We start from the raw sequence: 42,895 nt of genomic DNA, 5'->3' as shown, positions 1-42,895 counted from the left end.
GGTGTCGAGCGAAGCTCGAGGGAGTGGGGGTCGACTGCTCACCGCTGACGAGGTCCTTAGATTCGGGATCATGCCCTGCCCCGCCCATCGTTGCGCCAGACGCCGTCATCGGCCATCAGCTCGCTCAATATGCCCTCGCGCAGGCCGCGGTCGGCGACGCGCAGCCGCTCGGATGGCCACACCGCACGGATGGCTTCCAATATAGCACAGCCGGCCAGCACCAGATCGGCGCGATCGGCGCCGATGCACGGGTTGGCGCAGCGCTGCTGGAAATCCCAGCCGACCAGCTTCTCGACCATGCGGTCGACGCTGTCGCGGTCCATCCACAGCCCGTCGACACGGCGGCGGTCGTAGCGCTCGAGATCGAGGTGGACGCCGGCGAGCGTCGTCACCGTGCCGGATGTGCCGAGCAGATGGAAATTCGGGCTGGCCTTGAGATGGCTCAACCGGTCGCGGCCATCGAAAGCAGCCAGCCGGCCGGCGACGTCATCGACCATGGCGGTGAAAATCTCGCGCGTCACCGTGCGGCCGCCGAAACGTTCGGCCAGTGAGACGACGCCGACCGGCAGCGACGTCCAGGACACGATGTGGTTGGCGAGCCGCGGCGAACGGCGGCCGGTGAGGTCGATCAATGCGATTTCGGAAGAACCGCCGCCGATATCGAACAGGACGACGCCCTGCGTGTCGCGTTCGACCAGCGAACCGCAGCCGGAAACCGCCAGCCGCGCTTCGGTCTGGCGGTCGATGATCTCGAGCTTAAGCCCGGCCTCGCGCTCGACGCGTTCGAGGAATTCGACGCCGTTCTCGGCCGAGCGGCAGGCCTCGGTGGCGATCAGCCTGGCCTTCCTGATCTTGCGGCCGCGCAATTTGTCGCCGCAGACCTTCAGCGCCTCGACCGCGCGGTCCATCGCCGGCTGGCCGAGCCGGCCATTGGCGGTCAGCCCCTCGCCCAGCCTGACGATGCGCGAAAAGGCATCGATGACGCGGAACTGGCCGTGACGCGTCGGCACCGCGACCAGCAGCCGGCAATTGTTGGTGCCGAGGTCGAGGGCCGCGAAGACGGGAAGCTCGTGCACCGGAGGCCGACGGGTGCCCTGTTCGGGGCGTGGTGCTGGAACGACCGATGCGATCGCCGCAGCCGCCGACACAATAGGCGCCACTGCCAGGACCGCGGCCGTTCCCGGCACCGGTGACCGATTGTCCTGCGGACGCGCTTCATCGCGCGCGAAAACCTTGCGCCCGCGCCTTCGCTTGCGCCGCTTCTTGGGCTTGCCCTTCTGGTTATGGGTCGCGTCGCCCGCCTGCCCGTCGGCGGAGCGAGGCTCCGTCGGGCGGCGTTGCTGCCAACCGGCCGTCCCCGAGCCCGATGGCCCTGGGGAAGCGCTGGACGCGCCCACCTCCGGCGCGCCTGCGCCGGTGTCGCGGTCTTCCACTGTCGTTCCTTCCGGCGCCGCGCGAACCGGTGACGGACGCAGCAGGCGCTTTGGCATGTTTCAAGTTGCCGCCAGACTAACAGTGCCGCGCCCGATCACCAAGAGCCGGTTGCTGAATTTTGCCGGCTGGCTGCGCGGCCGCCTGCGCGACAAGTGTTCGCGGTTGAATAGCCGGCTTCGATGAGGCATTTCTGAAATGGACTGAGGTCACCGGGCAGCCGGCCTCCCACCATCAGGCGAAAAGGAAGCGGAAACGCAACGCATGGCAGTCAGGCAATGAACTGGAGACGCTATTTCTGGCCGGTCGTCGGCATCGCCGCGGTGATCTTCTCACTGCTGCTGCTCTGGCACGAACTGCGCGGCATTTCGCTCGACGATGTCTGGGAAGGTCTCGCGGCCATTCCAACCCGCGGCTGGGTCCTTGCGGCCGTGAGTTCGGTCATCGCCTATGCCTCGCTCGCCGGCTACGACCACATCGCCCTGCTGCATATCGGCAAGAAGGTGTCGTGGCTGTTCGTGACGCTCTGTTCCTTCACCACCTACGCGCTGTCGCACAATATCGGCGGCTCGGTGTTCTCCGGCGCCGTCATCCGCTACCGCGCCTACGGCACCAGGGGCCTGACCGGCCAGGATGTCGGCGTGCTGGTGGCGATCTGCTGGATCACCTTCGTGTTGTCGACCATCCTCGTCTCCGGCCTCGTGCTGGTCTTCGAGCCGCAGGTTCTCGACCGGTTCTCCGGCATTGCCCATCACGGCCTGTCGGAAGCGGCGGGCATTGCCATGCTGATCCTCGTCGCCGCCTACATATTCGGCAGCTGGCTGCACCTGCGCCCGCTGAAGATCGCCAGCTTTCAGCTGCATTATCCAGCACTGCCGATCGTCGCCAGGCAATTGCTGGTCGGCCCGATCGAACTCCTGGCGGCGACCGCGATCATCTTTTTCGCCCTGCCCGAGACCCACAATCCCGGCTACTTCGTCGTGCTCGGCGTCTTCCTCGTCTCGTTCTCGATTGCCCAGATCTCGCACGCGCCGGGCGGCCTCGGCGTGTTCGAGGTGGTGTTCCTGGCCGGGCTTTCGGACATGGACCCGGTCGGCGTGCTGGCGGCGCTGCTGGTGTTCCGGCTGTTTTACCTCATCATCCCGCTGATTCTGGGGCTTGGCGTGGTGCTGTTCTTCGAACGCTCGCAGTTCAGCCGGACGGAGAGCTGAGACGCGTTCGCCGGCCGTCTCCCCGTTCGCGGGGAGACGGCCGGCAGGCGGATGAGTGGCAGCGCAAACTTTGTGCGATTGGCCGATTTGAACCGCAGAGCAGGCTTGACTATTTTCCGCTGGCGGCTACAAGGCAGCGCTCAAGCGGCTCAGCCGTTCGGCCCGCGCGGTCCATGACCACGCCTGCTGGGGAATAGGTTAACGGTAGACCCACGGACTCTGACTCCGTTAGTCCTGGTTCGAATCCAGGTTCCCCAGCCAAACAAAATCAATCACTTAGCGACGAAACCATGTGCTAGCGCCTGAAATCAGTAGCAACATAAGCCCTTGATTTATAAGGCGTGGTAATGACCGGAGGCTGCGAATAGCAACATGCAGTGCGGCATAACGTCAGTTGGCGGCGAGCATCGCACTCCATCAATTGATGAGGTGGTCAGCATGGCGCCCAGGCTCAACGAGTGGGCATCGATGGCTGCGCATGCGTACGGTCTTTATTCGGGCATCAACGCCGCTATCGCAGCGGCTCCCGACAAGTCCGCATCGATAGTCCATCATGCTGACGAATTCCGGATGATGTCGGCATTGCTCTGCATAGTTCGGGTATTCGCGACGATCGATCGGGCAAGCATAGTCTCGCTCCAATCGGTCAACCGATTTCTAAAGTCTGATAGTGCCCTCTCATGCGTCGCCGCAGCGTACGCCGGAACCGACGATGCAGCGAAAATTGACGTTGCGAGCGGGACATGCGGACGTTCGATCCAGCGCTTTAAGACCGAGTACGCACGGATCGACTGGTCCGTTCTCGGTCGGCTGCAGAGTTTTCGCAATTCCGCGATTGCCCACATCCGTTGGAGCGAAGTCGATCGGTTTGTCACCTTTGGCGAGTTGGAGGCGTTGGTTGAAATTGTCGGACGGCTCGCAGGCGAAACAAGCCTAATGACAAGTGGTTTGAACAACTGGCCTCATGAGCACCAAGAAAGCGCGCATGAGAATGCGAAACACAAATGGAGCGCAATTTTCACTGCGGATCATCTGGACAGGATCGACTACTAATTTTGAAAAAAAAGAGGCCCGCCGGAAGCGAGCCTCCTTGGTCAGCACTAATGTCTTATTGCTAGCCCTGCTTATCACGCTAAACCGGAATGCGCTTTGTTTTGATGTCGACAAGCCGCCGTACCGTTAGGCGGGCACGCTCCGCTGCAAGCGGAATGAAAACCTCGGCCGTCATCTGGTCGCCGGCGGTTGCAGCGCTCGCACCGCATTCGGTAGGGAGCTTGCCGCACCTCAACGTCGCCGAGCACGCGTTGCAAGTCGGCCGGCATATAATAGCGCCAGCCAGGGCAATAATCGCACCGGACGCGTACTAGCTGCCCAACGTCATAGGCTTTGCTCAAGCACCATATGATTCTGCTGGTCGGCTGTTGTTCTCCGGCACAGAGAACGAAATAGGAACAAATGCCTCCGGCGGTCAAGTGGACTGGGCGTGAATCCTATGAGACGATCCTTGCCGAATCGAGAACGCAAATGCCCGCACGCCATCTCTTCAATTATAAGAGCCATCAGCCCGCCCTCTACCAAGAAGGGCAGTACCTGTACTCGATGGGTGGTCAGCCGAAACACTGGCTGGATCGGGAGTACGGCTATTCCTGCGAAACTCAAAAGCCGTCTCTTTGGGTCGATGGGAAATACGTTTACGGCCTAAAGGCGGATGGGACGCCATTAGGCACTGAGCCTGCCTTCTACTATGGCGATTGATACCGCGTTTCCCTCATGAAAAAGGCAGATGCGGAGAAAGCGATACGATCACTGTCCACGCAATGGGCGAACACGCTTTCCGACAAAGAGCGGGAACATCCTTCCTTCTCGACGTTCAAGACGTGGCTGTCAGCGAATAGGTATGGTGGATATCTCGACTTCCGCTCCGTCATGGGGCCGGACTACGATGCCGAGGCTTGGTTTGATGAGGAATTGGGGCAGATGTGGAGGCGATGACGCTCTCGCATCCTTTACAGCGCAATTTGACGATGTATTTCGCTAGTATTCAACGCTATTTACAAATGTAACTTTTTGTGATACAAGCCTCTTCGCTTCGGCTTTGATGTGTTCTAGGTGCGATTTAGCTCGGCGAGCCGAAGCGAAGAGGCTGAGCCGGCCTAAGCTTAGTGCCCTGCGCGAGCATCTAACTGCAAGTAAAACTGCCTTTTTTATCTTCAGCGCAATTGCGTCGGGTGCCATTTGGGATATCCTAAAACCGATTTTGGTTTGGATATACTACAGTTTTTACTGAAAAATTTCAAATTAATTCATTTCTGCTGCCCCTTCGGACACAGATTTCTTTGCGCTGCCTCCCCGCGAGAGGGCTTCACAGACCGAGTGTCTGACGGGCGCCCAGATGCACGAAAACTGCCGAAGGTGCCATCGTCTCATGCACGGCAGATTGACGGGTGGCCTCGACCAAGACGGCCGCTGCCTGTTCAACCCGGTCGGCCGCATGGTCGACTTGGTCGAGCTTCTTCGCCAGCCGACCGTGCAGCTTCGAAAGCCGTGTTGCATGATGGGCGGCGCTTCGCTTTCGGCCGTCCAGATTGAGCGGTTCAAAAAACATGGGGACCTCACTGTGCGCAACGAATCCTTACGCCGGCTTCTCACGGTTTGCGATTCCTTCAAAAGGACGAGGCCCTATCCCTTTGATCCGACCCGGCTCCCTCCTCAGAGGCAAATAACGCGTTGGTCATGGCAGTCGCTGCCGGGCTAAGCTCCGCAAAGGTTTTTTGCATTGGGCTCCATAATGGCCACTGACAGCCAGTACATTCTCGAAAGCATCAGCCAAGGCTGCGCGGTGCTGGCCGATGGCGAATTCGTCATCGACAGGCTGGTGAAGTATGTCGGCAACGGAAGGATCCGTTGGCACGTCGAGTTTCGCGGGCATCGCGTCGAGTTCACGACCGGCCAGCTCAAGAAGCAGCCTACCTTCCGCAGGAAGGTACTCGAACAGGCTGGCGTGCTGCCGCCCCAGCGTGCCGGGACCAATTACAGGCGATGGGCACTCGACCTGAGGAAGAATGCCATCGAGCTTCCCTGGCGCGATAGGCCTGTCGATGCCGGTTTTGCCATCGACAGGCTCGCCAGCCATGGGGATGGCCGCTGGACGGTTGAATACCAAGGCAAGGTCATCAAGTTCACGACGACCAAACTCCGCCGGCAAACCAGTTTCCGCAAGAGGATGCTGCTCAAGGCCAAGGTGCTGCCGCCTCAGCTGGATCCAGTTGCCTATCGGAAATGGATGGACTGGCTCATTCAAAACGCCACCGAGGCTGCCCCGCATGCCGACGATGCCTTGACGAGCGAGAAAAGTTGGCTTGACGACCTGCCAGAGCTGGCCGGATGGCAAAATGAAGCGGTGCCCGAAGGGACCGACTAGTCAAACTTGAATGGAAGACATGGACCGCTTTAACCTCGGCACCTACCGCCGCCCTATCTCCACCCGCTCTACCGAGACCCAGCGATGGTTCGATATCGGGCTGAACTGGTGCTACGGCTTCAACCATGAGGAAGGCATGAAGTGTTTTGAGAAGGCGCTGGAGACCGATCCGGACTGTCCGATGGTGCATTGGGGCATCGCCTATGCCGCCGGGCCTTTCTACAACCTGACCTGGAAGGAACATGGCGAGGCTGAAGCGAACAGCGCGACCAGGCGATGCTTCGAGCATGTCCAGCTCGCGCGCGCCAATGCCGGTATTGCCAGCGATGTCGAACGGGCCTTGATCGAGGCGCTGGCTTGCCGTTTCCAGAAGCCGCACAAGGTGAGCCCACAGGAATTCGAACAGTGGGACGATGCCTATGCCGCCGCGATGCGGCTGGTCTACCAGGATTTTCCCGATGACCATGACGTGATGGCGTTGCTGGTCGAGGCGTTGATGATGCGCACGGTGCGGCGGCTGTGGAACCTCAAGACCGGTGCGCCGGCGCCGAACTCGGATGTCATCGAGGCGCTGGGGGTGTGCGAGCGGTCAATCCGTCTCGCCGATGAGGCCGGCGTCGCCCAGCATCCGGCGATCGTCCATCTGCACATCCATCTCTTGGAAATGTCCACCATGCCGGAACGCGGCATGCGCTCGGCGGATCTGCTCGGGCAAATTTGTCCCGATGCCGGGCACATGAACCACATGCCCGGCCATATCTATGTGCTGTGCGGCGAATACGAGAAGGCGAAGCTCGCTAGCGAAAAGGCGGTGCGCGCCAACGACCTCTATCTCGCCTATGCCGACGAGCCGACCTACTATCTGCTCGGCTGCTGCCACGATCTGCACCTGATGATGTTCACCTGCATGTTGTCAGGCCAATACCGGCCGGCGCTGTGGGCCGCCGACAAGGTGCGAAGCCTGGTCGTGCGCGACGTGGTCGCCATCCAGGATCGTCCCAAGCTCACCCAAACAGTGGAAGGCTATCACGCGATGAAGTCGCATGTGCTCGTGCGCTTCGGTCGCTGGCAGGAGATCACCGACGAACCGATGACGGCGGAGCCCGGCCTCTATGTGCTGACGGCAGCCATGCAGCACTACGCCAAGGGCGTCGCGCATGCGACGCTGAGGCAATTCGCCGAGGCCGAGCGCGAGCGTGAGCGGTTCCACCGGCATGTGGAAAGCATTGCGCCGGAGCGGCGTTTTCTCAGCAACCCGACGCGCGCCTCGCTGGCTGTCGGTGCTGCCTTGCTCGATGGCGAGCTTGCCTACCACCAGGGCCGGCATGAGGAGGCCTATGGCCATCTGCGGCAAGCGGTCGAGTTGGACGACAATCTCTCCTACACCGAGCCATGGGCGTGGATGCACCCGCCGCGCCATGCGCTGGCCGCCCTGCTGCTCGACCAGGGCCACGCCGAAGAGGCCGAGCAGGTCTATCGCGACGATCTCGGCCTCAGCGGCACGGTGCAGCGCTGCGCCCAGCACCCGAACAATGTCTGGGCACTGCATGGGCTGGTGGAATGCCTGACACGGCGTGGCGAGGGCGACGAACTGCCCGCGCTGCAGGAAAGGCTTGCCGTGGCGTTGACCAAGGCGGACGTGCCGATCACCTCGTCCTGCCTGTGCAGGACGAGCGTACAAGCGGATCATTGCTGCTGTCATTGACAGAGGGCTGTTACGGCAGTGGGCTGTCGCGCTCACGCGAACGGCACCTTCCGCTACGAGAAGATCTCCGCCAACTCGTCGACGCTGACGCCTTCCTTGACCTGGCGCAGTTCGACATAGCTTACCGCCGTGGCGACGGAGATCACCATCGATACGATGGTCTGCACCAGGGCGGCCAAGACCGCAGCGGCAATTCCGTGGAAGAGATAGATGACCACCGCGCTCATCGACTGGATGACAAGTGCTATGATCATCAGGATCAGGAAAAGCCCGAACAGGGCCCAGCGGCTTCCCTTCGTCAGCGCGCGGCTGCGCGACATCGAACCGAAGACGCCGAGCCGCTCCTGGATAAGCACCGGTATCGAAACCGACCAGCCGAGCCAGAGGATGATGCCGGGTACCACCAAAGCAATCGAGGCAACGCCAACGCCAAGCCCGACAAGCAAGCCGATCCCGAGCGTCGGCAGCAAATTGCGGATCGCCACGCGGATGCAGTCGCCAAAGCTCGGCCTCTTGCCGTTCAGATCTTCGATCGCCGCTCGAACAAGACTGGACTGCAGCAGAAGCGAAAGACCGACATAGAGTATTCCAAACACCGCGAAGCCGACGAAATAGCCGAATGTGTAATTCGCGGTCGCCACGGCAAGACTAGCCGGATCTCCAACTGCGCGGGCAGCCGGGCGCGCAAGCTGCGAAACAAGATTCGGCAGTCCTGAAAATACGGCGGCAAGGCCAATGCAGAGCGCGATGTTGCGGCCGATAACAGCAAATGTGTTGTTGAACACCCTGCCGATATCGAATTTCTCTCGCCGTGCCAATGTGGTTGAAGTCATGACGTCGTCCCCTCCTCACCGCGCCTGCCAGGCGGTGTTCCCGACTGGTAATCTGTCAGTATTGATAACCGACGTCCAATCACTTGCAATTGCCGTGCAGCATTGCCAGTGTTGGCGACGAACCGTGGGTTGCAGGGAGCGAGCGGGTGACAGTCGCACAGCCGGACACGGCGGACGCCGAAGGGCTGGCAAATCTGCACGAGCAGCTGCTGGCGGACCACTCCATCCAATTCGATCTGCCGAGCCTGGTGCCATCAGAACCGCCGGCATGGCTGAAGCCCGTGCTGGAGATGCTGGCGCGGATAGGCCCCTACATGATCTACATGTTCTGGGGCGCGGTGATCATCGGTGTGGCGGTCATCGTCCTTCTGGTCGCACTCGAAGCCAAGGGTGTGGCCTGGCGCCTGCCGTGGCGGCGCACCCGCAAGGAAGCGGAGGCGCAGGACGACTGGCGCCCGGATTCCAGCGCGGCGCAGATCCTGCTCTCCGAGGCTGACGCCCTCGCCGCGCGAGGCGCGTTTGACGAGGCGGTGCATCTCCTGCTTCGGCGCAGCGTCGCCGACATCGCCGGACGGCTGCCCGACTTCCTGCGCCCATCGCTGACGTCGCGCGACATCGCAACTGCACCATCGCTTCCGTCGCGGGCGCGCCAGGCGTTCAGCGAGATCGCGCGCATCGTCGAGGCGGCGCTCTTTGCCCGCCGGCCGGTCGGCGCCGAAGGCTGGCAGCGGGCGCGCGGCGCCTATGAGCGATTTGCCTTCAGGGATGCCTGGACATGAGCGCGCCGGCTGCCGAGACAGCGCAGGAACCGTTCAGCCGCAGAACCCTGTTTTGGGGCATTTTTGCCAGCCTGCTGGCCGCGGCCGCATTCTTTCTCCTGTCCACCTATGCCCCGGATTTCCGTCAGCCCGGCGGCGGCGCCACCCCGCTTTCCAAGGGCGGCTCGGGCTATGCCGGCATCGTCAAATGGCTGCAGTTGACGGGAACGCCGGCACCCATGGCCCGAAACCAGAAAGATATCAGCACAGGCATATTGTCCGGGTTCCTGCTGATCGTCACCATCTCGCCAGACAGCGACCCCGCCGCGCTCGACCGCATCGTCAGGCTTCGCGCGAACAAGCCGACGCTCTTCGTGCTGCCGAAATGGCTGATCCTGCCGCTAGAGGGGCGCCAGGACTTTGAAATGAAGATCGAACGGTTGCCGGATACGGTTGTCAACGACTGGCTCGGCCACATCGTCAAGGCAAAACTCGGTGTCGGCAACAGCACGGTCGGGCAGATCGACGTCCGCGGCCATATGGTCGCCGCGCCCGATCAACTGCTATGGATTGCCGACGACCAGCCGCTGATCGCGGCAGGCAACGGCAAGGCGGTGCTCTCGGAGATCAAGGACAAGCCTTTCTACGTCCTGACCGATCCGGACCTGATCAACAATGCCGCGCTGAAGGACTTCACCAAGGCCCAAGCGGCACTCGATCTCATCGCCTCACTCGAACCGGCCAAGGGCGCGGTTATGTTCGATCTGACGCTGCACGGTGCCGGCCAGAGATACGATCTTGCCAAATTGCTGGTCGAACCGCCGTTCCTGGCGCTGACGCTGTCGGTGCTGGCGGCGGCCGCCCTTGCCTTCCTGCATGGTCTCGGCCGGTTCGGTCCGCCACGGGCCGAGGGCCGGGCGATCGCCTTCGGCAAGCGGGCGCTGGTCGACACCACGGCGATGCTGCTCAGGCGCGCCGGGCGGTTGCAGGAGCTCGGCGACCGTTATGCGGTGCTGATGCGTGCGCGTGCCGCAGCATTGCTCGGCGCGCCGCAAGGCTTGCCAGGCGAAGCGCTCGACCGCTGGCTCGATTCCCGCGACCACGGCGAAACCCAAGGCTTCAGCCGTCGCTTCAAGGCCGCGAACGAAGCCAGGAATTTGGCTCAAATGCATGAAGCAGCCCAGGAGCTGCATGGCTGGACGACAAGGAGGCTCGGTGAACGTCGATGATGTGAAGGCCCTGGCGACCGCGATCAGGGAAGAAGTGGCAAAGGCGATCACCGGACAGCGCGACACGGTCGATCTGATGCTGACGGCATTGTTCGCCGGCGGGCATATATTGCTCGAAGGCCCGCCAGGCACGGCCAAGACCATGACCGCGCGCTGCTTCGCGCAGGCGCTCGGCGTCGTCTATGGGCGCATCCAGTTCACGCCTGACTTGATGCCCGGCGACATCGTCGGCTCGAACATCTACAATTTCCAGACCGGACAGTTCACGCTGACGCGCGGGCCGATCTTCTGCGACCTCCTGCTTGCCGACGAGATCAACCGCACGCCGCCGAAGACGCAGGCAGCGCTGCTGGAAGCGATGCAGGAACACGCCGTCACCTTCGACGGCACGACGCATCCGCTGAGCCCGAACTTCATGGTGGTGGCGACACAGAACCCGATCGAGCATCAGGGCGTCTATCCGCTTCCCGAAGCCCAGCTCGACCGCTTCCTGTTCAAGCACAAGGTGAGCTATCCCGACGCGCGGGAGGAACGCGCCATCATCGTCCATCATGGCGGCGGCTCCGCTTCCCACGACATCAAGCAGTACGGCATCACGGCGCAGGTCGACCGAAAGACGCTGGAGAAGGCGCTCGCCACCGTCGGCGACGTCACGCTGGTCGACGATGTCGTCGGCTACATCGCCGCCCTCGTGCGCGGCACGCGCGAGAGCCCCGACCTCGAGGTTGGCGCGAGCCCGCGCGCGGGCGCCATGCTGGCCCGCGCGGCACGCGCCAGGGCAGCGCTCGACGGCCGCGCCTATGTCATCCCCGACGACGTCAAGGCGCTGGCGGTGCCGGCGTTGCGCCACCGCGTCATCCTGTCGCCGGCGGCGCAGATCGATGGGCGGCTGGTGGAGCAGATCGTGTCAGATCTTGTCGACCAGACGGAAGCACCGCGTTGATCTATCCGAGCGGCCGCGCGGTCTGGGCAGCGGCGGCGGGCGCAATCCCCGCCTTCCTGATCGCGCTTGCGCTACCCGCTTTCTGGTATCTCGGCCTGTTGTGGATCTGCATCCTGCTTGCATTCCTGGCGGTCGACGCGGCTGCCGGGCGTGGACGTGCCTCGCTCACCGCCAGCCTTTCCGCGCCACCGCAAGTCGGCGTCGGCGGCCGTTTCACCCTCCATGTCGCGGCCAGCCTCGGCGGGCGGCCGCGCGCGCTGCAGGCGCGCGTCGGCTACGATCAGCGGCTGGCGCCAGTCGCCGGCACCGGCGGCGCGCTGCCGGCCAATGGCGGCACGCTCGACCTCGAATTCGATGCGCTCAGGCGGGGCATCGCCGGCTTCGACCGGCTGTGGCTGCGCTGGCGTGGCCCGTTCGGACTGATCTGGAACCAGGTCGTCCTGCCGATGGACCGGAAAGTCGCGGTGCTGCCCGATGTCAGCAGTGCCCGCGACGAGGCGATCACATTGCTGCAGCGCTCCGCGCTTGTCGACGGCCACGCGCAAAGGCGGGCCGGCCAGGGCCGCGAATTCGAAGCGCTGAAGGACTATCAGCCCGGCATGGGCCGGCGGATGATCGACTGGAAGCGCAGCGCGCGCCACGGCAAGCTTCTGGCGCGCGAATTTCGCGTCGAGGAGAACAACAACATCGTGCTGGCGATCGACTGCGGACGGCTGATGTGCGAGCCGGTCGACGGCGTGCCCAAAGTCGACCGGGCGGTCACGGCAGCGCTGTTGTCGGCCTTCATCGCGCTCAAGGGCGGCGACCTCGTCAGCCTGTTCTCCTTCGACGCCAGGCCGCGCGTATCGAGCGGGGCGGTACGCGGCTCGCCGAGTTTCATGATGATCCAGAAGCGCGCCGCCGAGATCGACTATTCCAGCGAAGAGACCAATTTCACCTTGGCGCTGACGACATTGGCGGCCAAGCTCGACAGGCGCTCGCTGGTCATCATCTTCACCGATTTCGTCGACCCGATCAGCGCCGAGCTGATGCTGCGCACCGTCGGCCGGCTGACCGAGCGGCATCTGGTGCTGTTCATGCTGATGAAGGATGCCGAGCTGGAGGCGCTGGCCGACATGGCACCCGCCACCCCGGAGGATGTGGCTCGCGCGGTCACCGCCGGCGGCCTGCTTCGGCAACGGCAGGTGGTGATCGGCCGGCTGCGGCTGCTCGGTGCGCATGTGATCGAGGCCGATCACCAGCGGCTCGGCCCGGCGCTGGTCGAGCGCTATATTCAGCTCAAGGAGGAGAACCTCTTATGACGCTGCGCGCCGGCACCGATGCGGTACGCCAGTCGCTGGCGAGCTTCCGCCAGGAGCGCGAGGCCGACTGGAAGGCATTCGAGGCGCTGCTTGCGCGTGTCGAGAAACGCGCCCCGCGCACGCTTTCGGAAGACGAACTGCTGTCGTTGCCGCTGCTCTACCGTTCGGCGCTTTCTTCACTGTCGGTCGCCCGTGCGACATCGCTGGACAGCGCGCTGATCGCCTATCTCGAAGCGCTGTGCCTGCGCGGCTATTTCTATCTCTATGGCGCGAAACGGGGCTTGCGGCACCGCGTCGGCGATTTCTTCCTGCGCGACTGGCCGGCGGCAATCCGCGATCTGTGGCGCGAGACCTCGGTCTCGGTCGGATTGACCCTTGTCGGCGCCATTGCCGGCTACTGGCTGGTCGCCTCCGACAAGCGCTGGTACGACGCCATCATCGCGCCCAGCCTTGCCGGCGGCCGCAATCCGGATTCGTCGGTCGAGGCGCTGCGCAGCGTGCTCTATGATGGCGGCAGCAGCCACTTCCTGTCGGGATTTGCCGCCTATCTCTTCACCCACAACACGCAAGTGGCGATCCTGGCGTTTGCGCTCGGCTTCGCCTTCGCGGTGCCGAGCGTCCTAATCATCCTGATGAACGGGTGCATGCTCGGCGCGCTGTTCCAGGTCTACGCCGCCAAGGGGCTGGGCTTTGAGCTTGGCGGCTGGCTGTCGATCCACGGCACGACCGAACTGTTTGCCATCGCGCTGGCCGGTGCCGCGGGCATGCGGATCGGCACGCGCATCGCCTTTCCCGGCGAATTGACCCGTATGGCCGCCGCCGCTCAAGCCGGACAAGTGGCGGCGATCGTGATGGTCGGCGTGATGGTGATGCTTTTGTTTGCCGGCCTGCTCGAAGGCATCGGCCGGCAGACGATCACCAGCGATGCGACCCGCTACGCCATTGGCGGCGGCATGCTGACGCTATGGATTGCCTATTTCTACCTGTTCCGGATGGTGCGGCATGGCAACAGCTAGGAACCCTGCTGCACTGATCAGGCCGTTGATCACGCCGGAGGGCGTCGACCTCAGGGTCAAGCTGGCGAACGCCGGCACCCGGGCTTCGGCCTTCCTGCTCGATGTGGTCATCATCGTCGCCGCCGCGGTGGCCGTCAGCCTGGTCGCGATCTTCGGCCTCGGCGGCCTTGGCCTGCGCGAGGCGGAGCCACTTTTCGTGGTCTGGATCATCTTCATCTTCCTGCTGCGCAACGTCTATTTCATCGCCTTCGAGGCGGGCCGGCGCGCGGCGACGCCGGGCAAGCGGATCGTCGGCGTCCGGGTCGCGTCGCGCGGCGGCGCGGGCCTCACGATCGACCAGGTCATCGCCCGCAATCTGATGCGCGAGCTCGAGGTGTTCTTGCCATTGTCGATCATTGCCGTGCGCGGTGGCACCGGCGTCGCCGATACGCTATCGACGATCTTCGGCCTGGTGTGGGCGCTGCTATTTTCGCTGTTTCCGCTGTTCAACCGTGATCGCCTGCGCATCGGCGACCTACTCGCCGGCACATGGGTGGTCGAGGCCCCAAAGCTGGCGTTGGTCGAAGACCTGTCGCTAAGGCAGGATCCGGCCGCCGGCCGCTTCCACTTCAGCCCGGCGCAGCTCGACGCCTACGGCATCGCCGAACTGCACAGACTGGAGGAAGTGCTGCGGCGCGATGACTATTTCGCGATGAAGGCGGTTGCCGAAACCATCGGCCGCAAGATCGGTTCGACGATCGAACCGAACGATTCCAAAGCCTTCTTGACCGCCTATTACGGTGAGCTCAGGGCGCATCTGGAACGCAAGCTTCTGCTCGGCAACCGCAAGGCCGACAAGTATGCGCGATAGTCCGGATATCTACGCTAGCCGGGCTCCCTACCTCAGCCACTTCTCATAGTCGGACACCAAGAGGTGCACCGGCGCGACATCCTCGTCGATGTTGGAGAAGCGGCCGATCGGCTCGCGGAAGACGTTGTCGGTGAGGTCGTCGTTGACGGTCGACACCTCGCCGATCAGCACGTCCTTGCCCTCGGCCCAGAAGGCGTGCCAGACGCCCGGCAGCAGCGTGACGCTCTGGCCCGGGTCGAGCTTCAGCAGTCCGCCTGCCGGCATCCTGTGGATGGTTCCATCGACCGGCACCGATACTTCGGCCTTGGGATCGATGCCGCCGTCGCGATCGTGCATGAACAATTCAAGCACCAGCTTGCCGCCGCCGCGGTTGATGATGTCCTCGGCCTTGATGTTGTGGCGGTGCATCGGCGACAGTTGGTCCTTGCGCGAGATCATGATCTTCTCGGCGTAGAGCATGCCCATGCCCTTCTTCATGTCCTCGTAGCGGCCGTTGCGAACGGTGAAAAGGAACAGGCCAAGCTCGTTGAATTTCTCCTGGCCGTAATCAGTGATGTCCCAGCCGAGCCGCGAGGTGAAGATGGCGGAGGAATCGACCTGGCGCGCCTTCATCTCCTCGGGTGACCAATAAGCGAAGGGCGGCATGATATAGCCCAACGAGCGGATGAAAGCGTCGGCTTCGCGGATGATGTCGTTGATGGCGGAGCGTTTCATGATCATGGTCCTTCGTGTCGATACGCTTTGTTTGGCAGCATGCATGCCGTTGTTCCAAAACCATTGGCCACTTTTGGGCGACATGCACGGCAATTCGCATAGCCGAACACTGGTGCGGTGTCGATCCATCCAGCCGCCTGCCCCGCCCTGGCCGTGAACCGATGGCCCACCGATCCCGTCCGCTGGCTGCGTGACATCACGCGCTTTCGAGGCCATAACCCCTGCGGAATTCAGGAGTGACAGCTGATGCCGACCATCCATGACCTCGATACGCCATCGATCCTGATCGACGCAGCGCGCGCCGAAGCCAATATTTCCCGCGCGCAGGCCCATGCCGACAAGAACGGGCTGAAGCTGAGGCCGCATATCAAGACGCACAAGCTGCCCTACTGGGCGAAGAAGCAGGTGGCGGCGGGCGCGGTCGGCATCACCTGCCAGAAGATCGGCGAAGCCGAGGTGATGGCCGATGCCGGCCTGACCGATATCTTTCTCCCTTACAACATCCTAGGCCGCGCCAAACTGGAGCGGCTTCTGGCGCTGCACAGGCGCGTAATCTTGTCGGTGACGGCAGACAGCACGGAGACCATCGACGGGCTGGCCGCCACCTTCACCGATGCCGGCCATCGTCTGACGGTGCTGGTCGAGTGCGACACCGGCATGGGGCGCTGCGGCGTACAGACAGCGGGTGAAGCGGTTGGGCTGGCAAGACAGATCGACACGGCCAAAGGCCTCGCCTTCGGAGGGCTGATGACCTATCCGGCCGCGGGCCGTGCGGCGGAGGCCGAAGCCTGGCTCGCCAACGCCAGCCAGGCGCTTGCCGTCTGCGGTCTCGCCTGCGAGCGCATCTCCAGCGGCGGCACACCGGACATGTGGCGTTCCAGCAAGGACAGCGTCGTCACCGAGTATCGCCCCGGCACCTACATCTATCTCGACCGCTATCAGGTCGCCAAAGGCGTCGGCGCGCTCGACGATTGCGCGCTGACGGTGCTGTCGACGGTGGTCAGCCACCCGACACCGACCCGCGCCATCCTCGACAGCGGCAGCAAGGCGCTGTCCAGCGACACGCTGGGGCTGCCCGATTTCGGCGAGCTGCTCGGCGTCTCCGGCGCGCGGGTGACAGGCCTGAGCGAAGAGCATGGCACCGTCACGCTTTCCGGCGATGGCAAGCTTAAAATCGGCGAGCGCGTGCGCGTGGTGCCCGACCATTGCTGCGTCGTCACCAATTTGTTCGACGAGGTCAACCTGATCGACGGCGAGACGGTGCTGGAAACGCTGCCGGTGGCCGCGCGCGGGCGGATGCGATGAATTAGGCCGGCTGCCGCTCGGCCTGCCGTGCCGCCACGCGACGCATGGCGATGACCCGGCGGCGGCGGATTTCGGTGCGCATTGCCATCAGATGCAATGCGAAGAACAGCACCGTGAAGCCGATAGCCATGACCAGCAGCGGCCAGAGCATCGAGGCGTCGATGGTCGATCCCCCCATGCGGAACACCGAGGCCGGCTGGTGCAGCGTGTTCCACCAGTCGACCGAAAATTTGATGATTGGGATGTTGATGAAGCCGACCAGCGTGATGATGGCGGCGGCCCAGGCGGCGCGGCTGGCGTCATCGAGCGCACGGGTCAGCGCGATGATGCCGAGATACATCAGGAACAGCACGAAGACCGAGGTCAGCCGCGCATCCCAGACCCACCATGTACCCCACATCGGCTTGCCCCAGATCGAGCCGGTAATCAGCGCCAGTGCGGTGAAGGCGGCACCAATGGGGGCGGCCGATTTCAGCGCGACATCGGCCAGCGGATGGCGCCAGACCAGAGTGCCGAGCGCCGAGAGCGCCATCAGCGTGTAGCACATCATGGCGAGCCAGGCGAAAGGCACATGGATGTACATGATGCGAACGGTGATGCCTTGCTGGAAATCCTCAGGCGCGGTGAAGCTCATATAGAGCCCGACGGCGAGGACAAGCGCCGCAATCGTTGCCAGCCACGGCACGACCTTGTCGGCCAGCCCGACGAAGCGCGTCGGATTGGCAAGATCGGTCCAGCCGGTCAGGCGTGAAGTGATGTCGCTCATGCGGCTTTACATAGACCGCCGGGGCGTCCGGGGCAATCGATCGGCGATGTCGCAGTCGTATAAGCCTCTTCCTTCTCCCCTTGCGGGAGAAGGTGGCCTCGCGAAGCGAGGTCGGATGAGGGGTGTTCCAGTGAGGCGTTGGCGTTCCCTGGAACACCCCTCAACCGTCTCGGCGCTGCGCGCCGATCCACCTTCTCCCACAAGGGGAGAAGGAAGAACCGTCACCTGCTTACGCGGCCTCGCCCTGTACGGAACGGCTGAGGCGGCGGACTTCCTCGTCGTTGAGCAGACCGCCGGCGCGCAGCAGGCTGGCGAAGCGGCCGTTGCGCAGCGACAATTCGGCGAAGCCACCCATCTCGATCACCTTGCCCTTGTCCATGAACACGACCAGGTCGGCGTCGCGAACGGTGGTCAGGCGGTGGGCGATGATGAAGGTGGTGCGGTCGCGCCGCAACTCGTCGATCGCTTCCTTGACGCGGTCCTCGGTTTCGACGTCGAGCGCGCTGGTCGCCTCGTCGAGCACCAGGATCGGAGCATCCTTCAGCACGGCGCGGGCAATGGCGATGCGCTGGCGCTCGCCACCCGACAACTGGCCGCCACGCTCGCCGACCACGGTGTCGTAGCCACCGCTCTTGGCCAGGATGAAGTCCTGCGCGGCAGCCGCGTTGGCGGCGGCATGGATCTCGTCATTGGTCGCATCGGCGCGGCCGACGCGGATGTTGTCCTCGATCGAACGATTGAGCAGGCCGGCATCCTGGAACACGGTGGCGATCGAATGACGCAGCGACTTGCGGGTCACGGTGCGGGTATCGATGCCGTCGATCAGGATACGGCCGTGCGACGGCGAGAAGACGCGCTGCAGCAGGTTGATGAGCGTCGTCTTGCCGGCGCCCGTCGGCCCGACGATGGCAACGGTCTGGCCGGCCTGGACCTCGAAGGAAACATCGCTGACGCCCTGGCCCGAATTGGGGAATTCGAAGCCGACTTCCTCGAAGCGGACATGGCCGGTGACGTTGGTGAGATCGCGCAAGCCATCCGGTTCGGCGACATCGGCGGCCGAGTCCTCGAGCTTGTAGAAGTCCTCGAGCTTGGCGCGGGCCTCCGAAATCTGGTTGGCGAAAGCCGACATCTGGTCGAGCCGCGAGATCAACAGCGTGGCAAAGCCGGTAAAGGCGATCACATCGCCAACCCGCAACTGGCCGTGGGTGACCAGATAGGCGCCGATCAGAAGCACCACCATCATCGAGATGGTCGACGACAGGCGATTGAGCGCATTGGCGATGGCCCACCAGTCGAGCACCGGATTCTGCGCGTCGAGCAGGTTCTTGACATAGCGGCGCAGGGTCTCGGCCTCATGGCCAAGGCGGTTGTAGCTCTGGAGAACAGCGACGTTGCTGACGGAGTCCGTCACATGCGCGAACACCTTGTGATAGTGGCGCTCGACGGCGGCCTGGCCGGCCTTGGTGCGCTTCATCACCAGCCGGCCAATGCCGACATAGAGGACGCCGAGGCCAAGCAGCACCATCGACATACGTACATCCATGCTAAGTGCGGTCGGCACCAGCAGGACAAGTGCAACCGCCGTGGACAGATGCTGGCGCATGAATTCGAGCCACAGGCTGAACAGCGTCTCCACCGCGCGCAGCAGCGTGTGCAAGGCGTTCGACGTGCCGCGCTGATGGTGCCAGGCAAGCGGCATGGTGATGACGCGCTCGAAGGACTGGCACAGCACTTCGCTGCGCCGGGCATGAGCAAAGCGATCGGCGCCGCGCGCCACGAGAACGAAAGCTAGGACGTTGAAGGCGCCCAAACCGGCCCACACGGCAAGCGTGGAGAATACCGAGCCATGCGCGGAAATCGCATCGATCACCCGGCCAAACATGATTGGCTCCAGGATGGCGATGGCGGCAAGGGCGATGTTGGCGCCGCAAATCAGCGCGACGCGCTTCTTGTCGGCGGCCAAATACCCCAGCGCTCTCCAATAGATCTGCAGAAGTGACACTTCAGCTACTCCGCCAACTCTCTATTGTGCTCAATTCCAGTATTGTGCACTGCACCATTTAATGACACGTAACGGTTGACGCGTCGCAAAACAATGCCCGTCTATCGCTTCCGTTCCCATTTAGCGAACAAAAGATGACGACGATGCGAAATCTGACGTGATCACCTAACGGTTTGAGATAAAAGGTGAAATGTCAGCCTTGCGGCAAAATCATGGCAACGGCAGAGCAGTGCCACATTTTTAATCACAGCAGGCTTGAACGGCCTATTCAGGGGCCACCCGGCGGTTGCCGCCACGGATCTCGCGCAAGTAAACCGGGCGCGGCTTCGCGCGCCCCGCAGGACGCGCGATAGGTCGGATTAACCTTTTGATTTCACCCCGGTATCTTGACCACAACCTCGGTCTGGCTGCCGGCCTTGGGTTCGAAGGACGCGGACTTTGTCTTCGAACCATTGACTTCAAGCGAGATCGTCTTGGTTTTTTTGTCGCGAACGACATGAACCTTGATCTCGGCGCCAAGCATTTTGAGCGAGGCCTGGTAACCGTCCCAGTGGCTGGGCAGTTTCGGCCGTAATGTGATCTGCTTGCCGCGCCGTTCGATGCCGAGAATGCCTTCGACCGCCGCCCGGTAGAGCCAGCCGGCCGAGCCGGTGTACCAGGTCCAGCCGCCACGGCCTCCCTTGTCGTCTCCGGCATAGATATCGGCCGCGACCACATAGGGTTCGACACGGTAATGCTCGGCCGAGGCCTCGTCGAAGGCGTGGTTGACCGGGTTCAGCATCGAGAAGCAGCGATAGGCTTCGTCGGTCAGCCCCATCTCGGCCAGCGCAATGACGAACCAGGTGGCGGCGTGGGTGTACTGGCCGCCATTCTCGCGCACGCCTGGCGGATAGCTCTTGATGTAGCCGGGATCCTTATGAGTCTTCGAGAAGGGCGGCGTGAACAGTTTCACGATCTTGAGCTTGTCGTCGACGAGCAGCTTGGTCGCCTGCTGCATCGCCGTCGTCGACCGCGCCGGGTCGCCCTCGCCCGAAAGCACGCTCCAGGATTGTGCGATGGAGTCGATCTTGCACTCCTGCGACGTGCGGGAGCCCAGAGGCGTGCCGTCGTCGAAGCTGCCGCGCCGGTACCATTCGCCGTCCCACGCCGTGCTTTCAAGCGCCCGCTTCAGCGCCTCGGCATGCTTTGCCCAGGCCTGCGCGCGCTTGGTGTCGCCCTCGGCCTTGGCGACGGGGGCGAAATCGCCCAGCGTCTTCAGCAGGAACCAGCCCAGCCACACGCTCTCGCCCTTGCCGTGCTCGCCGACGCGGTTCATGCCGTCGTTCCAGTCGCCGCCGAGGATCAGCGGCAGGCCGCCAGGACTGCTGCGCTTGATGGCAAGGTCGAGCGCACGCGCGCAATGGTCGTAGAGCGACACGGTCTTCTTCGAGATTTCCGGGGTGAAGAAGGCATCGTGTTCGCCCTCGCCCAGCGCCTGCCCGTCGATGAAGGGCAGTTGCTCCTTCAGGATGCCGGCGTCGCCGGTCACCGTCAGATAGCGCGCCGTGGCATGGGCCAGCCAGACCACGTCGTCGGAGATCATGGTGCGCACGCCGGCTCCGGTGCGCGGCAGCCACCAGTGCTGCACATCACCCTCGGGGAACTGTCGCCGCGCGGCGTTGAGGATCTGGTCGCGCGCCAGCGTCGGATCGTGCGCCAGCAGAGCCAGCGTGTCCTGCAACTGGTCGCGGAAGCCAAAGGCGCCGCTCGCCTGGTAGAAGGCCGAGCGGGCGCGGATACGGCAGGCAAGGCTCTGGTAGGGCAGCCAGTGATTGACCATGGCGTCGAGGGCCTTGTCCGGCGTCTCGACCTGGATGGTATCGAGGAAACCGCGCCACTCGCGCTCGTTGTCGGCCAGGCGCTGGTCAAAATCCTTGCCGCGGTGCCTTTCGACCAGCGCGCTCGCCTGCGCGGAGGACTCGGCGTCGCCAAGCAGCCAGAGCAGCGTGACGTCGCCACCGGCCGGAATCTCGATGTCGCGGGCGATCGCCGCGCAAGGATCGTCTCCGGCCTCGACGCGGCCCGACAAGGCCGCACCGCTCAGCACCGCCTGCGGCAGCTCGCTGGAGCCATGCCGGCCGAGGAATTCGGCGCGGTCCGCCGTCACCGAGTGGACGCCGGCATCGGCGGCGAGGAAAGCCACCCGCTCGCTGAAATCGAGGCCGTATGGGTTTTGCGCCAGCAACGCCCCGGTCGCGCCGTCGCGCGACGGGACGATGGTTGCCGCGGTGCGGGACCGATGCCCGCCAAGCACCCATTCGGCATAGGCATAGACGCGCAGGCGCGACGGCACCGAGCCGGAGTTCTGGATGCGCAGGCGCGTGATCTTCACCGGATCGATGGGATCGACGACATGGGTCAGGTCCATCGACAGAGGCCCGCGCTTCGAGCGGAAGGTCGAGAAACCCTGGCCATGCCAGGCCTCGTAGGTCATCGAGGGATCGCGCACCATGGCTGCGAGCGGCGAGAATGCCCGGCCGCTGGCCTGGTCGTAGATATAGATGCCCTCGCCCGGCCGGTTCGAGACCGGGTCGTTCGACCACGGCGTCAACTGGTAGTCGCGGCTGTTGCGGCTCCAGGTGAAGGCCGCGCCTTCGGCCGAGGTGTGGAAGCCGAAAGAAGCATTTGAGACGACGTTGATCCATGGCTGCGGCGTGGTGCGCCGGCCGGCAAGGCGCACCACATAGTGCCGCCCGTCGCCGTCGAAGCCACCGAAACCGTTCCATTGGCTGAGGCCGGCGCCATCGGCGCTGACATCAGCCAGGGCCTGCGAGGCGAACGCATGCGTCGTCGGCGCCGGAATTTCGCGCGGAGCCGGCAGCCCGGCCGGCTGAAGACCGTCGCGCGCCTGCAAGGCAGCCGCATCGGCCCGCTCGATCTGGTCGAAGATGGTGCCGTTGCGCGTATGCAGCACCACCCGGGCGACGGCGAGCAGCGTCCTGTAGGTGGTTTCTTCCATCAGGTCGCGGCGCACCGCGAAGATGTGCTGTCGGGGGCCGAGTTCCTTGCCGCGCAGACGGCTGTTTTCACACAGCGTCTCAACCGCACGCTGCAGGTCCTGGACGTAGGACGAGGCCTGCTCGTTGACGACGACGAAGTCGATCATCATGCCGCGGGTGCGCATGTATTCCTGGAAGCGCAGCGCCTGGGCAACGATCTCCAGATCGGCGACATCGCCGATCCTGACCAGGAAGATCGGGAAATCGCCGGAAATGCTGGTCGGCCACAGGCTCGACTGCTTGCCAAGGCCCGCAGCGATGGAATCGGCCGGCAGGCGGAGGAACGGATCGGGATAGATCAGATAGCGGGCCAGTTTCTGCACATTGGCGGCATCGGCGAGGCTGAGGCCCATATGGCGGGTCTGCACCTGGCTTCGGGTCCAGGCAAGCATGGCCTGGCGGGCAAAGCTCTCCTGATGGTCGAGGCGGTTTATGGCCTCCTCCAGCTCGGTGCGGTTGGCCCCGACGACGGTCCAGAAAGTCAGCGATATCTTCTTGTTGGCGGGCACGCGCACCTGACGGCGCAGCGAGGCGATGGGATCCAGCGTGAAGCCGGAGCGGCCGCCGAGCCTGGCGCCGGGATCGAAGGCGGCGGCATCGACGATGGTGCGGCCACGGCCGATGAAGGCGCGCCTGTCGGTCTCTGCCTCGGCGTCACGCGCCGGCCCGGACGGATCGGTGACGAAATGCACCAGGGTGATGTCGGGCTCGCTGGTTTCGCGCTTGCGGCGCGTGGCGAAGATCGCGCCGTTGTTGGCGGCGATTTCGGTCTCCACGAACATCTTCGAGAAGGCCGGATGCGCGTTGTCGGAAGCCTCCAAACCCAGCACCAGCTCGGCAAAGGAGGTCACTTCGATGTGACGGTCGGTCGGCCCTTCGTTGAACAGGGTGACGCGCCGGCCTTCGCCATTGCCTTCGGAGACGACGATGCATTCCACTTCGGATCGCAGCGTGCCAACCAACTTTACGAAGCTTGCCTTGTCATCGGAGAACAGGGTCTGCGTCTTTTCCTCGGCCGCGCGCTTGGGCTCCGATGTCGCCGACCACCAGTCGCCCGTGGTGGCGTCGCGCAGGAAAATGTAGGAACCAAGCCGGTCCTCGACCGGGTCGGGCTGCCAGCGCGTGACGGCAAGATCGCCCCAGCGGCTGTAGCCGGAGCCGGTCGCGGTCACCATCACCGTATAGCGGCCGTTCGACATCACGTTGGTCGAACGCAGCGCCCGCATGGGATCAAGCACGATGCGGGTATCGGGGCTCTCGATCTCGGTCTCGTCCTTGGAGCGCTCGTCGGCCTCGGTGCGGACGGTCGCCGTCGGAATGTCGCGCGGCGCCCTCTCCTGCAGCAAGAGTTCGGCCGATTCGATGACCGGATCGCTGTGGAAGCGGTCGCGCAGGCGACCCTCGAAGATCGCGTCGGCCACCGCCGCGATCGACATGCCCGAATGGTGCGCATAGTAATTCAGCACGACCGCATGGTTGGTGCCTTCAGGCACGCGCTGCGGCGTGAAATCGACCGCATCGTAATAGCCATGGGGACCAAGCGCGCCGATCTCGCGCAAACGCGCAAGATTCTGCACGGCTTCGCGCGGGTTGAACTGCGCCGCCAGTATGGTGGCATAGGGTGCGATCACCGTGTTCTGGCCAAGGCCGCGCTTCAGCCCAAGCCCGGGCACGCCGAAATTGGTGTACTGGTAGGTCAGTTCCCGGTCGCGGGCATTGTAGGCCGCTTCCGAAATGCCCCACGGCACGTTCTTCTGGCGGCCGTACTGCATCTGGCGCTTGATGATCAGCTTGCTGGTCTGGTTGAGGATCGAGCCTTGCGGCTCCTTCATCACCAGCGGCGGCATCAGATACTCGAACATCGAGCCCGACCAGGACATCAGCGAGCCTTGGAAGCCGATCTCGACGATCGGGCGGCCGAGCCGGAACCAGTGCTCGGTCGGCAGGTCGCCCTTGGCGATGGCGAACAGGCTGGTCAGCCGCGCCTCGGACGCGAGAAGGTCGTAGCAGCTTTCATCGAGCTGATGTTCCTCGACCCGGTAGCCGATCGACAGAAGCTTGCGTTCCGGTCGCATCAGGAAGGCAAATTCCATCTCGAAGGCGAAACGGCGTGTGCGCTCGCGCAAGGTCAGGAGCTTGGCGCGCAGCGCCTCGACGGCGTTTTCGTCGCTGTGGGCATCATGGACATGCGCCTCGCAAGTCGCTTCCAGCCTGGCCGCCCAGTCGACGATGATGTCGCTCTGCGTCGATGCCGCCTCGGTGTGGATGGCGGTCGCCAGCTTGCGGATCTCGCCCGCCAGCACGGCCAGGTTGATGGTGCGGATCGAGGCCATCTCCGGCTGCGCCTTGATAGTATCGACCGCGCGCCGCATCCCGTCGAGGCGGTCGACGAGACGCTGGCGCAAGGGCCGCAACTGGCGGCGGTCGTCAGGCAGCTCATCGAGGCTTTCACTGAGGATGGTGACGGTGTCGAGAATGCCCTCGAAATCGCCCTGGAGGTGAACGGAAGGCGCTTCCGCCCATTCGGCACAGGCAGCCGCCACCGCGACAAGATGGCCAGCGAGGTTGCCGCTGTCGACAGCGGAAATATAGAGCGGATAGAGCGGCTTCAGCGTCGTGGTGTCATACCAGTTGAAGAGGTGGCCGCGCTCGCGCGGCATGCTCTCGATGGTCGCCATGGTGGCGTCGATGCGGGTGATGGCGTCGGACAGGCTGATCCAGCCGAAATCGCGCGCGGAGACGACCGACAAGAGGTAGACACCGACATTGGTCGGCGAGGTGCGCGGCGCCACGACCGGCGCCGGGCTCTCCTGGAAATTGTCGGGCGGCAGATGGTGATGCTCCGCCGTGACGAAGGTTTCGAAATAATGCCAGGTGCGCCGCGCTACGGTGCGCAGCGTATGGATATCGGCCTGCGATATGCGCAAGCGGTCCTCGGTTTCCGCCGAGCGGCTGATCCAGCTGGCGATCGCCGGCGAGCCGATCCAGAACAGCGCGAAGAAGAAGGCGACGAAGGCACCGGTGGAATCGGCCAGCACCGGAATGGCGAGGCCGACGAAGCCGATGATCACGGCGCCGTACATCATGCCGTAGTACGAGCCGATATCGTTGTCGCCGGCCTTGTGGGCCTGCGAAGCGGTGCGCCATTCCAGAAGGTTCTGGCGGCTGACGAACAGCCGATAGAGGGTGCGCACGATGGCATCGCCCATCATCCAGGCGTTGTGCGCCATCAGCACGATCTTCAGCGCCACCATGGCGGTGCCGAAGGCGACGTCGCGGGCAAGTGCCGAGAAATGGCCGCGCGGCGTCTGGTCGCCACTCTTGGGCAGGATGGCGTTGACGACGTCGAAGGTCGGCGCCATGAACAGGCTGAGGATCAGCAAGGCCTGCCATTGCGCGGCCTGCGTGAAGGGCAGCAAGGTCCAGCCGGCGATCGCCGCCATCACCCAGAAGATGGGCGTCAGCGAACGGCGCAGATTGTCGATCATCTTCCAGCGTGACAAGGCCGGAACGCCGGAGCGCGGATCGAGGATGAAGCCCAGGAGCTGCCAGTCGCCGCGTGCCCAGCGATGGTGGCGCGAGGCATCGACGGAGTAACGGGTCGGGTAGTCCTCGACCAGCTCGACATCGGTGACCAGCGCCGAACGCGCCAGTGCACCCTCGAGCAGATCGTGGCTGAGGATGGTGTTTTCCTCGATGCGGCCCTTCAGCGCCGCCTCGAAGGCGTCGACATGATAGAGGCCCTTGCCGGTGAAGGAACCATCGCCGAAGACATCCTGATAGAGGTCCGAGACGGCGAAGACATAGGGGTCGAGGCCGCGGTTGGCCGAGAACACACGCTGGAAGAACGAGGCTTCGTCGCCGCTGGTGAGCGAAGCGGTGATGCGCGGCTGCAGGATCGTGTAGCCGGCGGTGACGACGCGCCGCGTTGCGTCGAAATGCGGGCGGTTGAGCGGATGGCAGAGCTTGCCGACCAGGGTCGCCACCGCGTCGCGGGTGGTGCGGGTATCGGCGTCGAGCGTCATCACATGGACGACTTTCTCCGGCAGCGGCACCTCCAGGGGCAGGAAGGTGGTGTCGCTGTCGCCGCGCAGCAAAAGGTCAAGCTCATGCAGCTTGCCGCGCTTGCGTTCCCAGCCCATCCAGGCGCCTTGCGCCGCGTTGAAGAGCCGGCGGCGGTGCATGAGGTAGAAGCGCGGTGCGCCCTCCGAGGGATAGCGGGCGTTGAGGCGGGCGATCTCGGCGTGGGCGAATTCGAGGATCTCGGTGTCGGCCGCATCGATTTCGATCTTGCTGTCGGGCCAGTCCGACAGCAGCGCAAAATGGATCTCGTCCGCGAGATTGGCGAGGTAGTGCACTTCGATGTTGCGGATGTTTTCCTCGACATCGTCACGCGAGCCGATCAGCGACGGCACCACCACCAGCGTGCGCGCCTCGGCCGGCACGCCATGCCTGTAGTCATAGCCGATAAGGCGTGTCGGCTTGAGGAACAGCGAGACCACGGTGTTGAAGAAGGCCAGCGCGCCCTCGCTCGCCGGTACGGCGAACAGGGCCAGCATCAGGACGATCGAGGTCACCGACAGGCCGAGGTTGGCCAAGGCGTTGCCGGTGACGACAAGCAGCAGAGCGGTCAAAGCAAACACCGGCAGCACGATGCCCACCCATCCGGTCTTGGCGAAGGTGCGCTTGACCGTCTGGCTGATTGTCTGCCGGTAGCCGATCGCCTTTTCCAGCTCCAGCCGGCGCGGGCCGACGAGGAAGAAACCGACATCGGTGTGCGCGGACGGAGCCGGCATTGAATCAGCAGCATCGCCAGCCGGTGCAAGTTCACTGGCGGCATGTTCGCTTGCGGCTTGGCCGGCCAGTTCGATGGCCTTTTCGGCGACGCGGTATTCCGACAGGTTCGAACGGCGCGCCAATTCCTCGATCGCGGTGCGGTATTGATCGCGCGAGAAGAAGTCGAGAGCGGCGAAGTCGGTGCGCTCGCGCAGCACCGTATCGATACGGCTGACGCCCTCGAACCACACCGTCCAGTCGACGTCGTTGATGAGGCGCAGGCCGCGGATGATGTTGCCGGTCGTCACATTGCCGCTGGAGAGCGTGTGGTGCTCGGAGATGATGATCTCCTCGGCATCGGAGCCGGTCTTCTCGAGCTCGCCTTCAAGCCATTCCAGGGCCTTGCCGGCATTCTGCGACCCATCGCGCAGGCGATAGAGAAGCTGGGTGGCAAAGGTGGTGTCCTGCGCATGCGCGCAGAAATTGGCCAGGATCGCCTGCCGATCGGCGCTGTCGTCGGTCGCCAGCACCTTGTCGGCCACGTCGTTGGAGATCTGGCGCATCTGGCGGGTGCGATTGACCCTGACCGCCAGCCGGCGAAGATTCTCGATCAGCACGAAACGCAGGAGCGACGGCAGGGCCCAGAGTTCGCCGATCTTCAGCGGCTCGACCGACTGAAAACCCTGGACGATCGCCTTGAACATGGTTGCCGAGACGGAACTGTCCGAATGCGCCACATAGGTCCAGGCCAGCGCCAGCGCGCGCGGCACGGTGCCGCCATCGGGCAGCTTCAACGTCGGCAACTGGCGATAGAAGCGGCGCGGCAGATCGCGCTTGACCTGGAAAATGGTCTCCTCGACCAGGTAGTTGTTGTCGAGCAGCCATTGCGCGGCCGGGGTGATCGTCTCTCCCTTGCCCTGCGCCGCGTTGGTCGACCGGTAGACCTCCAGTATCTTCTTGGCGCTGTCGCGGATGCGGGCCTGGAAGTCGAATGGCGTCAGGCCGAACAGGTCGGTGAGATCGCCTTTTGCCAGGCTTTCGCCGAGCAGCCGAAGGCGTTCCTCCGGCAGGAAGGTCGATCTTATCGGCTCTTCCGTGATGGCCGGAAAGCTCGCGCTCGTCTTCTCGATGTGTGCTGGATTCGTCTGAATATTCATTGAAAATTCCGTAAGCGGCCACTCAGCGGCGTCACCGCCACGGCAATGGCCCTAAAACCGATTCAAATGCAATTGGTTGCATGATCCCACTTGCCGAAAGTTTGCTTCCGCACCGCGACAGGGCGTCATCTCTCGACAACATTCAAAGACGAGCGCCCCTCTCCTCGTCGGGGTCGATCGACGGGGAGGATTCAGGCTTTTTCGTGATGCCGGCAAGAGCTTACGCTATATTTCGCCGGCATCGCGATCATGTTTGGAAACAAGCGTTAATCGTTGCCGCGGATGCCGCCGATGCGGATCACGAACAGCGTCGTGTCATGGGTAGGCTGGGCAAGCAAGCTGGGCTGGATAGGCAGGGTGACGGCGGCGCGCTCGACCAGCAGCGTGTCGAGCGGACCAAGGCGAGCCGGTTCGGCGGCGGCGATGACCACCTCCCCGTCCAGGCACAGGATGAGGGTCGTGCCGGGCTCCGTCCGGATTTCCACTGGGGCAGAAACGGCCAGGCGTTCGACCGAGTGCGTCGTCCTGCCGCGGCGGGTCATGACGTTGAGGTCGGTGACCGGCCCGCCAACCAACGCGACCGACGTCGGCACGTCGGCCGGAAAGGAAAACAGGGCGGTTGTCCTGTTGACCGCTGTCGGCGGGCGGCCGGCAATATCGAGCGCGATGCCGTCGCCTTCAAGTATGGCGAGCGTGCGATCGATCCCGGCAAACCGCGAGAATGGGCCGCTGCCTTCGACGCGCGCCATCGAGACGCGCCAGTCGAAATCGTCGAGCCCGGCACCGGCGGGCGAGACGGCGATCTCGGTCGTCGTGCCGCCGCCGTTCTTCCACGGCATGACGCGGTAGTCGGCAGCGCGAAGGATGCGCATGAGTTCAGCCTGTCAACCGAGAATGCCCGGCAGGTTGAGCTGGTGCTCCCTGGCGCAGTCGATGGCGATGTCGTAGCCGGCGTCGGCGTGGCGCATGACGCCGGTCGCCGGGTCGTTCCACAGCACCCGCTCCAGCCGCCTTGCGGCGTCCGGCGTGCCGTCGGCGACGATGACCATGCCGGCATGCTGGGAAAAACCCATGCCGACGCCGCCGCCATGATGCAGCGATACCCAGGTGGCGCCCGACGCGGTGTTGAGCAGCGCATTGAGCAGTGGCCAGTCGGAGACGGCGTCCGACCCGTCTTTCATGGCTTCGGTTTCGCGGTTGGGCGAAGCGACCGAACCCGAATCGAGGTGATCGCGGCCGATGACGACCGGCGCCTTGAGCTCACCCTTGGCCACCATCTCGTTGAAGGCGAGGCCGAGCCGGTGCCGGTCGCCGAGACCGACCCAGCAGATGCGCGCCGGCAGCCCTTGAAAGGAAATGCGCTGGCGCGCCATGTCCAGCCAGTTGTGCAGATGGGTGTTGCCCGGCGTTAGTTCGCGCACCTTGGCGTCGGTCTTGTAGATATCCTCGGGATCGCCCGAAAGTGCTGCCCAGCGGAACGGACCGATGCCGCGGCAGAACAGCGGGCGGATATAGGCCGGCACGAAGCCGGGGAAGGCAAAGGCGTTCTCAAAGCCTTCGTCCTTGGCCACCTGGCGGATGTTGTTGCCGTAGTCGAGCGTCGGCACGCCGGCATTCCAGAACGCCACCATCGCCTCGACATGTTCGCGCATCGAGGCGCGGGCAGCCTTTTCGACCGCCTTGGGGTCGCTGACGCGCTTCTCGCGCCACTCGGCCATCGTCCATCCCTTCGGCAGATAGCCGTTGATGGGGTCGTGGGCCGAGGTCTGGTCGGTGACCATGTCGGGGCGGATGCCGCGCCTGAACATTTCGGGCACGATCTCGGCCGCATTGCCGAGCAGGCCGACCGACTTCGCCTCGCCGGCCTTGGTCCAGTGCTCGATCATCGCCATCGCCTCGTCGAGCGTCTCGGCCTTCTCGTCGACATAGCGGGTGCGCAGGCGGAAATCGATCGAGTCCGGATTGCATTCGATCGCCAGGCAGCAGGCGCCGGCCATGACGGCGGCCAGCGGTTGGGCGCCACCCATGCCGCCGAGGCCGCCGGTCAGGATCCACTTGCCCTTGAGATTGCCGCCATAGTGCTGGCGGCCGGCCTCGACGAAGGTCTCGTAGGTGCCCTGCACGATGCCTTGCGTGCCGATGTAGATCCACGAGCCGGCCGTCATCTGGCCGTACATCATCAGGCCCTTCTTATCGAGCTCGTTGAATTTATCCCAATTCGCCCAGTGCGGCACCAGGTTGGAGTTGGCGATCAGCACGCGCGGCGCATCGGCGTGCGTGCGGAACACACCGACCGGCTTGCCGGACTGCACCAAGAGTGTCTCGTCCTCGCCAAGCGTCTTCAGCGAGGCGACGATGCTGTCAAAATCGTTCCAGGTACGCGCCGCCCGGCCGATGCCGCCATAGACGACCAGTTCATTGGGATTCTCGGCGACGTCTGGGTCGAGGTTGTTCATCAGCATGCGCAGCGGCGCCTCGGTCGTCCAATACCGGGCATTGAGCTTGTCACCGCGGGGGCTGCGCACTTCGCGGATGTTGTGACGAGGATTGGTCATCATTGTGCCTTTCAAGCAAGACGGCGGCGCGTCAGCGCGCTGCCCAGTCGATCGCGGTTTCGAGGATGGTCTTCAGCGTGGCGCGGATCGGCGCCGCATAGGTGGCATCGTAAGGGACCGGCCAGTTCTCCGGCGAGCCCTTCTCGTCAGGCTCGCGCATGTAGCCTCGGTTGGAGAGTTCCATCTGCAGCGCATGGACACTGTTCTGCGGCTGGCCGAAGCTGCGAGTGATCCAGCCACCCTTGAAGCGACCGTTGATCACCCAGCTTTCGCCGGTGCCGGCCAAGATTGCAGCCACCTTTTCCTGCAGCGCCGGGTCGGCGCTCTTGCCATCATTGGTGCCGAGATTGAAAACCGGCAGCGTGCCTTCGAACAGGCGCGGCAATATCGAGCGGATCGAGTGGCAGTCGTAGAGGACGATCTTGTCGTGCATGCCGCGCAGCCGGTCGATCTCGGCCTGCAGGGCGGCATGGTAGGGCTCGAAATAGGTTTCGCGGCGCCGGTCGATTTCCGCCGGTGTCGGCTCATCACCCATGCGGTAAAGCGGGTCGCCATCGAAGGTCTCGGTCGGACAGAGTCCGGTCGTCGTCTGGCCGGGATAGAGCGAAACACCCGAAGGGTCTCGATTGACGTCGATCACCGTGCGCGAAATGGCGGTGTGGACGATCGTCGCGCCGAGGTCGGTGGCAAAATCATAGAGATTGTCGATCCACCAGTCGCAGTCGCGGCGTCCGAGCCAGGGCGACACCAGCCGGTTTTCGAGGCCGGCGAGGTCGATGCCGGTGTGCGGGATCGACACCAGCAGCGGCGCGGTGCCTTGTTTTACTGTCAGCCAAGGAGGTGTCATGCGAAACCTCCGCAGGTTGGAGCTCTACGGCGCCCCCCTCTGTTCTGCCGGACATCTCCCCCTCTTGGGGGGAGATTGGCTGTCACGCCGGCTTTCGCCAATCGCCAGCGTGGGAGAACGGGCGGCGCCAAAGAAGCTGCTGATCTCCCCCCTTGAGGGGGAGATGTCCGGTCCACCCTCCGCAGCTGCAGCGCAGCTGCTGCGGAGGACGGGCAGGACAGAGGGGGGCGCGACAGAACGCGGCCTACGGCTGTATTCATGACGCAATACCCGGCAGCGCCACAGCACCAGCCGCCCTGACGGTCGCGCCGCTGCGGACCATGGCGATCGCTTTTTCCATGTCGGGGTGGAAGTGGCGGTCGTTGTCGAGATGCGGCACCTCGTCCCGGACCAGCTTGCGCACGGCTTCCAGCGCATCGCTCGAGGCCAGCGGAGCATGGAAATCGCAGCCCTGCGCCGCGGCCAGCAACTCGATGCCGATCACCGCGGTGGCATTCTCGACCATGCCGATCAGGCGGCGGGCGCCATGCGCGGCCATCGAGACGTGGTCTTCCTGGTTGGCCGAGGTCGGAATGGAATCGACGCTCGCCGGATAGGCCTTCTGCTTGTTTTCCGAAACGAGTGCCGCCGCCGTCACCTGCGGGATCATGAAGCCGGAGTTCAGGCCGGGCTTCGGCGTCAAGAAGGCCGGCATGCCGGAGAGCGCGGGATCGACCAGCATGGCAATGCGGCGTTCCGACAGCGAGCCGATCTCGCAAACCGCAAGCGCGATCATGTCGGCGGCGAAGGCCACCGGCTCGGCGTGGAAATTGCCGCCGGAAAGCGCGGTGTCGTCCTCGGCGAAGATCAGCGGATTGTCGGTGACGCCATTGGCCTCGGTGCCGAGCGTGTCGGCGGCCTGACGCAGCACGGTGAGTGCGGCGCCCATGACCTGCGGCTGGCAGCGCAGGCAGTAAGGATCCTGCACCCGCTCGTCGCCGACACGGTGCGATTCCCTGATGGCGCTGCCCGCCATCAAATTGCGCAGCGCGTCCGCCGTCTCGATCTGGCCGCGATGCTTTCTCAGCACATGGATGCGCGGATCGAAGGGCGCGTCGGAGCCCCTTGCCGCGTCGGTCGAGAGCGCGCCGGCAACCAGCGCCGACTGGTAGAGCACTTCGGCCTCGAACAGGGCGGCGAGCGCATAGGCGGTCGAGAACTGCGTGCCGTTGAGCAGCGCCAGGCCTTCCTTGGCGCCCAATGTCACCGGCTCCAGTCCGTGCGAGACAAAGGCGACCTTGGCCGGAAAGCGGCCATGCGGGGTGAAGCATTCGCCGACGCCGATCATCACCGCCGTCATGTGCGACAGCGGCGCGAGATCGCCGGAGGCGCCGACGGAGCCTTGCGCCGGCACCACCGGGATGACGTCGTTGGCGAGCATTGCCTCGAGCAACTCGATGGTCTCGGAGCGGACGCCAGAGGCGCCCTGCGCCAGGCTGGCAAGTTTCAGCGCCATCATCAGCCGGGCCACGGCAACCGGCATCGGCTCGCCAACGCCAGCGGCGTGCGACAGCACGATGTTGCGCTGCAAGGTCTCGAGATCGCTGGCCGGGATGCGGACGCTGGCCAGTTTGCCGAAGCCGGTGTTGATGCCATAGACGGGCTCACCCTTGGCAACGATCCTGGCGACCGCCTCGGCGCTCGCCTTGATCTTTGGACGGCAGGCATTGTCGAGTTTCGGCACGGCGCCACGATAGATGGCGCGCCAGTCGGCTAGCGTCGCACTGCCGGGCTTCAGGGTCAGTTCGGTCATTGTCCTCTCCAGATGCGGGCATGGAGCGGGTTGAAGCCCATGCGGTAGACGAGTTCGGCGGGGCGCTCGATGTCCCAGATCGCCAGGTCGGCGGATTTTCCGGCTTCCAGCGTGCCGGCCTTGCCGAGAAGACCAAGCGCTCGCGCGGCCTCGCGGGTGACGCCGGCAAGGCACTCATCGACGGTCAAGCCGAAGAGCGTCGCCGCCATATTCATGGTGAGCAACAGCGAGGTGAGCGGCGAGGTGCCGGGATTGCTGTCCGTCGCCACCGCCATCTTCACGCCATGGCGGCGGAACAAGTCGACAGGCGGCTTCTTCGTTTCGCGGATGAAGTAATAGGCGCCGGGCAGGATGGTCGCCACCGTGCCGGCTTTCGCCATCGCGGCAGCGCCGTCCTCATCCGTGTATTCGAGATGATCCGCCGACAACGCGCCATAGCGCGCGGCAAGTTCGGCGCCATGCAGGTTGGACAGTTGATCGGCGTGAAGCTTGACCGGCAGCCCCAAGGCCTTGGCGGCATCGAAAACGCGCGCCATCTGCTCTGGCGAGAACGCTATGCCTTCGCAAAAACCGTCGACCGCATCCGCCAGTCCTTCGGCGGCAACCGCCGGAACAATCTGCCTGGCGACCAGATCGATAAAAGCGTCCTTGTCCCCCTTTGCTTCGGGCGGCAGGGCGTGCGCAGCCAGACAGGTCGCGCGGATCGTCACCGCCCGTTCTCCGCCCAGCCGGCGGGCGGCGCGCAGCGACTTCTTTTCATTGTCGAGATCGAGGCCATAGCCCGATTTGACTTCGACCGATGTGACACCCTCGGCCATCAGTGCATCGAGGCGCGGCAGCGTCTGGGCAACGAGCTCATCCTCGCTGGCGGCGCGCAGCGACTTGACCGAGGACACGATACCGCCGCCAGCCCGGGCGACTTCCTCATAGGTCGCGCCGGCCAGCCGCATCTCGAATTCGTTGGCGCGGTTGCCGGCATAAACAAGATGCGTGTGACAGTCGATCAGGCCCGGCGTGATCCAGCGGCCATCGCAATCGACGGTCTCGGCACCCTGCAAAAATGCCGCCGGCATCTCCGATTCCGGGCCGGCATAGACAATGCGGCCATCGCGTGCGGCGACCGCGCCATGTTCGATGACACCAAGTCCGGCGGAACTTTCGGCCATGGTCGCCAGGCGCGCATTGCGCCACAGACGAAGATCCCCTGCCCGGCTTTTGCTCTCTGCGGCCATCATCTTTTCCGTTTCATTCGGCGGCGATTATGTATATACATATTGAAACGCACTGCAAGTGCTATCATCGCATGCAAGACAGGGAACAAGACAGGGAAGCGGAGAGAAAAAAGTGACAGCGATCCTTGCGGAACAGGCACTCCTTCCCGATGGCTGGCATAACAATGTGCGGATCATTTTCGCCAATGGACGCGTTACGGCCGTCGAGCCCGGAGCCGTTGCATCGGCCGGCGACGAGCGTCATTCCATTGTGCTGCCCGGCATGCCCAATTTGCACAGCCACGCCTTCCAGCGCGGCATGGCGGGGCTTGCCGAGCTTCGCGGCCCTTCCGCAGACAGTTTCTGGAGCTGGCGCGAGGTGATGTACCGCTTCGCGCTGTCGATGACGCCCGACCAGGTCGAGGCGGTTGCCGCGCAGCTCTATGTCGAAATGCTGGAGGCCGGCTTTTCACGGGTCGGCGAATTTCACTATCTGCATCATGATCGCGATGGAAAACCCTACGCCAATCTTGCCGAGATGGCCGAGCGGATAGCGGCAGCGGCCGGCGAAACCGGCATCGGGTTGACGCTGCTGCCGGTGTTTTACGCGCATTCGTCTTTTGGCGGCGCGGCTCCAAACGAGGGCCAGCGGCGATTCGTCAACGATGTGAATCAGTTCTCCCGGCTCGTTGAGAAAAGCCGCGAATCGGTTCGCGCGTTGAATCAAGCTGTCGTCGGCGTCGCACCGCACAGCCTGCGCGCCGCGACGCCCGAGGAACTCACGGCCATCGCGGCACTGGCGCCCGACGGACCAATCCACATTCATGTCGCCGAGCAGGTGAAGGAAGTCGAAGACTGCCTCGGTTGGTCGGGCGCCCGGCCGGTCGAATTCTTGCTCGCCAACGCCGAGGTCAACCACCGCTGGTGTCTGATCCACGCCACCCACATGACCGATGCGGAAACCATCGGCATGGCCAGGAGTGGCGCCATTGCCGGCCTGTGCCCGATCACCGAGGCCAATCTCGGCGACGGCACCTTTGCCGCACCGTTGTTCCGGGAACATGGCGGGCGCTTCGGCATCGGCTCCGATTCCAACGTGCTGATTGGCCTGCCCGACGAATTGCGCCAGCTCGAATATTCGCAGCGCCTCGCCCACCGCGCCCGCAACGTGCTGGCGATGGCAGGCGGTTCGACCGGGCGCGCGCTGTTCGACGCGGCACGCGACGGCGGCAGCGTCGCGCTTGGCGCCGGCATCTCGGAGATCGCACCTGGCGCCGCCGCCGATCTCGTCTCGCTCGATGCCGACAACGCCTCGCTGGCTGGCAAGACAGGCGACGCGATCCTCGATGCCTGGATCTTCGCCAATGGCAGCAAGGTCGATTGCGTCTGGGTGCATGGGCAAAAGCAAGTCAGTGGCGGCAAGCATACCAAGCGCGAGGCCATCGCCGCGCGGTTTCGCAGCGTCATGACAGCACTTTCAGCATGAACGCGATCGCAATAGTGGATGCGGACACCGGCGGCGGCTCGCTCCACCAGCGCATCCTGTCCGACATCAGCGAGAAGATCCTGTCCGGCACGTGGGCGCCCGGCCATCGCATCCCGTTCGAGCATGAACTGACCGAGCAGTATGGCTGTTCGCGCATGACGGTGAACAAGGCACTGTCGCAGCTGGCCAAGGCCGGGCTGATCGAACGGCGGCGGCGCTCCGGCAGTTTCGTCCGCCAGCCGCAGTCGCAGGCGGCGGTGCTGGAAATCCACGACATCAGGATCGAGGTCGAAGCGCTTGGCCTAGCCTATCGCTACGAGCGCCTAGCGCGGCACAAAAGGCGCAGCACCACTGAGGATCGCGGTCGGCTGGAACTCGACGCCGCCGGATCGGTGCTGGCGCTGGAATGCCGCCATTTCGCCGGCAAGCGGCCGTTCGCGCATGAACAGCGGCTGATCAACCTCGCCGCCGTGCCTGGGGCGGCCGACGAGGAATTTCTCGATGTCGCGCCCGGCCCGTGGCTGATCGGCCGCGTGCCGTGGAGCGAGGCCGAGCACCGCATCCGCGCGGTTGCCGCCGACAGGCACATCGCGGCGGCGCTCGACGTCGGCGCCGGCGCACCCTGCCTGGTGGTCGAACGACGGACATGGAGCGCCGAACACCCGGTCACCCATGTCCGCTTCACCTACGCGGCCGAGAGCCACACGCTGGTGGCAAGGTTTAGGCCGCAGGGGTAGCTGATCTCCCCCCTCGTGGGGGAGATGGCCGGCAGGCCAGAGGGGGGCGTCGTAGACCCTCGATTTTGCCTGCCATGAACTTACTCGAAAAACGGAAAGGCCAGCGGGACAGCGCCCCTCTCTGCCTTGCCAGGCATCTCCCCCGCGAGGGGGGAGATTGGCGGTTTCAACGCCTCAAATCGCCGCCGTGATAATGATCTCGACCAGATATTCCGGGCTGGCGAGCTTGGCTTCGCCGGTGGCGCGGGCGGGCGTGTGGCCCTTCGGCACCCACTTGTCCCATTCCGCATTCATCTCGGCGAAGGTGCCCATGTCGTCCAGCCAGATGATTGCTTGCAGGATCTTGGTCTTGTCGGTGCCGGCCTTGGCCAGCAACTCGTCGATGGTCGCCAGGATATCCCGGGTCTGCGAGGCAACATTGCCGCCCGGCTCGCCGACCTGGCCGGCCAGGTAGACGGTGTTGCCATGGATGACGATCTGGGTCATGCGCGGACCTACATCGATGCGACGAATGCTCATGGGATGTTTTCCTTCCTTTTGTCAGTCGCGCCTCTTTAGAGTCGCGACTTGCTTCGGGCAAGGCCGCCGGCCCGAATCCCCTTGGACCAGCCAGGGACAGGATTCACGGCAAGTTGAGCCGCCGGCCGCAATTCCGCCGGATTGGCTTGTTGACTAATGTAATAACATCACATATCCAACCGGCCTCTGCATGCAGCCGGATGTGACCTGCCCACGGAATGATATGACCCAGACCTGCCTGACATTCCGTGACCTGACGCTGGGCTACAACAGCCATCCCGCGATCCATCACCTCGACGGCACGATCCGCAAGGGTTCGCTGACGGCCGTGGTCGGCGCCAACGGTTCGGGTAAGTCGACGCTGATGAAGGGTATTGTCGGGGTTCTCAAGCCGATGGCCGGCAGCGTGATCCGGGCGCCTGGCTTGCGCGCCGCCTATCTTCCCCAGCAATCGGAACTCGACCGTTCCTTCCCGGCGCGCGTCGTCGATCTGGTCTCGCTCGGCCTGTGGCCGAAGCGCGGCATGCTCGGCCGCTACACCAAGGAAGACCGCGAATCCGTCAGCCAGGCGCTGATGGCGGTCGGCCTCGGCGGTTTCGAGAAGCGGCCGATCGACACGCTGTCGGGCGGGCAGTTGCAGCGCACATTGTTTGCCCGCGTGCTGCTGCAGGATGCCGACCTGATCCTGCTCGACGAGCCGTTCAACGCCGTCGACGCCAAGACGGTCGGCGACCTGATCGCGCTGATCAAGCGCTGGCATGGCGAGGAACGCACCATCATGGTCGTCGTCCATGACCTCGACCTGGTGCGCCAGAATTTCCCCGAAACGCTGCTTTTGGCCCGCCAGCCCATCGCCTGGGGCGAAACCAGGGAAACGTTGAAGCCGGAAAATCTTTTGCGCGCACGCCGTTTCCACGAGGCCTGGGAGGAAAACGCTCCCTGGTGCGAACCGGACGAGCACGCCCATGGGCACGATCATCATGGACACGACCATGATCATCAGCACGGCGCCGGACCGAGGGCTGCCTGATGGACACGCTCTACGGTCTCTTGATCGCACCCTTCGCCGATTTCGCCTTCATGCAACGGGCGCTGGTCGGCTCGCTGATGCTGTCGCTCGGCGCCTGCCCGGTCGGCGTCTTCCTGATGCTCCGGCGCATGAGCCTGTCCGGCGATGCCATGGCGCATGCCATCCTGCCGGGTGCGGCCGCGGGCTTCCTGTTCTATGGGCTGGAAATCCTGCCGATGACGATTGGCGGCCTGATCGCCGGCGTCATCGTCGCGCTCGGCGCCGGTGCGGTCTCGCGCTTCACCATCCAGCGCGAGGACGCCTCGATGGCGGCCTTCTATCTGATTTCGCTCGCCATCGGCGTGCTGATGGTGTCGATCCGCGGCTCCAGTGTCGATCTCATGCATGTGCTGTTCGGCACCGTGCTGGCACTCAACAACGAAGCGCTGACGCTGATCGGCGGCATCGTAGCGGTAACGCTGGTCAGTCTCGCCATTTTCTGGCGGGCTTTGGTCGCCGAATGCCTCGATCCGCTGTTCCTGCGCTCGGTCAGCCGCATGGGCAGTCCGGTGCACTTCATCTTCCTCGGCCTCGTCGTGCTCAATCTGGTCGGCGGCTTCCAGGCGCTCGGCACGCTTCTGTCGGTCGGGCTGATGATGCTGCCGGCCGCTGCCGCCCGCTTCTGGACCGTGCGCGTCGAGCCGATGTGCGTGCTGGCCGTGCTGATCGGCTTTGCCTCCTGCATCGCGGGGCTGCTGTTGTCCTATCACGCCTCGCTGCCATCCGGCCCGGCCATCATCCTGTCGTCCGGCGTCGTCTATTTCGCCTCGATCCTGTTCGGCACGCGCGGCATTCTGCGCGCCCGCATCATCCACCACCGTCACAGAACGGCCTGATCCCCGCCCCCCAAAGGAGACTTGACCATGCTGAAATCACTCCGTGCCGCCCTGGTGATGAGCGTTATAACATTAACCGCCTTTGGCGCATCATCGGCTTTCGCGGCACCGCTGAGGGTGGTCGCCAGCTTCACGGTCATCGCCGATTTCGCCAAAAATGTCGGCGGCGACCTCATCGATGTCACCACCATCGTCGGGCCTGATGGCGACGCCCATGTCTACGAACCGAGCCCGGCCGATGCTGTGGCCATGGCCAAGGCCGATATCGTGCTGGTCAACGGCCTGCATTTCGAAGGCTTCCTGCAACGGCTGGTCGATGCCAGCGCGACCAAGGCCTCGATCATCACCTTGACCGAGGGGGTCACGCCGATCGATTTCAAGCCTGAATTCGCCGACGCGGACGCCGCTGAAGGCGCCGGCACCGGCGGCGGCAAGACGGTCACCGATCCGCACGCCTTCCAGTCGATCGCCAATGCCAGGATCTATGTGAAGAACATCGCCGAGGCCTTCTGCGCGGCCGATAGCGATGGTTGCGTCTCCTACCAGACCAATGCCGCGACCTACACCAAGAAGCTAGATGCGCTGGAAGGCGAAGTGAAGGCGGCGATCCAGTCGATCCCAGAGGCGAAGCGCGTCGTCATCACCTCGCACGATGCCTTCGGCTATTTCGAGCACGCATACGGCCTGACTTTCCTCGCCCCGCAAGGCATCTCGACCGATTCCGAACCGTCAGCAGCCGACGTCGCCAAGCTGGTCACGCAGGTAAAGCAGGACAAGGCAGCCGCGATCTTCGTCGAGAACATCACCAATCCGCGCCTGATCGAGCAGATCGCCGATGAAACCGGCATCAAGGTGGGCGGCACCCTCTATTCGGACGCGCTGTCGCAGCCCGACGGCCCGGCCTCGACCTATATCGACATGATGCACAACAACATCCGCCAGATCAAAGGCGCGATCCTCGGCAGCTGAGGCAAACCAGCGCTATCCAATCGGGTCGCATTGGCCCGGTTGGATTTTTCCGCGCACAATGTCTATTTGGCAGAGAATTCTCTCGATGCGGATTGCCGCGCATGCGGGGCAGTGGCAAGACTGCCTCCAGACCAGATTGCGAGGATGCTGCCATGGAATACCGCGAGATCAGTGAAGACTATTCGGTCTCGGGCCAGATCCAGCCCGAAGACGCCGCCGCCATCAAGGAAGCCGGCTTCAAGAGCGTGATCTGCAACCGCCCCGATGACGAGCAGCCCGGCCAACCTTCGGCCGACACGGTGAAGGCGGCGGTGGAAGCCGCCGGTCTCGCCTTCCGCTACATTCCAGTCATCAGCGGCCAGATCACCACCGAGAATGTCGAGGACCAGGCCGAGGCGCTGGACGAATTGGAAGGCCCCGTCTTCGCCTATTGCCGTTCAGGTGCGCGCTGCACCAATCTCTACGGGCTGATCCAGCAGTCGAAAGCTTAAATCGGCAGCGCGCCGGTTTCCTTCAGCGTCTCCAGCACGATCGCCGTCTTCACGTGCTGCACGGATTCGTGCGGCAACAGCACGCCGTTGACGAACTCCGATAGTGATTTGAGATCCGGCGTCACCACTTTCAGGATGTAATCCATCTCGCCGGTCAGCGCGTGCGCCTCCTGCACTTCCGGCAGCCGTGCCAGCAGTTCGCCGAAGCGCCGTGCATTGTCGCGGTTGTGGGTGGCCAAGGTCACGGAGATGACATTGACCAGCGAGAAACCGAGCTTGTCGCGGTCGAGTACGGCCCGATAGCCCTTGATATAGCCGTCTTCCTCCAGCCGCTGGCGGCGGCGCGAGCATTGCGACGCCGACAAGTTCACACGCTCCGAGAGATCGTTGTTGGTGAGCCGCGCATCGCCCTGCAACAGTGCCATTATCTTGCGGTCAAAATGATCAATGCGCGTCCCATCCATGGTTTTCTCCCACGACATGCACAGTTCACGCATGAGATGATCATTTCAAGCGTTTGAATGCAAGCACCATGCACCGGCTCCGCGCTATGATGGCGCCAGATGGCCTTTCAGGCCCAGCAGCTTCCGGAGGAATATCATGGGTCCTTTCCCGCACGACGCGCCGCCCGCCACGATCAGCAAGGCCAATCCCGCCGGCACCGACGGGTTCGAGTTCGTCGAGTTCGCACATCCAGAGCCGCGGAAGCTGGCCGAACTGTTCACCCGCATGGGCTATGTGGCGGTGGCCAAGCACCGCACGAAGGACATCACCGTCTGGCGCCAGGGCGACATCAACTATGTCGTCAATGCCGAGCCGGGCTCGCACGCGATGAAGTTCGTCGACAAGCATGGTCCCTGCGCGGCTTCGATGGCTTGGCGCGTGGTGGATGCCAAGCACGCTTTCGATCACGCCGTTGCCAATGGCGCCACGCCCTACCAAGGCGACGACAAGGCGCTCGACGTTCCCGCGATCGTCGGTATTGGCGGCTCGCTGCTCTATTTCATCGACACCTATGGCAAGAAGGGTTCGGCCTATGACGCCGAGTTCGAGTGGCTCGGCGCGCGCGATCCGCGGCCGCAAGGCGTCGGCTTCTATTACCTCGACCACCTGACCCACAATGTCTATCGCGGCCAGATGGACAAATGGTGGGATTTCTATCGCAATCTGTTCGGCTTCAAGCAGATCCACTTCTTCGACATCGACGGCAAGATCACCGGCCTGGTCAGCCGCGCCATCACCTCGCCCTGCGGCAAGATCCGCATTCCGCTCAACGAATCCAAGGACGAGACCAGCCAGATCGCCGAGTACCTGAAGAAGTACAATGGCGAAGGCATCCAGCACATCGCGGTCGGCACCGACGAAATATACGCCGCCACCGACAAGCTCGCCGACAACGGGCTGAAATTCATGCCCGGCCCGCCCGAGACCTACTACGACATGTCGTATGACCGCGTGAACGGCCATGACGAGCCGATCGAGCGGATGAAGAAGCACGGTATCCTGATCGACGGCGAAGGCGTGGTCGACGGCGGCATGACCAAGATTCTCTTGCAGATCTTCTCGAAGACCGTGATCGGCCCGATCTTCTTCGAGTTCATCCAACGCAAGGGCGACGAAGGCTTTGGCGAAGGCAATTTCCGCGCGCTGTTCGAATCGATCGAACAGGACCAGATCAAGCGCGGCGTGATCAAGGTGCAGGCGGCGGAGTAGAGCGACGCGACACCGGCAACTTGCAGTACGATCGATTATGACCTAAATTATAGTCATAAAGGTCGTACCCATGAATGTTTCCATCGCCGAGGCCAAAGCCAAATTGTCGGAACTCGTCAGTCGCGCGGAAGCCGGTGAGGAGATCGTGCTCACGCGCCACGGCAAGGTGGCCGCGCGTATTGTGCCGCCAGCAGTGGCCGAACCCCTGCCGCGT

The 42,895-nt window shown here is 63.9% G+C and carries 35 protein-coding genes and 1 tRNA gene (1 of these 36 running past the window's edge); 22 read left to right on the top strand and 14 right to left on the bottom strand.

The genetic code is table 11. The features are described 5' to 3' along the window. Positions 1-68 precede the first annotated feature (68 nt). Positions 69-1,433: a Ppx/GppA phosphatase family protein gene (locus LB577_RS01330; RefSeq protein ID WP_224685235.1), complete on the bottom strand. Its 1,365-nt coding sequence runs from the start codon at positions 1,431-1,433 to the stop codon at positions 69-71. Between the two features lie 276 nt (positions 1,434-1,709). Between LB577_RS01330 and LB577_RS01325 the strand changes: the two genes are divergently transcribed. The 5 genes from LB577_RS01325 to LB577_RS01305 all read left to right on the top strand — a co-directional run bounded on the left by LB577_RS01325 (position 1,710) and on the right by LB577_RS01305 (position 4,634). Next, positions 1,710-2,642, top strand: coding sequence for a lysylphosphatidylglycerol synthase domain-containing protein (locus LB577_RS01325; RefSeq protein ID WP_224685227.1), 933 nt, complete (start codon positions 1,710-1,712; stop codon positions 2,640-2,642). A 187-nt stretch (positions 2,643-2,829) separates the two neighbouring features. After that, positions 2,830-2,903: transfer RNA gene (locus LB577_RS01320), tRNA-Gln, on the top strand. Between the two features lie 177 nt (positions 2,904-3,080). Further along, positions 3,081-3,695, top strand: a complete 615-nt coding sequence (locus LB577_RS01315; protein ID WP_224685226.1) for a hypothetical protein — start codon at positions 3,081-3,083, stop codon at positions 3,693-3,695. A 471-nt stretch (positions 3,696-4,166) separates the two neighbouring features. Further along, positions 4,167-4,397 carry a hypothetical protein gene (locus LB577_RS01310; RefSeq protein ID WP_224685225.1) on the top strand — a complete coding sequence of 77 codons (231 nt, stop codon included), beginning with the start codon at positions 4,167-4,169 and terminating at the stop codon, positions 4,395-4,397. 15 nt (positions 4,398-4,412) lie between these two features. Next, positions 4,413-4,634, top strand: coding sequence for a hypothetical protein (locus LB577_RS01305; protein WP_224685224.1), 222 nt, complete (start codon positions 4,413-4,415; stop codon positions 4,632-4,634). 370 nt (positions 4,635-5,004) lie between these two features. Here LB577_RS01305 and LB577_RS01300 read toward each other — a convergent pair whose 3' ends face one another. Then, positions 5,005-5,247 (bottom strand): hypothetical protein, encoded by a 243-nt coding sequence (locus tag LB577_RS01300; protein WP_224685223.1) that lies wholly within the window; start codon positions 5,245-5,247, stop codon positions 5,005-5,007. A gap of 183 nt (positions 5,248-5,430) precedes the next feature. Between LB577_RS01300 and LB577_RS01295 the strand changes: the two genes are divergently transcribed. Beyond that, on the top strand, positions 5,431-6,063 hold the full coding sequence (locus tag LB577_RS01295; protein ID WP_224685222.1) for a hypothetical protein: 633 nt from the start codon (positions 5,431-5,433) through the stop codon (positions 6,061-6,063). 19 nt (positions 6,064-6,082) lie between these two features. After that, positions 6,083-7,768, top strand: a complete 1,686-nt coding sequence (locus tag LB577_RS01290; protein ID WP_224685221.1) for a hypothetical protein — start codon at positions 6,083-6,085, stop codon at positions 7,766-7,768. 53 nt (positions 7,769-7,821) lie between these two features. On the opposite strand, the gene LB577_RS01285 is transcribed toward LB577_RS01290, so the two are convergent. Continuing rightward, the gene (locus LB577_RS01285) at positions 7,822-8,601 is read right to left on the bottom strand and encodes a hypothetical protein (RefSeq protein WP_224685220.1); all 780 of its coding nucleotides are present in this window, start codon (positions 8,599-8,601) and stop codon (positions 7,822-7,824) included. Between the two features lie 146 nt (positions 8,602-8,747). On the opposite strand from LB577_RS01285, the gene LB577_RS01280 reads away from it, so the two are divergent. Genes LB577_RS01280 through LB577_RS01255 form a run of 6 tightly spaced genes read left to right on the top strand, consistent with a single transcriptional unit; the run spans position 8,748 to position 14,698 of the window. Then, entirely contained in the window at positions 8,748-9,380 is a 633-nt protein-coding gene (locus LB577_RS01280; protein ID WP_224685219.1) for a DUF4129 domain-containing protein, read from the top strand. After that, a complete protein-coding gene (locus tag LB577_RS01275; RefSeq protein WP_224685218.1) occupies positions 9,377-10,588 on the top strand; it encodes a DUF4350 domain-containing protein in 1,212 nt (403 codons plus the stop codon). Before LB577_RS01280 ends, LB577_RS01275 begins: the two co-directional genes overlap by 4 nt. Next, a complete protein-coding gene (locus LB577_RS01270; RefSeq protein ID WP_224685217.1) occupies positions 10,575-11,531 on the top strand; it encodes an AAA family ATPase in 957 nt (318 codons plus the stop codon). The genes LB577_RS01275 and LB577_RS01270 overlap by 14 nt, the downstream gene beginning before the upstream one ends. Next, positions 11,528-12,832, top strand: a complete 1,305-nt coding sequence (locus tag LB577_RS01265; protein WP_224685216.1) for a DUF58 domain-containing protein — start codon at positions 11,528-11,530, stop codon at positions 12,830-12,832. The genes LB577_RS01270 and LB577_RS01265 overlap by 4 nt, the downstream gene beginning before the upstream one ends. Beyond that, complete coding sequence (locus tag LB577_RS01260; RefSeq protein ID WP_224685215.1) at positions 12,829-13,848, top strand: stage II sporulation protein M; 1,020 nt, start codon at positions 12,829-12,831, stop codon at positions 13,846-13,848. The genes LB577_RS01265 and LB577_RS01260 overlap by 4 nt, the downstream gene beginning before the upstream one ends. Next, positions 13,835-14,698, top strand: coding sequence for an RDD family protein (locus LB577_RS01255; RefSeq protein WP_023766562.1), 864 nt, complete (start codon positions 13,835-13,837; stop codon positions 14,696-14,698). The genes LB577_RS01260 and LB577_RS01255 overlap by 14 nt, the downstream gene beginning before the upstream one ends. A 27-nt stretch (positions 14,699-14,725) precedes the next feature. Here LB577_RS01255 and LB577_RS01250 read toward each other — a convergent pair whose 3' ends face one another. Then, on the bottom strand, positions 14,726-15,412 hold the full coding sequence (locus LB577_RS01250) for a D-lyxose/D-mannose family sugar isomerase (protein ID WP_224685214.1): 687 nt from the start codon (positions 15,410-15,412) through the stop codon (positions 14,726-14,728). 246 nt (positions 15,413-15,658) lie between these two features. Between LB577_RS01250 and LB577_RS01245 the strand changes: the two genes are divergently transcribed. Continuing rightward, positions 15,659-16,717, top strand: a complete 1,059-nt coding sequence (locus LB577_RS01245) for a D-TA family PLP-dependent enzyme (RefSeq protein ID WP_224685213.1) — start codon at positions 15,659-15,661, stop codon at positions 16,715-16,717. 1 nt (position 16,718) lies between these two features. Here the strand turns inward: LB577_RS01245 and LB577_RS01240 are convergent, their stop codons facing one another. The 8 genes from LB577_RS01240 to hutI form a co-directional block, all read right to left on the bottom strand. Further along, positions 16,719-17,483, bottom strand: coding sequence for a heme ABC transporter permease (locus tag LB577_RS01240; RefSeq protein WP_023766559.1), 765 nt, complete (start codon positions 17,481-17,483; stop codon positions 16,719-16,721). Positions 17,484-17,712: 229 nt separating this feature from the next. Beyond that, a complete protein-coding gene (locus LB577_RS01235) occupies positions 17,713-19,485 on the bottom strand; it encodes a glucan ABC transporter ATP-binding protein/ permease (protein ID WP_224685212.1) in 1,773 nt (590 codons plus the stop codon). A 373-nt stretch (positions 19,486-19,858) separates the two neighbouring features. After that, positions 19,859-28,456 carry a GH36-type glycosyl hydrolase domain-containing protein gene (locus LB577_RS01230; RefSeq protein WP_224685211.1) on the bottom strand — a complete coding sequence of 2,866 codons (8,598 nt, stop codon included), beginning with the start codon at positions 28,454-28,456 and terminating at the stop codon, positions 19,859-19,861. Between the two features lie 266 nt (positions 28,457-28,722). Beyond that, on the bottom strand, positions 28,723-29,328 hold the full coding sequence (locus LB577_RS01225; protein ID WP_224685210.1) for a HutD family protein: 606 nt from the start codon (positions 29,326-29,328) through the stop codon (positions 28,723-28,725). A gap of 12 nt (positions 29,329-29,340) precedes the next feature. Continuing rightward, positions 29,341-31,011: a urocanate hydratase gene (hutU, locus tag LB577_RS01220; RefSeq protein ID WP_224685234.1), complete on the bottom strand. Its 1,671-nt coding sequence runs from the start codon at positions 31,009-31,011 to the stop codon at positions 29,341-29,343. A gap of 31 nt (positions 31,012-31,042) precedes the next feature. Next, a complete protein-coding gene (hutG, locus tag LB577_RS01215; RefSeq protein WP_224685209.1) occupies positions 31,043-31,858 on the bottom strand; it encodes an N-formylglutamate deformylase in 816 nt (271 codons plus the stop codon). Between the two features lie 256 nt (positions 31,859-32,114). Next, a complete protein-coding gene (gene hutH, locus LB577_RS01210) occupies positions 32,115-33,650 on the bottom strand; it encodes a histidine ammonia-lyase (protein ID WP_224685208.1) in 1,536 nt (511 codons plus the stop codon). Continuing rightward, positions 33,647-34,882, bottom strand: coding sequence for an imidazolonepropionase (hutI, locus tag LB577_RS01205; RefSeq protein WP_224685207.1), 1,236 nt, complete (start codon positions 34,880-34,882; stop codon positions 33,647-33,649). The genes hutH and hutI overlap by 4 nt, the downstream gene beginning before the upstream one ends. 112 nt (positions 34,883-34,994) lie before the next feature. Here hutI and LB577_RS01200 point away from each other — a divergent pair, with 112 nt between their 5' ends. Together LB577_RS01200 and hutC are read left to right on the top strand one after the other, a co-directional pair. Beyond that, on the top strand, positions 34,995-36,347 hold the full coding sequence (locus LB577_RS01200; protein WP_224685206.1) for a formimidoylglutamate deiminase: 1,353 nt from the start codon (positions 34,995-34,997) through the stop codon (positions 36,345-36,347). Further along, complete coding sequence (gene hutC / locus LB577_RS01195; protein ID WP_224685205.1) at positions 36,344-37,084, top strand: histidine utilization repressor; 741 nt, start codon at positions 36,344-36,346, stop codon at positions 37,082-37,084. The genes LB577_RS01200 and hutC overlap by 4 nt, the downstream gene beginning before the upstream one ends. Before the next feature lie 174 nt (positions 37,085-37,258). Here hutC and LB577_RS01190 read toward each other — a convergent pair whose 3' ends face one another. Continuing rightward, complete coding sequence (locus LB577_RS01190) at positions 37,259-37,603, bottom strand: RidA family protein (RefSeq protein WP_013896071.1); 345 nt, start codon at positions 37,601-37,603, stop codon at positions 37,259-37,261. A 223-nt stretch (positions 37,604-37,826) separates the two neighbouring features. Between LB577_RS01190 and aztA the strand changes: the two genes are divergently transcribed. The 4 genes from aztA to LB577_RS01170 all read left to right on the top strand — a co-directional run bounded on the left by aztA (position 37,827) and on the right by LB577_RS01170 (position 40,968). Further along, positions 37,827-38,633, top strand: a complete 807-nt coding sequence (aztA, locus tag LB577_RS01185; RefSeq protein WP_224685204.1) for a zinc ABC transporter ATP-binding protein AztA — start codon at positions 37,827-37,829, stop codon at positions 38,631-38,633. Further along, positions 38,633-39,508 carry a zinc ABC transporter permease AztB gene (aztB, locus tag LB577_RS01180; RefSeq protein ID WP_224685203.1) on the top strand — a complete coding sequence of 292 codons (876 nt, stop codon included), beginning with the start codon at positions 38,633-38,635 and terminating at the stop codon, positions 39,506-39,508. The genes aztA and aztB overlap by 1 nt, the downstream gene beginning before the upstream one ends. A gap of 27 nt (positions 39,509-39,535) precedes the next feature. Continuing rightward, positions 39,536-40,477 (top strand): zinc ABC transporter substrate-binding protein AztC, encoded by a 942-nt coding sequence (gene aztC, locus LB577_RS01175; RefSeq protein ID WP_023766547.1) that lies wholly within the window; start codon positions 39,536-39,538, stop codon positions 40,475-40,477. Positions 40,478-40,629: 152 nt separating this feature from the next. Further along, a complete protein-coding gene (locus LB577_RS01170; protein ID WP_224685202.1) occupies positions 40,630-40,968 on the top strand; it encodes a TIGR01244 family sulfur transferase in 339 nt (112 codons plus the stop codon). Here LB577_RS01170 and LB577_RS01165 read toward each other — a convergent pair. Further along, positions 40,965-41,432, bottom strand: coding sequence for an Lrp/AsnC family transcriptional regulator (locus LB577_RS01165; protein ID WP_023766545.1), 468 nt, complete (start codon positions 41,430-41,432; stop codon positions 40,965-40,967). The genes LB577_RS01170 and LB577_RS01165 overlap by 4 nt on opposite strands. Positions 41,433-41,568: 136 nt before the next feature. Between LB577_RS01165 and hppD the strand changes: the two genes are divergently transcribed. Both hppD and LB577_RS01155 read left to right on the top strand, forming a co-directional pair. Then, positions 41,569-42,681 (top strand): 4-hydroxyphenylpyruvate dioxygenase, encoded by a 1,113-nt coding sequence (gene hppD / locus LB577_RS01160; RefSeq protein WP_224685201.1) that lies wholly within the window; start codon positions 41,569-41,571, stop codon positions 42,679-42,681. Positions 42,682-42,751: 70 nt separating this feature from the next. Continuing rightward, positions 42,752-42,895: the 5' portion of a type II toxin-antitoxin system Phd/YefM family antitoxin gene (locus LB577_RS01155; RefSeq protein WP_023780515.1), read on the top strand. Its footprint extends 81 nt past the window's final position; only the first 144 of its 225 coding nucleotides appear in the window; the start codon lies at positions 42,752-42,754; its stop codon lies beyond the right edge, outside the window.

The sequence above is a fragment of the Mesorhizobium sp. B283B1A genome, from assembly GCF_020165735.1.
Taxonomy (GTDB): Bacteria; Pseudomonadota; Alphaproteobacteria; order Rhizobiales; family Rhizobiaceae; genus Mesorhizobium; species Mesorhizobium opportunistum.
The sequence above is the reverse complement of the archived record's forward strand: the minus strand, read 5'-3'. Positions and strand labels throughout refer to the sequence as shown.

Bases quoted from the DNA above. Each gene is read 5' to 3' on its own strand.
- LB577_RS01325 (WP_224685227.1), top strand. From the start codon at position 1,710: ATGAACTGGAGACGCTATTTCTGGCCGGTCGTCGGCATCGCCGCGGTG.
- LB577_RS01315 (WP_224685226.1), top strand. From the start codon at position 3,081: ATGGCGCCCAGGCTCAACGAGTGGGCATCGATGGCTGCGCATGCGTAC.
- LB577_RS01310 (WP_224685225.1), top strand. From the start codon at position 4,167: ATGCCCGCACGCCATCTCTTCAATTATAAGAGCCATCAGCCCGCCCTC.
- LB577_RS01305 (WP_224685224.1), top strand. From the start codon at position 4,413: ATGAAAAAGGCAGATGCGGAGAAAGCGATACGATCACTGTCCACGCAA.
- LB577_RS01300 (WP_224685223.1), bottom strand. From the start codon at position 5,247: ATGTTTTTTGAACCGCTCAATCTGGACGGCCGAAAGCGAAGCGCCGCC.
- LB577_RS01295 (WP_224685222.1), top strand. From the start codon at position 5,431: ATGGCCACTGACAGCCAGTACATTCTCGAAAGCATCAGCCAAGGCTGC.
- LB577_RS01290 (WP_224685221.1), top strand. From the start codon at position 6,083: ATGGACCGCTTTAACCTCGGCACCTACCGCCGCCCTATCTCCACCCGC.
- LB577_RS01285 (WP_224685220.1), bottom strand. From the start codon at position 8,601: ATGACTTCAACCACATTGGCACGGCGAGAGAAATTCGATATCGGCAGG.
- LB577_RS01275 (WP_224685218.1), top strand. From the start codon at position 9,377: ATGAGCGCGCCGGCTGCCGAGACAGCGCAGGAACCGTTCAGCCGCAGA.
- LB577_RS01260 (WP_224685215.1), top strand. From the start codon at position 12,829: ATGACGCTGCGCGCCGGCACCGATGCGGTACGCCAGTCGCTGGCGAGC.
- LB577_RS01255 (WP_023766562.1), top strand. From the start codon at position 13,835: ATGGCAACAGCTAGGAACCCTGCTGCACTGATCAGGCCGTTGATCACG.
- LB577_RS01250 (WP_224685214.1), bottom strand. From the start codon at position 15,412: ATGAAACGCTCCGCCATCAACGACATCATCCGCGAAGCCGACGCTTTC.
- LB577_RS01245 (WP_224685213.1), top strand. From the start codon at position 15,659: ATGCCGACCATCCATGACCTCGATACGCCATCGATCCTGATCGACGCA.
- LB577_RS01240 (WP_023766559.1), bottom strand. From the start codon at position 17,483: ATGAGCGACATCACTTCACGCCTGACCGGCTGGACCGATCTTGCCAAT.
- LB577_RS01230 (WP_224685211.1), bottom strand. From the start codon at position 28,456: ATGAATATTCAGACGAATCCAGCACACATCGAGAAGACGAGCGCGAGC.
- LB577_RS01225 (WP_224685210.1), bottom strand. From the start codon at position 29,328: ATGCGCATCCTTCGCGCTGCCGACTACCGCGTCATGCCGTGGAAGAAC.
- hutU (WP_224685234.1), bottom strand. From the start codon at position 31,011: ATGACCAATCCTCGTCACAACATCCGCGAAGTGCGCAGCCCCCGCGGT.
- hutG (WP_224685209.1), bottom strand. From the start codon at position 31,858: ATGACACCTCCTTGGCTGACAGTAAAACAAGGCACCGCGCCGCTGCTG.
- hutH (WP_224685208.1), bottom strand. From the start codon at position 33,650: ATGACCGAACTGACCCTGAAGCCCGGCAGTGCGACGCTAGCCGACTGG.
- hutI (WP_224685207.1), bottom strand. From the start codon at position 34,882: ATGGCCGCAGAGAGCAAAAGCCGGGCAGGGGATCTTCGTCTGTGGCGC.
- hutC (WP_224685205.1), top strand. From the start codon at position 36,344: ATGAACGCGATCGCAATAGTGGATGCGGACACCGGCGGCGGCTCGCTC.
- LB577_RS01190 (WP_013896071.1), bottom strand. From the start codon at position 37,603: ATGAGCATTCGTCGCATCGATGTAGGTCCGCGCATGACCCAGATCGTC.
- aztA (WP_224685204.1), top strand. From the start codon at position 37,827: ATGACCCAGACCTGCCTGACATTCCGTGACCTGACGCTGGGCTACAAC.
- aztB (WP_224685203.1), top strand. From the start codon at position 38,633: ATGGACACGCTCTACGGTCTCTTGATCGCACCCTTCGCCGATTTCGCC.
- aztC (WP_023766547.1), top strand. From the start codon at position 39,536: ATGCTGAAATCACTCCGTGCCGCCCTGGTGATGAGCGTTATAACATTA.
- LB577_RS01170 (WP_224685202.1), top strand. From the start codon at position 40,630: ATGGAATACCGCGAGATCAGTGAAGACTATTCGGTCTCGGGCCAGATC.
- LB577_RS01165 (WP_023766545.1), bottom strand. From the start codon at position 41,432: ATGGATGGGACGCGCATTGATCATTTTGACCGCAAGATAATGGCACTG.
- hppD (WP_224685201.1), top strand. From the start codon at position 41,569: ATGGGTCCTTTCCCGCACGACGCGCCGCCCGCCACGATCAGCAAGGCC.